Source organism: Pseudovibrio sp. Ad46 (assembly GCF_001623065.1).
Classification (GTDB): Bacteria; Pseudomonadota; Alphaproteobacteria; order Rhizobiales; family Stappiaceae; genus Pseudovibrio.
Genome location: NZ_LMCG01000084.1, coordinates 1 through 57261 on the forward strand (window position 1 = coordinate 1; position 57261 = coordinate 57261).

The 57261-nt window shown below is 51.7% G+C and carries 59 protein-coding genes (1 of these 59 only partly in view); 22 read left to right on the forward strand and 37 right to left on the reverse strand.

Annotated elements, in window-relative coordinates:
- Positions 1-526 precede the first annotated feature (526 nt).
- The 5 genes from PsAD46_RS26655 to PsAD46_RS26675 all read left to right on the forward strand — a co-directional run bounded on the left by PsAD46_RS26655 (position 527) and on the right by PsAD46_RS26675 (position 3579).
- Entirely contained in the window at positions 527-1009 is a 483-nt protein-coding gene (locus tag PsAD46_RS26655; protein WP_244273255.1) for an NUDIX domain-containing protein, read from the forward strand.
- 10 nt (positions 1010-1019) lie between these two features.
- Positions 1020-2030 carry an NAD(P)H-dependent glycerol-3-phosphate dehydrogenase gene (locus PsAD46_RS26660; protein ID WP_063308268.1) on the forward strand — a complete coding sequence of 337 codons (1011 nt, stop codon included), beginning with the start codon at positions 1020-1022 and terminating at the stop codon, positions 2028-2030.
- Between the two features lie 85 nt (positions 2031-2115).
- Positions 2116-2406: a YciI family protein gene (locus PsAD46_RS26665; protein ID WP_057461912.1), complete on the forward strand. Its 291-nt coding sequence runs from the start codon at positions 2116-2118 to the stop codon at positions 2404-2406.
- Between the two features lie 83 nt (positions 2407-2489).
- Positions 2490-2918 carry an EVE domain-containing protein gene (locus tag PsAD46_RS26670; protein ID WP_057461924.1) on the forward strand — a complete coding sequence of 143 codons (429 nt, stop codon included), beginning with the start codon at positions 2490-2492 and terminating at the stop codon, positions 2916-2918.
- A gap of 7 nt (positions 2919-2925) precedes the next feature.
- Positions 2926-3579, forward strand: coding sequence for a 50S ribosomal protein L11 methyltransferase (locus tag PsAD46_RS26675; RefSeq protein ID WP_063308269.1), 654 nt, complete (start codon positions 2926-2928; stop codon positions 3577-3579).
- A 15-nt stretch (positions 3580-3594) separates the two neighbouring features.
- Here PsAD46_RS26675 and PsAD46_RS26680 read toward each other — a convergent pair whose 3' ends face one another.
- A complete protein-coding gene (locus tag PsAD46_RS26680) occupies positions 3595-3960 on the reverse strand; it encodes a hypothetical protein (protein WP_063308270.1) in 366 nt (121 codons plus the stop codon).
- A 239-nt stretch (positions 3961-4199) separates the two neighbouring features.
- On the opposite strand from PsAD46_RS26680, the gene PsAD46_RS26685 reads away from it, so the two are divergent.
- Both PsAD46_RS26685 and PsAD46_RS26690 read left to right on the forward strand, forming a co-directional pair.
- Positions 4200-5372, forward strand: a complete 1173-nt coding sequence (locus PsAD46_RS26685; protein WP_063308271.1) for a M20 aminoacylase family protein — start codon at positions 4200-4202, stop codon at positions 5370-5372.
- A gap of 74 nt (positions 5373-5446) precedes the next feature.
- Positions 5447-6397, forward strand: coding sequence for a threonine/serine dehydratase (locus PsAD46_RS26690; protein WP_063308272.1), 951 nt, complete (start codon positions 5447-5449; stop codon positions 6395-6397).
- A 45-nt stretch (positions 6398-6442) separates the two neighbouring features.
- Here PsAD46_RS26690 and PsAD46_RS26695 read toward each other — a convergent pair whose 3' ends face one another.
- From PsAD46_RS26695 to PsAD46_RS26725, 7 genes are all read right to left on the reverse strand, one after another.
- The gene (locus PsAD46_RS26695; RefSeq protein ID WP_063308273.1) at positions 6443-7174 is read right to left on the reverse strand and encodes an amino acid ABC transporter ATP-binding protein; all 732 of its coding nucleotides are present in this window, start codon (positions 7172-7174) and stop codon (positions 6443-6445) included.
- Positions 7171-7845 (reverse strand): amino acid ABC transporter permease, encoded by a 675-nt coding sequence (locus PsAD46_RS26700; protein ID WP_057465115.1) that lies wholly within the window; start codon positions 7843-7845, stop codon positions 7171-7173. Before PsAD46_RS26700 ends, PsAD46_RS26695 begins: the two co-directional genes overlap by 4 nt.
- 128 nt (positions 7846-7973) lie before the next feature.
- Entirely contained in the window at positions 7974-8720 is a 747-nt protein-coding gene (locus PsAD46_RS26705) for an amino acid ABC transporter substrate-binding protein (protein WP_063308274.1), read from the reverse strand.
- Positions 8721-9091: 371 nt separating this feature from the next.
- Entirely contained in the window at positions 9092-9784 is a 693-nt protein-coding gene (locus tag PsAD46_RS26710) for a TenA family protein (protein ID WP_063308275.1), read from the reverse strand.
- Positions 9785-10059: 275 nt separating this feature from the next.
- On the reverse strand, positions 10060-10509 hold the full coding sequence (locus PsAD46_RS26715) for a GNAT family N-acetyltransferase (RefSeq protein WP_208982060.1): 450 nt from the start codon (positions 10507-10509) through the stop codon (positions 10060-10062).
- A 682-nt stretch (positions 10510-11191) separates the two neighbouring features.
- Positions 11192-12229, reverse strand: coding sequence for an aspartate-semialdehyde dehydrogenase (locus PsAD46_RS26720; protein WP_057465112.1), 1038 nt, complete (start codon positions 12227-12229; stop codon positions 11192-11194).
- A gap of 401 nt (positions 12230-12630) precedes the next feature.
- Positions 12631-13398, reverse strand: a complete 768-nt coding sequence (locus PsAD46_RS26725) for a 2-phosphosulfolactate phosphatase (RefSeq protein ID WP_063308276.1) — start codon at positions 13396-13398, stop codon at positions 12631-12633.
- 119 nt (positions 13399-13517) lie between these two features.
- On the opposite strand from PsAD46_RS26725, the gene PsAD46_RS26730 reads away from it, so the two are divergent.
- Both PsAD46_RS26730 and PsAD46_RS26735 read left to right on the forward strand, forming a co-directional pair.
- Positions 13518-14015: a hypothetical protein gene (locus PsAD46_RS26730; RefSeq protein ID WP_208982061.1), complete on the forward strand. Its 498-nt coding sequence runs from the start codon at positions 13518-13520 to the stop codon at positions 14013-14015.
- Between the two features lie 70 nt (positions 14016-14085).
- Complete coding sequence (locus tag PsAD46_RS26735) at positions 14086-14595, forward strand: N-acetyltransferase (RefSeq protein ID WP_063308277.1); 510 nt, start codon at positions 14086-14088, stop codon at positions 14593-14595.
- A gap of 18 nt (positions 14596-14613) precedes the next feature.
- Here the strand turns inward: PsAD46_RS26735 and PsAD46_RS26740 are convergent, their stop codons facing one another.
- Both PsAD46_RS26740 and PsAD46_RS26745 read right to left on the reverse strand, forming a co-directional pair.
- The gene (locus PsAD46_RS26740) at positions 14614-15108 is read right to left on the reverse strand and encodes a hypothetical protein (protein ID WP_063308278.1); all 495 of its coding nucleotides are present in this window, start codon (positions 15106-15108) and stop codon (positions 14614-14616) included.
- Positions 15109-15181: 73 nt separating this feature from the next.
- Positions 15182-15598, reverse strand: coding sequence for a hypothetical protein (locus PsAD46_RS26745; protein ID WP_063290359.1), 417 nt, complete (start codon positions 15596-15598; stop codon positions 15182-15184).
- A 217-nt stretch (positions 15599-15815) separates the two neighbouring features.
- On the opposite strand from PsAD46_RS26745, the gene PsAD46_RS26750 reads away from it, so the two are divergent.
- Complete coding sequence (locus PsAD46_RS26750; protein WP_063308279.1) at positions 15816-16940, forward strand: choloylglycine hydrolase family protein; 1125 nt, start codon at positions 15816-15818, stop codon at positions 16938-16940.
- 62 nt (positions 16941-17002) lie between these two features.
- Here PsAD46_RS26750 and leuB read toward each other — a convergent pair whose 3' ends face one another.
- On the reverse strand, positions 17003-18124 hold the full coding sequence (gene leuB, locus PsAD46_RS26755) for a 3-isopropylmalate dehydrogenase (protein ID WP_063308280.1): 1122 nt from the start codon (positions 18122-18124) through the stop codon (positions 17003-17005).
- A 189-nt stretch (positions 18125-18313) separates the two neighbouring features.
- Between leuB and PsAD46_RS26760 the strand changes: the two genes are divergently transcribed.
- Entirely contained in the window at positions 18314-19237 is a 924-nt protein-coding gene (locus PsAD46_RS26760; protein WP_084404549.1) for an NAD-dependent epimerase/dehydratase family protein, read from the forward strand.
- Positions 19238-19249: 12 nt separating this feature from the next.
- Here PsAD46_RS26760 and PsAD46_RS26765 read toward each other — a convergent pair whose 3' ends face one another.
- Positions 19250-19645, reverse strand: a complete 396-nt coding sequence (locus PsAD46_RS26765; RefSeq protein ID WP_057465103.1) for a VOC family protein — start codon at positions 19643-19645, stop codon at positions 19250-19252.
- A 305-nt stretch (positions 19646-19950) separates the two neighbouring features.
- Here PsAD46_RS26765 and PsAD46_RS26770 point away from each other — a divergent pair, with 305 nt between their 5' ends.
- The 3 genes from PsAD46_RS26770 (at position 19951) to PsAD46_RS26780 (ending at position 23825) form a co-directional block, all read left to right on the forward strand.
- Positions 19951-21330, forward strand: coding sequence for an MATE family efflux transporter (locus PsAD46_RS26770; RefSeq protein WP_063308281.1), 1380 nt, complete (start codon positions 19951-19953; stop codon positions 21328-21330).
- 201 nt (positions 21331-21531) lie between these two features.
- Positions 21532-22011 carry a CesT family type III secretion system chaperone gene (locus PsAD46_RS26775; RefSeq protein ID WP_063308282.1) on the forward strand — a complete coding sequence of 160 codons (480 nt, stop codon included), beginning with the start codon at positions 21532-21534 and terminating at the stop codon, positions 22009-22011.
- Entirely contained in the window at positions 22008-23825 is a 1818-nt protein-coding gene (locus PsAD46_RS26780; RefSeq protein ID WP_063291791.1) for a hypothetical protein, read from the forward strand. Before PsAD46_RS26775 ends, PsAD46_RS26780 begins: the two co-directional genes overlap by 4 nt.
- Positions 23826-23872: 47 nt before the next feature.
- Here the strand turns inward: PsAD46_RS26780 and PsAD46_RS26785 are convergent, their stop codons facing one another.
- Positions 23873-24763: a DMT family transporter gene (locus PsAD46_RS26785; protein WP_063290365.1), complete on the reverse strand. Its 891-nt coding sequence runs from the start codon at positions 24761-24763 to the stop codon at positions 23873-23875.
- An 82-nt stretch (positions 24764-24845) separates the two neighbouring features.
- Between PsAD46_RS26785 and PsAD46_RS26790 the strand changes: the two genes are divergently transcribed.
- The 4 genes from PsAD46_RS26790 (at position 24846) to PsAD46_RS26805 (ending at position 28508) form a co-directional block, all read left to right on the forward strand.
- Entirely contained in the window at positions 24846-25187 is a 342-nt protein-coding gene (locus PsAD46_RS26790) for a helix-turn-helix domain-containing protein (protein WP_063308283.1), read from the forward strand.
- Entirely contained in the window at positions 25184-25519 is a 336-nt protein-coding gene (locus tag PsAD46_RS26795; RefSeq protein ID WP_063291793.1) for a hypothetical protein, read from the forward strand. The genes PsAD46_RS26790 and PsAD46_RS26795 overlap by 4 nt, the downstream gene beginning before the upstream one ends.
- Before the next feature lie 119 nt (positions 25520-25638).
- Positions 25639-27069 (forward strand): amino acid permease, encoded by a 1431-nt coding sequence (locus PsAD46_RS26800; RefSeq protein ID WP_063291794.1) that lies wholly within the window; start codon positions 25639-25641, stop codon positions 27067-27069.
- Positions 27069-28508: an APC family permease gene (locus tag PsAD46_RS26805; RefSeq protein WP_063308284.1), complete on the forward strand. Its 1440-nt coding sequence runs from the start codon at positions 27069-27071 to the stop codon at positions 28506-28508. Before PsAD46_RS26800 ends, PsAD46_RS26805 begins: the two co-directional genes overlap by 1 nt.
- Positions 28509-28571: 63 nt before the next feature.
- Here PsAD46_RS26805 and PsAD46_RS26810 read toward each other — a convergent pair whose 3' ends face one another.
- The 3 genes from PsAD46_RS26810 to PsAD46_RS26820 form a co-directional block, all read right to left on the reverse strand.
- Positions 28572-29249 carry a carbonic anhydrase gene (locus PsAD46_RS26810; protein ID WP_063290370.1) on the reverse strand — a complete coding sequence of 226 codons (678 nt, stop codon included), beginning with the start codon at positions 29247-29249 and terminating at the stop codon, positions 28572-28574.
- A gap of 160 nt (positions 29250-29409) precedes the next feature.
- Complete coding sequence (locus PsAD46_RS26815) at positions 29410-29793, reverse strand: RidA family protein (protein WP_063308285.1); 384 nt, start codon at positions 29791-29793, stop codon at positions 29410-29412.
- A 109-nt stretch (positions 29794-29902) separates the two neighbouring features.
- Positions 29903-30094 (reverse strand): hypothetical protein, encoded by a 192-nt coding sequence (locus PsAD46_RS26820; RefSeq protein WP_057460807.1) that lies wholly within the window; start codon positions 30092-30094, stop codon positions 29903-29905.
- Positions 30095-30626: 532 nt separating this feature from the next.
- Here PsAD46_RS26820 and PsAD46_RS26825 point away from each other — a divergent pair.
- Positions 30627-31709, forward strand: coding sequence for a MaoC family dehydratase (locus tag PsAD46_RS26825; protein ID WP_063291797.1), 1083 nt, complete (start codon positions 30627-30629; stop codon positions 31707-31709).
- Positions 31710-31850: 141 nt separating this feature from the next.
- On the opposite strand, the gene PsAD46_RS26830 is transcribed toward PsAD46_RS26825, so the two are convergent.
- The 14 genes from PsAD46_RS26830 to PsAD46_RS26895 form a co-directional block, all read right to left on the reverse strand.
- A complete protein-coding gene (locus PsAD46_RS26830; protein WP_063308286.1) occupies positions 31851-33230 on the reverse strand; it encodes a methyl-accepting chemotaxis protein in 1380 nt (459 codons plus the stop codon).
- Between the two features lie 348 nt (positions 33231-33578).
- Complete coding sequence (locus tag PsAD46_RS26835) at positions 33579-35225, reverse strand: U32 family peptidase C-terminal domain-containing protein (protein ID WP_063308287.1); 1647 nt, start codon at positions 35223-35225, stop codon at positions 33579-33581.
- Positions 35226-35556: 331 nt separating this feature from the next.
- Positions 35557-36489, reverse strand: coding sequence for a LysR substrate-binding domain-containing protein (locus PsAD46_RS26840; protein ID WP_063291799.1), 933 nt, complete (start codon positions 36487-36489; stop codon positions 35557-35559).
- Between the two features lie 346 nt (positions 36490-36835).
- Positions 36836-38020: a citrate synthase family protein gene (locus PsAD46_RS26845; RefSeq protein WP_063308288.1), complete on the reverse strand. Its 1185-nt coding sequence runs from the start codon at positions 38018-38020 to the stop codon at positions 36836-36838.
- Positions 38021-38102: 82 nt separating this feature from the next.
- On the reverse strand, positions 38103-39116 hold the full coding sequence (locus PsAD46_RS26850) for a DctP family TRAP transporter solute-binding subunit (RefSeq protein WP_063308289.1): 1014 nt from the start codon (positions 39114-39116) through the stop codon (positions 38103-38105).
- A 152-nt stretch (positions 39117-39268) separates the two neighbouring features.
- The gene (locus PsAD46_RS26855) at positions 39269-40669 is read right to left on the reverse strand and encodes a TRAP transporter large permease subunit (RefSeq protein ID WP_063300295.1); all 1401 of its coding nucleotides are present in this window, start codon (positions 40667-40669) and stop codon (positions 39269-39271) included.
- A 5-nt stretch (positions 40670-40674) separates the two neighbouring features.
- A complete protein-coding gene (locus tag PsAD46_RS26860; RefSeq protein ID WP_063290431.1) occupies positions 40675-41307 on the reverse strand; it encodes a TRAP transporter small permease in 633 nt (210 codons plus the stop codon).
- 121 nt (positions 41308-41428) lie between these two features.
- Positions 41429-42430, reverse strand: coding sequence for a DctP family TRAP transporter solute-binding subunit (locus tag PsAD46_RS26865; RefSeq protein WP_063308290.1), 1002 nt, complete (start codon positions 42428-42430; stop codon positions 41429-41431).
- Positions 42431-42609: 179 nt separating this feature from the next.
- Entirely contained in the window at positions 42610-43977 is a 1368-nt protein-coding gene (locus PsAD46_RS26870) for a sigma-54 dependent transcriptional regulator (RefSeq protein ID WP_063308291.1), read from the reverse strand.
- Between the two features lies 1 nt (position 43978).
- Positions 43979-45808, reverse strand: coding sequence for an ATP-binding protein (locus PsAD46_RS26875; RefSeq protein ID WP_063291804.1), 1830 nt, complete (start codon positions 45806-45808; stop codon positions 43979-43981).
- 88 nt (positions 45809-45896) lie between these two features.
- A complete protein-coding gene (gene modC / locus PsAD46_RS26880) occupies positions 45897-46964 on the reverse strand; it encodes a molybdenum ABC transporter ATP-binding protein (protein ID WP_063291805.1) in 1068 nt (355 codons plus the stop codon).
- Positions 46957-47661 carry a molybdate ABC transporter permease subunit gene (gene modB / locus PsAD46_RS26885; RefSeq protein ID WP_063308292.1) on the reverse strand — a complete coding sequence of 235 codons (705 nt, stop codon included), beginning with the start codon at positions 47659-47661 and terminating at the stop codon, positions 46957-46959. The genes modC and modB overlap by 8 nt, the downstream gene beginning before the upstream one ends.
- The gene (gene modA, locus PsAD46_RS26890; RefSeq protein WP_063291807.1) at positions 47658-48443 is read right to left on the reverse strand and encodes a molybdate ABC transporter substrate-binding protein; all 786 of its coding nucleotides are present in this window, start codon (positions 48441-48443) and stop codon (positions 47658-47660) included. The genes modB and modA overlap by 4 nt, the downstream gene beginning before the upstream one ends.
- Positions 48444-48610: 167 nt before the next feature.
- Positions 48611-49075, reverse strand: coding sequence for an SRPBCC family protein (locus PsAD46_RS26895; protein WP_208982062.1), 465 nt, complete (start codon positions 49073-49075; stop codon positions 48611-48613).
- A 104-nt stretch (positions 49076-49179) separates the two neighbouring features.
- On the opposite strand from PsAD46_RS26895, the gene PsAD46_RS26900 reads away from it, so the two are divergent.
- Positions 49180-49866: a YafY family protein gene (locus PsAD46_RS26900; RefSeq protein WP_063308293.1), complete on the forward strand. Its 687-nt coding sequence runs from the start codon at positions 49180-49182 to the stop codon at positions 49864-49866.
- Between the two features lie 7 nt (positions 49867-49873).
- On the opposite strand, the gene PsAD46_RS26905 is transcribed toward PsAD46_RS26900, so the two are convergent.
- Complete coding sequence (locus PsAD46_RS26905; protein WP_063308294.1) at positions 49874-50770, reverse strand: NAD(P)/FAD-dependent oxidoreductase; 897 nt, start codon at positions 50768-50770, stop codon at positions 49874-49876.
- A 168-nt stretch (positions 50771-50938) separates the two neighbouring features.
- On the reverse strand, positions 50939-51427 hold the full coding sequence (locus tag PsAD46_RS26910) for a RidA family protein (protein WP_063308295.1): 489 nt from the start codon (positions 51425-51427) through the stop codon (positions 50939-50941).
- Positions 51428-51571: 144 nt separating this feature from the next.
- Here PsAD46_RS26910 and PsAD46_RS26915 point away from each other — a divergent pair, with 144 nt between their 5' ends.
- Positions 51572-52258, forward strand: a complete 687-nt coding sequence (locus tag PsAD46_RS26915; RefSeq protein WP_084404550.1) for a YafY family protein — start codon at positions 51572-51574, stop codon at positions 52256-52258.
- Positions 52259-52429: 171 nt separating this feature from the next.
- Here PsAD46_RS26915 and PsAD46_RS26920 read toward each other — a convergent pair whose 3' ends face one another.
- The 5 genes from PsAD46_RS26920 to PsAD46_RS26940 all read right to left on the reverse strand — a co-directional run bounded on the left by PsAD46_RS26920 (position 52430) and on the right by PsAD46_RS26940 (position 56605).
- Entirely contained in the window at positions 52430-52873 is a 444-nt protein-coding gene (locus tag PsAD46_RS26920; protein WP_063291811.1) for a hypothetical protein, read from the reverse strand.
- A gap of 51 nt (positions 52874-52924) precedes the next feature.
- Positions 52925-54535 carry a GMC family oxidoreductase N-terminal domain-containing protein gene (locus PsAD46_RS26925; protein ID WP_063308296.1) on the reverse strand — a complete coding sequence of 537 codons (1611 nt, stop codon included), beginning with the start codon at positions 54533-54535 and terminating at the stop codon, positions 52925-52927.
- A gap of 83 nt (positions 54536-54618) precedes the next feature.
- Positions 54619-55086, reverse strand: a complete 468-nt coding sequence (locus tag PsAD46_RS26930) for a DUF1203 domain-containing protein (RefSeq protein WP_063308297.1) — start codon at positions 55084-55086, stop codon at positions 54619-54621.
- A gap of 85 nt (positions 55087-55171) precedes the next feature.
- Positions 55172-55954 (reverse strand): tellurite resistance TerB family protein, encoded by a 783-nt coding sequence (locus PsAD46_RS26935; RefSeq protein WP_063308298.1) that lies wholly within the window; start codon positions 55952-55954, stop codon positions 55172-55174.
- Between the two features lie 183 nt (positions 55955-56137).
- Positions 56138-56605 (reverse strand): Lrp/AsnC family transcriptional regulator, encoded by a 468-nt coding sequence (locus tag PsAD46_RS26940; protein ID WP_008551672.1) that lies wholly within the window; start codon positions 56603-56605, stop codon positions 56138-56140.
- Between the two features lie 135 nt (positions 56606-56740).
- Between PsAD46_RS26940 and hppD the strand changes: the two genes are divergently transcribed.
- Positions 56741-57261, forward strand: partial view of a 4-hydroxyphenylpyruvate dioxygenase gene (hppD, locus tag PsAD46_RS26945; RefSeq protein ID WP_063308299.1) — the 5' end (the start) only. The gene runs 592 nt beyond the window's last position; 521 of the gene's 1113 nt are visible here — the first part of the coding sequence; it begins with the start codon at positions 56741-56743; its stop codon lies beyond the right edge, outside the window.

Here is a 57261-nt window from a genome sequence, read left to right on the forward strand (position 1 = left end):
TTGTGCTCACGTATTCGGGCAGCTGATGGACCGTCCATCAGTGCGGCGTGGGCTGGGCGGGGCTACCGGGCGAAGTAACGCATCACCCGGCGGGTTCGTTGAAACACCCCTTGAAAGTCTTTAGTGCAGGGACCAAGCGGAAGCTGGTCACCCGATGGGCGTCTACACTGGCAGGCGTTTAGCTATCACCGACAATCACATTTGCCTCTGGCCGGTGTGCTTGTTGCTGACAGTGCCTGCTCCCAATGCCTTTCGGAGGAGATCTTGTTTCATACAAAAACGCCCGGGCAAGGCGAGCAGCCAATGCCGAAGAAACTAATTTACTTACAATGCGCAGGCACTGCCTGCTCGCCTTGCTCACACCCGAACTTTCGGGGCATTCCGTTCCACGCTGCAGGTAAAACCATGCGGCGCTAAAGCGCGTGTCATGCTGCTTATTATGTGCAAACTGCTATAACGCCTTGCTTGCAACAAACTCCTGCAAATAACATCTGCCAAATTCAAACAACATTGATTTGATTGATTCATGGTGGAAACGACATTGCAGCCTCGGCACAAAGCCTACGTCTACATGACCTGCGGCACACATCTTCTCGTTTTTGACGAACCGGAAACAGACATCGCAGGCACATTGCAGGTGCCAGGTGGAACACTGGATCCGGGCGAAAGCTATCTACAGGCCGCCAAACGCGAGTTTGAAGAAGAAACCGGTCTGAGAGTTTCCGGCGCACTCGAACAGTTTACAGGGCATGACTTCCTGTATGACGATGCCCTCACCTCAGGTCCGGAGCTACACCGCCGCAAATTTTTCCATCTCAAAATTCAGGAAAAAGCAAAGCTGACTTGGGATCATTACGAAATGAGCCCAAATGACGGTGGAGATCCTATCCTCTTTCGCTTCTTCTGGGTTGATTTGGCAGACAACGAAACTAAGTCCAAGCTAACAATGCACGGAGGGTTCGATATCCCTCTTGAGCAACTGTGTGAACGACTGAACATCACCCAATAAGGAAAACAACATGACCACAGCTCTAAACAAGATCGCTGTAATTGGCGGAGGATCTTGGGGAACTGCGCTCGCCTTGGCAGCCGCAAGAGCAGGTCGGGAAGTCTCCTTATGGGCCCGCGATGCGGAAACCATCGCCGCAATAAACGCCAGCAAACAGAACCCGAAATACCTGCCCGGCATCGAGTGGACAGAGCAAATCACCGCAACCGGCATCCTCAAGCATGCTGTCAGCGGTGCTGACGCGCTCCTACTCGTCACCCCGGCGCAAACAACACGGGCGATGACAGAAGCGATCAAGCCGTTTCTAAAGCCAGCAACACCAATCGTTCTCTGCGCAAAAGGCATCGAGCAATCAACCGGCCAGCTCCTGTCTGAGGTGATCAAGTCCGTGGCGCCTGATGCCATCCCGGCAGCGCTGTCCGGCCCAAGCTTCGCACATGACGTGGCAAAGGGCTTGCCAACAGCCGTCACAATCGCGGCTGAAGACGGTGTAATTGCAGACCAGCTTTCCGCAGCACTCGCCTCAAACAGCTTCCGCCCCTATGCAACTGATGATCTCATCGGCGTGCAAATTGGTGGAGCCCTCAAAAACGTGCTCGCAATCGCATGCGGCGCAGCGGTCGGCTATGGCCTCGGCGCCAGCGCACAGGCAGCTTTGACGGCCCGTGGCTTCGCAGAACTGACCCGCCTCGGCATGGCACTGAATGCCAGAAGCGAAACGCTCACAGGTCTGTCTGGTCTTGGCGACCTGGTCCTCACATGTTCCTCAACCCAATCACGAAATTTTGCCTTCGGGTTAAAGATTGGACAGGGTAGAACACCGCAGGAATTGGTTGCACCGGGACAAAAGCTTGCAGAAGGCGCTCACTCCGCTAATATCGCGGTCGCCTTGGCAGCCGAACATGGTGTCGACATGCCAATTGCAAACACCGTGTCACAAATCGTAGCTGGGAAAATCGACGTCGCACAGGCTTTGAGCGACTTAATGACGCGCCCCCTCAAACGAGAGACACACCCCTAGTAGAATCCTTTTAAGCTAGGAATTGCCTGGTTGTATATCAGGGATCAAATGGTTAGGTTGAAAACCTGCTACTGGAGTATCCAATATGCTGTACGCTCTCATCTGCACTGATAAGGCGCATTCTGAAGACCTTCGCCAGAAAACACGACAAGACCATCTCGATTTTCTCAAAGGTCTTGGTGATCGCTTGAAGGCAGCTGGTCCTTTTATGTGTGATGACCTCGTATCTCCGACGGGTTCGCTGGTCTTGGTAGAAGCTGCGAACAGGGACGAAGCATTGGCAGTAGCTAATGAAGATCCTTATTCACTCGCAGGCCTCTTTGAATCTGTTGAGATCCGTCCTTGGAACTGGGTAATTAAGAACCCAGAAGCCTAATTTTGTTGTAAGTATTACAACACGTCAATTCTGGAGCACCAGTCTCTCATTGTAGGCAGGTGCTCTTTTTAATGGAGGCAAAGTTGCAATACTGGCTGTTCAAATCCGAACCTAACAAGTGGTCTTGGGATCATCAAAAAGCCAAGGGCGAAGAAGGCGAAGAGTGGGACGGCGTACGCAACTATCAGGCCCGCAACTTCATGCGCGACATGAAGATCGGAGACCGGGGCTTCTTCTACCATTCCAACATCGGCAAAGAAGTTGTCGGCATCGTAGAGGTCTGCGCGCTCGCACACCCGGATTCCACAACCGATGACCCACGCTGGGAATGCGTAGACATCAAAGCCGTCAAAGACCTTCCGCAGACAGTAACACTGGCGCAAGTGAAGGCCGAAGAACGCCTCTCCGATATGGCCCTCGTGACTTCCATGCGCCTTTCTGTTCAGCCGGTAAAGCCGGAAGAATGGGCCGTGGTTCTGGAAATGGCAGGAATGGACCCATCTGAGGTCTGATCTCACGATGAAAATTACGGACCGGCGCGCTTTTATTTTGGAACAGACACGGCAACACCCTGTTCCTCATGCGCCGTCCATACGTCTTCACCTGGCAGATGAAAGCGTCGATCTCTGGCGCATGGGTGAAGAGGAGCTGGAAGAACTCGGTGTCTCCTCCCCGTTCTGGGCATTTGCATGGGCAGGCGGACAAGCACTGGCACGCTACATTCTCGACAATCCCGAGACTGTTAAGGACAAACGCATCCTCGACTTCGCAAGCGGCTCAGGCCTCGTCGCCATCGCTGCAATGAAAGCCGGAGCAGCCTCAGCCATCGCAGCAGACATTGACCTGTTCGCCTCAGACGCTGCACTTATCAACGCAGAGCTGAACCAGGTTACAATCAAAGTCAGCACTAAAGATCTTTTAAAAAGTTCTCTTGGCAATTACGACCTGATTTGCTGCGGCGATGTTTTTTACGACCCGGATATGACCACACGGGTTCTCAGTTGGTTGGATTCCAGTCCTAGGGAAAAACTAATTCCGGTTTTGGTAGGAGACCCTCGACGCTCCTATTTCCCAACCTCACGTCTCACCCACCTGCAAACCTATGAAATTCCAGTACAACGAGAGCTGGAAGACAACGAGACAAAAAAGACTTCCGTCTACGCATTTTCTTGACTGTCTGAGCAACAATCACCGGCTAGGTCGGCTCATTTCCTCAAAGAACCGAGCAAGCGATTCCACATTCGCATCGGCTTTATAGGGGGATGTCAAAGCACACTCGACAATCACAGTCCGCTTATTAATCTGAAGCGAGAAATCACTGGTCAGCGGCCACATACTCCAGCTGTCACGCAACGAGTTGTAACGCAAAGAGGTCCCGAACAGACCACCATTTACGAGAAGATTGATCGAGACATTGCGTCGAAAATCAAAAGGACCCGTTTCAAACTCGGCTTTAGCAGGCAAAAGGCTGGTATATCGATTGGCTTTGTTGAGGAACATCCATTGCTGTTTCTCCTCTGTGACATTCCGAAAAACACTCCGATAGATCGCCATACTGCCTCACCGCTGTTGAAGTTGAACCACGTGCAATATGTGACCTGACGTCAGCGATAACTTAGCGTGACTAAGCTGTCCTTGGGTTAGTTAAGAAGGCGCATTGGCAGTTCATTTAATTTTACTCAACTGACCCTTTTGCAATTGATTTGCTCTTGCAATATTTCACTGCACTGGGCCAAAGTGAGGTTCATTTTCTAATCTCAATAAGAATCCGAAGTATTTGAGGGAGCGCTCCGATGCCAACCATTAATCGTCTTGCAGAAATGCACGATGAAATCACCGCTTGGCGCCGTGATTTTCATGAACATCCTGAAGTTCTTTATGAGACACACCGTACATCAGCAAAAGTAGCCGAAATTCTGAAAGAGATCGGTGTTGATGAAGTCACCACAGGTGTTGGCCGCACAGGCGTAGTTGGTGTTATCAAAGGCCGCAACGGCGGCGCTGGCAAATCCATCGCCCTTCGCGCTGACATGGATGCCCTTCCAATGGCCGAAGAAACCGGCAAGGAATACGCATCCAAAAACAAAGGCGCAATGCACGCATGTGGTCACGATGGCCACACCGCAATGCTGTTGGGCACCGCAAAATATCTTGCCGAGACCCGCAACTTCGACGGCACAGTCATTCTCGTGTTCCAACCTGCTGAAGAAGGCGGCGCTGGCGCAAAAGCAATGATGGACGACGGCTTGTTTACCCGTTGGAACGTTGACGAGATCTACGGCCTGCATAACCAGCCAGGCACTCCGATTGACCACTTCGCAACCCGCTCTGGTCCACTGATGGCATCCACCGATGAGTTCACCATCACAGTCAAAGGCGTAGGCGGCCACGCAGCATACCCACACAACACAATCGACCCTGTGGTGGTTGGCTCACAGATCGTATCTGCCCTGCAGTCCATCGCATCCCGCAATGTTGGACCACTGCAGTCTATCGTAATCTCTGTGACTTTCTTCCAGGCCGGCACTGCATACAACATCATTCCGGACACAGCGAAACTGGGTGGTACCATCCGCACATTGGACCAAGATGTCCGCAAGCAAGCTGCTCAACGTGTGAAGCAAGTTGTTGAAGGCGTTTGTGCCGCAAACGGCGCAGGCGTGGACTACGATTTTGCAGATGGCTACCCATCCACATCAAACCATCCGGATCAGACCAAATTCGCAACACAGATCGCTGCTGAAATTGCTGGCAGCGCAGACAAAGTTGATGAAAACATCGACCCAACCATGGGCGGAGAAGACTTTGCTTACTACTTAGAAGAAAAGCCCGGTGCTTTCATCTTCCTCGGAAACGGAGAGTCTGCAGGACTGCACCATCCGAAATATGACTTCAACGACGAAGCTATTCCATATGGCTGTTCCTATTTCATTAAACTGGTTGAAACTGCAATGCCAGCAACCTAAAGTGCACATTGCAATTTTCGAAGCCTCGGATTTTTCCGGGGCTTCTCTATATATAAAATATTCAGGCTATTACCGTGCAGATATCTAAACAAGCCATTGAAGTCGCTCATAAACGAATTCAGAAATACATTCGCAAAACTCCGTCTATTGTGAGCGGTAACGGCACTTTTGGCCTGAAGTACTCCATTTCTTTGAAACTGGAACACCTGCAGCATTCAGGTTCCTTCAAAGCACGTGGAGCATTCAACTCATTACTAAACAACTCAATTCCTGAAGCTGGCATAGCAGCAGCCTCAGGTGGCAATCACGGCGCTGCCGTTGCCTGTGCAGCTCATGCACTTGGCAAGAAAGCCAAGATCTTCGTCCCTGAGATCTCCAATCCAGCGAAGATCGATAAGATCCGCAGCTTCGGCGCAGACGTCCATGTCGAAGGCGCCGCCTATGCGGATGCTGCAGCATTCTGCACCCACTACCAGCAGCAAACCGGTGCAATTGATATTCATCCATTCGATGCCATAGATACAATCAACGGTCAGGGCACCGTAGCATTAGAATGGGCAGAACAAAGCTCAGACCTGGATACCATCCTTGTAGCTGTCGGTGGCGGAGGCCTCGCAGCTGGTGTCGCAAGCTACTATGCAAACAGCCCCACCAAAGTCATTGCCATAGAACCATTTGGTTCCTGCTCCATGAACGCAGCGCTTAAAGCCGGCGAGCCAGTTGATGTCGAACTGAACAGCATCGCGGCCAACGCACTTGGTGCAAAGCGATGCGGCACCTTCCCGTTTGAGGTCGCAAGAAACCACATCGCAGAATCCATCCTTGTTGAGGATGACGCCATTCTCGCCGCGCAACGCCGTCTCTGGAGAGAGATGCAGCTCGTCGTCGAACCAGGCGGCGCAACAGCCCTGGCAGCTCTGATCTCCGGTGCATATAAGCCAGAAGAAGGCGAGCGCATCGGCGTCCTATTGTGTGGTGGTAACGCTGAACTCATCCAGGTCAACAACACCCTGTCCGGTCGATAAAAGAAAAGCGGTACATCCATAAGAAGGTACCGCTCTCGAAACTCTCTAAAGAACTTTCCGCAAGAAACTGCGGGTTCTTGGATCATCTGGGCTCGTGAAGATCTTCTCAGGTGGGCCCTGCTCAACAATGCGCCCGCCTTCCATAAACAGAACACGATCAGCAATCTCTTTTGCAAACGCCATCTCGTGGGTCACAATCAACATAGTCTGATGAGCCTGCGCAACGCGAGTAAGCAGCTGCAGCACTTCATCAACCCACTCAGGATCAAGCGCAGAGGTCGGCTCATCAACCAGCATAAGCTCTGAGTTGCTCGCCATCGCCCGGCCAATACCAACACGCTGCTGCTGACCACCAGAAAGAGACGCAGGATAAGCATCTGTTTTATCTGCCAGACCGATGTCCCGCAGAATTTCATCCGCCCGCTCAAACGCAGTCTCTTTGGCTTCACCACGAACGGTGATCAAGCCTTCAGCAATATTCTCACGCGCTGTTTTGTTGGCAAACAGGGCATAGTTCTGGAACACAAAAGCTGTCCTCAAACGCATCTCTTTGATCTGCGCGGCATTCGCCTTTTGAACATCAATGCTTTTGCCATCAAGAACATACTCACCCTGCTCTGGCGTCTCAAGAAAGTTGAGACAACGCAGCAAGGTGGATTTACCGGTCCCGGACGGACCAATAATGGCGATGCGTTCGCCTTTTTTGATATCCAGGTCGATCCCGTTCAACACAGGGACACCATTATAGATTTTTGTGAGCCCGCGGATCTGGATCATCTGGAAACAGCCTTTGAAAGTCGATTTTCAATTTGGGTCTGAACGAAAGCAAGGCTCTCAACCACAGCCCAATAAATAACGGCAACGACAATAAACGTCTCGAAGTACAGGAAGCTTCCTGCTGCTTCTTTCTGCGCAGCACCCATCAATTCAGTCACACCAAGCGTAAAGGCCAGACTGGTGCTTTTGATCAGATCGATGAAGTAGTTAATCAGCGTTGGCGCAGCAACACGCGCGGCTTGCGGTAGAATAATCCGGCGCATCATCTGACCAGTAGACATACCAATCGACTTTGCTGCTTCCCATTGGCTACGGTCAACACCCAGGATCGCCGCACGAATACTCTCTGCCATATAAGCGGAGAAGTGAAGCGTCAGACCGATAATCGCAGCTGAAACTCCGTCAATCGCAGTGAGGAACGAAAAGAGCTGCGGCAAACCGTAGTAGAACAAAAACAGCTGCACCAGCAGCGGCGTTCCGCGAAAGAAGCTGATAAAGAGCCGCGTGATTGCATCCAAGACAGGAAAGCGCACCACGCGGATAATTGCAAACAGCGATGCAAGTATGAGCGCCAAAATCATGGACACACTTGCCATACCCAAGGTTAGGGGTAAGTACTTTAAAAGGATCGGCAAAAGGCCGAGCATGTAGTCCAGATCTAAGGCGCGCATAATCAGTTCTTATTATTAGAGCATGCCCTCGAACGACGGGAGTAAATTCCCGAAGGCATGAAAAAGGAAAAGCAGTTCCACCAAAGATTCTTAGATGCGAACTGCTTTACTAATTCTGAACGGACAGCTTAGTCAGCTTTGGTGATGTCCGCTCCAAACCACTTGTCGGAAATCTCAGCCAGCTTGCCAGAAGCTTTCAGTTCGTCGATTGCAACGTCTACCTTAGCAGCCAAAGCTTTACCATCTTCATCAGTACGGAACGGCATTGCGTTGCGAATTTCAGAGAATGGAGCACCAGCCAGAGCCAGTGGCAACGGAGTTTCTTTGATCACCTGAGTTGCACTGATGCGATCATGAATAAACGCATCAACACGGCCAAGTGCGGTATCCTGGGCCAGATTGCTTTCATAGGTGCGGATGTCAATTTCATCAGCAAACGGCAAACCGCGCAGAAGCTCTTCAAAGTTGGAACCAAGGTTTACAGCAACGCTTTTGCCTTTGAGGTCTTCAACGCCACCGATTTCTTCGTTGCCAGCTTTCACAACAACCTGCGCACCGTCATAAACGTATGGCTGGGAGAAAGTGAACTTGGCTTCACGCTCAGGTGTAACGGTGATCTGGTTTGCAATAGTATCAATGCGACCAGCTTCCAAAGCGCCAATCAGACCGGAGAAGCTCATGGTAACGAATTCAACTTCATCACCAGTCTGCTTTGCAATTGCGCGAGCAACGTCAACTTCAAAGCCCTGCAGAACATCTTGCTTAACAAATGTGAATGGGAAATACCCACCAGACATGCCCACACGGATTGTTTCAGCCTGAGCAGGAACAGCCACAAGAAGGGCAAGTGCAGCAACAGTAGAACGAGAGAACATAATCTATTCCTGATTACTATTATTTTGTTGAGCTCGTTCTATCAGAATGAGGAAAATTTTCTACAATTAGCGAAGCTGTGAGCTTATTTAAATCAAATAAACTACCAATACTGGAATTTATTAGAATTAGATGCCACAGAATCTCACATGCATAAAAAATACTTCCTATAAGGCGCACCGAGACAAAATCTCATTTGAGAACACCTTGTCATTTTCTGCAATTTTCCAGCAATATCACGGAGATGTTACAGGTAAAACGTGCAGTTACCCCTAGTTTTTAGCCAATACGTATAACTAGGGACCTCCCCCTTTGAAAAAAAATGCTCCCCGTAAAACAGAGAGCATTTCTGGTTCAGATCTGAAGCGTTTTGTCAGCTCACCATATCGAAGAACTCTGCTTCAAGCTCACACATATGAGTAAAGCTCTCTGAGATATCGCTTTGGCGCTTCACGCGTTCCTCTTCGCCAATCGAGTTCACTTCCCGCTTAATCCACTCAATGAACTCTCCAAACTCATCGGTCGCCAGAAACTCAACCCACTCAGCAAGGTAGAACCGCTCAGGCCGTGGCTTGGCAGCTTCCCGATGGCCCCATTCGCGATAGATCCACTCCGAAGCCAGCAATGTTGCCATGCCATCAACGTAGTGACCTTTGCCAGCTGTCGACAACAGCGTTGCGCCAATTGCCCGGGTAATCGTATTGGGCTTGGCAGCTTCATAAACCTCAGGCGCGATGCCCAGTTCTTTAAAGGTGCGCTGAAAATAGCCCAGTTCATTAGAAGTCAGTTGCTGCGCAAAGCCAGACAACCGTACTTTAGCAGCCATTGTCGGCGCTTTGGCAATCAGGAATCCAAGCGCAGATGCCAAGTCCTGAATGTAGTGGTAATCCTCCAACAAGTAACGGGTGAACACCTCGGCACTCACTGTGTCGTTACCAACAGCACTGGTAAACGGGTGATTGATCGCCTTATTCCAAGCAGGTCCTGCAGATTTCACAAGCCAATCCGTAAAGGTCTCATCCGTATGAGTGATCTTGTAGTTGGCATAACTTGCAGTGTTCAGCATTCTCGTGTGCCTCCCAACACATTGTCCTGAAGCGCATCCTCCTAAAAGTGGTTCGGATATTCCCAAAAAGGACACGCATGGCAAAAACGCTAAGAGCAGGAAGCGTCAATCTTGAGAAACGCAAAGTGCTCTGGCTTACATCTACTTCGAACAATGCCACTCAGAGTTACGCTGCACTAGACGGAAATCACCGTATATGCCCCCTGCAATTTTAGGGGTATCATCTCGCGCCCGTCGTACTGCACCACGCTGCACCCTCTACTTTGGCGGGAAAGCTAAGCCTTCCACTCATACAAAATATCTGGTGCACCTTCTTCATTCTCTGAACCGCTTGTCCGCTTCACTTCCTTAAACCCATGCACTTCGTAAAATGCTCTCGCATCCACATTCTCAACAAAGCACATAAGCTTCAGATTTCCGGAAGAGCGAGCTTTTGCTTGGTCTAAGAGCTTTGTACCAACGCCCTTCCGCAGGTGCCGCGGATCCAGATAAAGCTGTTCTACCCAGTCATCTTTGGTGGCCATCATACCTATGATTTGCTCATCTCCCATGACTATTGTCAGTTCATTCTCTTTAAAAACAATATTCTGAAAGAACCAAAGATCTTCTTCTGGCGTGTGCAGTCTAGGTATAAATGAAAGGCATCGGTCTCGCGAATACCGGTACATGCGAGCGACCTCAGGCAACTCTTCATACTGCGCTGCTCTAATTTCAAGTGTCTGCATATTCCCCCCATAATTTGGGAGAAACCTAGCATAACCTCTACGTAAAGTATTCCCGCAAACACCAACAGCACCGCATGGCATCCCATGCAGTGTTGAGCCAGAGTTCCCGAAAGTCGGGATGAGCAAGGCGGCAGGCAATACCTGCGCTACTTGTTTAAAAATGTTTCTTCAGCATTGGCTACACGCCTTGCCCGGGCTTTCTTTGAATGAACTACGTCGCCTCTTTTGCCTATAAGGCACGATAGCCGGTTTCCCGGAAAGAAAGTGGCTTATCCAGTCAGGTTTCCCTGCCCAAACAGTTCCTCCGTCTTTGACTGACACCTTCGCAAAAGCAAGTCTCCCTGCCGGTGCTCTTGTATCCGTCGCCGCGTGATACCCTATAGTCCTGGGCCCTTCCCCTCAAACCATGCGGTCACGTTTGAAGTTCGGTTCACCGGACCACTGAAAGGTGCGTTACGTCTTCCAACAGCCCAACCCAGCCTACGACAAACTGACGGTCGCTCCGCCAGCAGCCCGCTACGTAGGCATAGACACAGAGTATCGGAGGAATTGAGGAGGGGGATAAGTTTTGTGACCAGAGCATTCTCATTCTCTCCGAATGAAGCAGTAATCCTCTTTCACCTCTAACAAAAAAGGGCACCCTAAAAGGTGCCCTTCCTAATCTCATCAGTAGCTGAAAAGCTTATGCAGCAGCTTCTGCTTTTGGCTTGATCAGGCCGCGGTTCACCAGAACCTCAGCAATCTGAACTGTGTTCAGCGCAGCGCCTTTACGCAGGTTATCGGAAACAACCCACATGTTCAGGCCGTTCTCAACGGTCGCGTCTTCACGAATACGGGAAACGTAAGTCGCATCTTCGCCTGCACACTCGTAAGGAGTGACATAGCCGCCGTCTTCACGCTTATCGACAACCAGAATGCCCGGCGCTTCACGCAGCAGGTCCTGAGCTTCTTCAGGAGAAAGTGGACTGTCCAGCTCCATATTCACGGACTCGGCATGCCCAACAAACACAGGCACACGAACAGCTGTACAAGTCACTTTGATGGTAGGGTCGAGCATCTTCTTGGTCTCAGCCAGAACCTTCCACTCTTCCTTAGTGTAACCATCTTCCATGAACTCATCGATGTGCGGGATCACATTAAACGCAATGCGCTTGGTGAACTGCTGAGGCTCAATCGGGTCGTTTACGAAAACAGCGCGGGTCTGGTTGAACAATTCGTCCATCGCATCTTTACCACCACCAGAAACGGACTGGTAAGTGGAGACAACGAGGCGCTTGATACCAGCTTTTTCGTGAATTGGCTTAAGAGCAACAACCAGCTGTGCAGTGGAGCAATTCGGGTTCGCGATGATGTTCTTCTTTTTGAAGTCAACAATATCATCAGCATTCACTTCAGGCACGATCAACGGAACATCCTGATCATAGCGCCATGCAGAAGAGTTATCGATGACAACACAGCCCTTGGCAGCAATCTTCGGAGCCCACTCTTTCGCGATAGTACCGCCAGCAGACATGAGGCAGATATCAACATCGGAGAAATCAAAATTCTCCATCGCTTTAACTTTCAGCGTCTTGTCACCAAAGGAGATTTCTTTGCCCTGAGAGCGGCGAGATGCCAATGCAATCACTTCATCAGCTGGGAAACCACGCTCTGCCAGAATATCCAGCATTTCCGCACCCACATTGCCGGTAGCACCTGCAATCGCAATCTTATAACCCATTGGTTTTGTCCTCTTCGTCTCCCCCGCTGGCTTCCGGAGGCTGACTGCGCCCGGTGAGCCCTCTGGCGCCCTCCGTCCCGGGGAGAGCGCGGGAAAGAGAGGCACCTTAGACGGTGGTCTTTGTCGTTTTCATGGTGATTGTCTTGGTAGTAGTCGCGGTCACTTTTGCAGCCGACATCATGCCCGCGGTTTTCGCCGCAGTGCGCATGAATTTTGTTGTGTCGGTCTTGCGAAGGAACATTCCGCGTAACTCTTTCCCAATAAATAGATCGCGGGTTTCATGCCTTCACACGAAAGATTTGTCAACAGTCTTTGCTATGGCAGAGCTTCAACATCACTCAAGCGTGACACGCACGCACCAGCAAAACCGCCGAAAAACAGGGTTTTACCAATGAGAATCTTCATTCAGGCAAAATAAACCCTGATGTAAGCTCAACTTTTGAACGACCATGACTTGCACGCGAAACGTCAATAAACGCATTCACCACCTTCCCGCCAAGCTCAACTTGCCGCAGTTCAGGCACACAGTTTTCCGAATCCAGGTCAGCTGCCCACTCCACATCAACTGTGTAACCACGGTGTGTCAGTTCCTGCCCACTCGCGCAGCCCTTTAGCGCACCGAGCAAATCATCGGCACACGAAAGATAACCCGCCCGAGCAATCGAGGCTTCTGGCGACATCGCGCAGTCCAGCATATGTGCAAGTGCACCGCAGGCCAGTTGATCCTCGAAGGCAGGCCGCAAACTGCCATCCGGCCACTTCTCACCCGCAGCAACCAGTAAGACTTTGCCGGAAATCACCTTAAGATAAGCCGCCACCGCTACTGCATTCCGAAGTGCAGCAGCAAACACCCGCCCTTCTCTCGGCAAAGCAGAAAGCGTCGCACCGTTGGGGCTGGGCAACACCAACACATCGCTAGCAGAGAGTTCCATGAGCGTTGGTGGAGACAATGAATAACCGCCCTCCCGGCGCTTCCCGGCACAAACTCCGCCAATCTCAACAGCCAGCGCTTCCCCCTCATCGCGATCAGCAACGGGCACCACCCTCGCTCCTCTGCCACAAGCAACAGAAGTCGCTGTCGAGAAGCTCAGGCAATCAACAATCACAGCCACAGCAAAGCCATCGCTGCTTGCGTTCCGTCCCCATTCCAAATGCACAAAGTCAGCCATAAACAACCTCAAAATGATAAAACCGTGGGCACCGGAAAAAGTGGGCCAATCAATCCTTGCATGGTATCGCGTCTGCACTCAGTTTGAACAGAGCGATCAAAAGTCACAACGGAATAATGATGGACCTCCTTTCTCAATTGCAAGCACTTGCTGTCGATCTCGAACGCTCTCAGCTGCCAGAGGTCTTCAAGTATGCATGGTGGGTCTATCCGGCAATCAACACAGGCCACATCGTCGGGCTGGCCATGCTATTCGGTTCCCTCGTCCCGCTTGACCTGCGTATGATGGGTATGTGGCGCTCCATACCATTATACGACCTTGCACGCCCCCTCACCCGCATTGCCCTTCTGGGCGGCCTGATCGCGATCACCACTGGCATCTTCCTGCTTTCAGTCAAAGCGCAAGTATACGTCAACGCGCCCATATTCTGGGCCAAGTCAGGCTTTTTCACACTCGCCCTGCTCAACGCATTGTTCCTGCGCTTCAACAAACCATGGCGCTATCTGGCACAAGTCGACTCCCGCGGCACCATCCCCCGCTTCAAATCCGCTGGCTTCATCTCGCTGTTCAGCTGGCTCGGAGTCCTGATCTGCGGGAGAATGTTCGGGTACCTCTAGTCCGATAAATCAGTAAGCTTTCCTATTTTTCGTGGCACAGAAGCTAAGCTAAACAGAACGGACAAAACCGATGATCATCCGCACAGAGCTACCATCTGATGTCGAAGCAATCCGCAATCTCGTTTATGCAGCTTTCGAAAACCACCCACACCATGAACCCGGCGCAAAGCCAACAGAGCACCTGATCATCGACCAATTGCGTGCCAGCGGTGAGCTGACACTGTCACTCATCGGAGGGCAAGCTGGCGGCATGGTAGGTCATATCGCTTTCTCTCCTGTAACAATCGATGGTGAGGACAAAGGTTGGTATGGCCTTGGCCCAGTGGCCATTGCTCCGAAACATCAGGGCAAGGGCTTTGGCTCAGCCCTAATCATGGAGGCAATGCAGCAAATCAAGCAGATTGATGCCAAAGGTGTCGTTTTGCTTGGGGAGCCGGACTATTACAGCCGCTTCGGCTTTCAACAAACAGAAGACCTCGTCTTCCCCGGCGTGCCAGCGCAGTACTTTATGCAGCATACCTTTGAGGGAGAGACACCAACAGGCACCCTCGCTTATTCCGGGGCCTTCGCAGCAAGCTAATATGATGAAGAATTACGGCTACTCATCACATTTGTCGGGCAGGGCCTGGCTCAAAGGCTTATCCGTTGGCTTCAACTCAGCCTTGTTAATCGCAATGGGTGAGTAAGGCGGATCGGTAATCGTGCCCGGCACCACCATATGTAAAACATAACAGCCCGCATAAACCTGCGAAGTGCCGTCGGAAAGGTGCGTTTCAATCGCTACCGGAAGCGGCCAATAGAGCTGGCTCATGCCTGCATCTGGCTGAGTAGACCCATAGCGTAGCTGCACGGACTCCGTTGTTCGAAACCCTTCCTTCCACTCCTCAAAGTTCTTAGGTGGCGTGTTGAAGTAGCTATACGCCTGCACATACTCCTTGCGGTTGATGGCATTATAATAGCTTTCAACCACCGCTTGGGGGGTGCTGCGGTCATCCATGTAAGGAATGCCATCAAACACCAGGGCATTGGCGCTCGATGCACCACAAACCGCCAGTATTGCGCAGGCTCCGGCGAGCCTGTTTCGATTGAACATGGTTGTGTCCTGTTACTTTTTTAAATCACACAACCAAGTTCAACAAAGACAAGCTAATGCAGGTTTAAACCACTCACTGTGCTCTCATATAGACCGCTTCGTTGGTAAACGAACCGGCATCCAACAGGTGTACAGTTTGATAAACCGTGAGCTGAGAGCCGTCTTCATTCAGCTCACGCTTGGCAACCATAATGCTCAGGCCGCCGCGCTTTGCTTCAGAAACCAGATCTCCATCCGTGTTCAAAGAGAGGGAAAGCGTATCCGCAAACGGGTTTTGCGGCATAGGGCGATCTTCCCCATCAGGAATGCCTGAGAAGTTGGCCTCAACAGTCTCACCTTCGCCTTCAACGGTTTTCATGAAGAAACCGATCTCGCCATTCTTCTCGACAATTTTCAAACTGCCACCCCAAGGCACAGAACCCTGCTCATAGTTTGAGGCATCAGGATCCAGAATCCAGGTTCCGAGGAAGGGTCTTAAACGTTCATCCATGCTCTGTCTTTCAGCAATGCTTCTCAAAGTTTGTCTTGGCTCAGGCTTATGCCGCACACGGGTTTTTCGCGCAACCAAATCACACGGCTAACTCCCGTGATTAACATCCAGTAGCCAAACTTCCAAAAAACCAATCTTAAAGCAGCAGGCACATCTAACGGAACTTTTGCGCTCTTCGCAGACAATCACAAGCAAAAGAACTCATTCCGGAGGCCTCATGCTCAAGCGCTTTGCCATCCACCCGATTGCCTTGTTCAAGATCAGCTTAGCCCTACTCGCTTTTGTTCTTCAGCCAATAGCCGCAAATGCCTGCACCAGCTTCGTCCTGTCCACCGTCGACAACATCAAAATGTATGGCCGCACGATGGAGTTCGGCAAGCAGATCCCCACTAAAATTGGGCTCATCCCACGCGGTTACAAGTTCCAATCTCAAATCAATGATGAAGCGGGCCACAGCTGGACCGGCAAAATTGCTGTGATTGGCGCGAGCATCTTCGACAGCCCCGCCTTGGTTGATGGCATGAACGAATACGGTCTGTCCGGCGGCGCCCTCTACTTCCCCGGCTCTGCAGCCTACAAAAACCCATCAGATGATGAAGCGCAGCGCACTAAGGAAATCAATCAGGTAGACTTCCTCGTCTGGATGCTTTCAACCTTCAAAACAGTCGAAGAAATCAAAGTCAATCTGGATCAGGTCTCATTAGTCGGAACCTTCTACGAGAGCATAGATGAGATCCCGCCGCTTCACTACACCCTGCATGATGCAGCTGGCTTTTCCATCGTCATCGAGCCCATAAATGGCGAGTTGAAAGTCTACGACAATCCTTACACCGTGCTCACCAATTCGCCAGACTTCGAGTGGCATGTCCAGAACATCCGCAACTACCTGTTCCTCTCTCCATTCAACATTGGCTCTACTGAGATCATGGGACAGGAACTAACCCCCTTCGGTCAGGGGTCTGGCTTGCTTGGCATTCCGGGTGACCCAACTCCACCTTCCCGGTTTATCCGCGCTCTGGGTTTAATCTCCACCATTGATGCCGCTGAGCTAAACAAGAACCGGCTTGTCACTATGGAGCACGTGCTCAACAACTTCGACATTCCAAAAGGGTTTGTAAGGCCTGCAATTTCACCAGTCGAGCAGGAACAGGAAGCCAACGATTACACCCAGTGGTCGACCATTGCTGACATTGAAAACAGAAAGTACTTCATCAAAACCTACGAGAACCCAACGCTGCATGGCGTGAGTTTTGAAGACTTCGATGTCACAGGATCTCAGATACAGTACGTGAATCTGCCAAGTCCCAAACCCACACAGCCGCTGCTGCCACCCATGCAATAAAAAACAGGGCTCCCGAACCAACGGAAGCCCTGTTTCAAATCTTTAAACTCTGAACTGCCAGCTTATGCTGAAACACCTGCAAGAGCAGTCAGCTCGGCAACAATGGCATCACCCATCTGTGCGGTGGTGATGGTTGCTTCACCATCCTTCGCGATGTCTTTTGTGCGCAGACCTTTGTCCAGTGCGTTGGAGATTGCTTTTTCAACCATGTCGGCCTCTGCAATCTTCTGGAAAGAGTAGCGCAGCGCCATTGCAAAACTTGCAATCATTGCAATTGGGTTAGCAGCACCTGTGCCAGAGATGTCAGGAGCAGAACCGTGCACTGGCTCATAGAGGGCTTTGCGCTTACCGGTTGCGTCATCAGGCGCACCCAGAGAAGCAGACGGCAGCATACCCAGAGAACCAGTCAGCATCGCCGCAACATCAGACAGCATATCACCAAACAGGTTGTCGGTTACAATAACGTCAAACTGCTTTGGCCAACGCACCAGCTGCATGCCGCCAGCGTCTGCCAGCATGTGGTCCAGCTCAACATCCGCGTAGTTTGCTTTGTGCGTTGCGGTCACAACTTCGTTCCAAAGCACGCCGGATTTCATCACATTGCGCTTTTCCATGGAACAAACTTTGTTGTCACGGGTGCGTGCAAGATCAAATGCAACGCCAGCAATACGCTCAATTTCGTAGCTGTCGTAAACCTGCGTATCGATACCGCGCTTCTGGCCGTTGTCCAGATCGATGATCTCTTTCGGCTCACCGAAGTAAACACCACCGGTCAGTTCGCGAACGATCAGAATATCCAATCCTTCAATGACGTCCGCCTTCAAAGAAGACGCATCAGCCAGCGCTGGATAGCAAATCGCAGGGCGAAGGTTTGCAAACAGGCCAAGGTCTTTACGAAGACGCAGCAGGCCAGCTTCCGGGCGAACCTCATAAGGAACGTCATCCCATTTAGGACCGCCAACAGCACCGAAAATAACAGCATCAGCTGCCTGTGCTTTCGCCATATCTTCTTCAGAGATGGAAACGCCGTGTGCATCGTAGGCACTGCCACCAACAAGGCCTTCGTCATACTCGTAAGTATCTTCGCCCTGCTCGTTGAGCCAGGCGATAACCTTTTTCACCTCCTCCATGATTTCAGGACCAATTCCATCACCAGGAAGAAGCAGGAGCTTGTTGGATGCCATGGGTCAATATCCCCGTTTTCTGCAAATTGAAGTTGACCATTTGTGCCGCCTCGCCTCACTCATTGCAAGGTTCAATATTTCAACGAAAATGGATGGGGCCTCAACTATTGCCACACAGACAGGTTTCTTTAATCCCACTATGCTAGATTTTTCAAACTGAGAGTGGACAGTTCTAAGGCACTGCAAAATATGCATAACTTGTTAGTCATAGGTGGATCGGGCTTTGTGGGTGCATCTCTCATCCCGGCCTTACTTTCGAAGGGATATAATGTAACCCTGCTCAACAGAGGCACACGCCCGGTTCCGGGAACCAAGCAGTTGGTTTCAGACAGAAACGATCCTTTTGCCATGCAGCAGATCACCGATAAATTCGAAGCGGTAATCGATACAAGCGCTTATACGCGAGAGCAGTCGAGGGTCGCATTCAACACCTTCGGCATTCATGCCAAAAAGTGGATTCATCTCTCCAGCGCAGCGGTTTACAAAGAAACCAAAGGGCACTTACCGAGCGAGAAAGACCCGATCGGCGGAGCGTCCGTGTGGGGCGTTTATGGCAGAGATAAATCTGAAGCAGACCACTTCCTGCTAAATCAGGAACACACACCAGCCGTCGCCATCCGCCCGCCTTATCTATATGGCCCCAACAATGATATCGACCGCGAGCAATTTGTCTGGGCGCGTGCTTTAACAGAACGCCCGATCATCCTGCCCGGTGATGGCCAGACCAAACTGCAGTTTTTGCACGAAGAAGATCTCGCAAGCTTCATCCTCTATCTGCTGGCGATGCATGCCATGCCGACTGAAGCTATCAATCTGGCTGACCCGCACATCCTCACCATCGAAAAATGGGTGAAGATGCTCTGCGATATTGCAGAGGTCGAACCAGAAATTCTCTACGGCAATGACATGGCGCCCAGCATCCCAGCCCGTGAGTATTTCCCGTTCCGCGATTACGATTGCGCACTCGATGTGACCAGATATCTGGAGAACTTCGACTGGCAACCGCAGTACAAACTACGTGATGGCTTCACCCACACCTTCAAAAGCCACAGCAAAGAGGAGCTCGCCAAAAGCTCCCCTCCTACACTGGCTGAAAAGGCGATCGAGTACTAAGTTGGGAAGCGGCTATTGGTATCGCCCGTGCCGCTCCAACATCTCGATTCGATATCCATCGGGATCAGTCACAAAGAAGAACCGTGCCAGCAACTTGCCTTCCACGAAGAACTCTTTGATGTCCTCCGGCGCAAGCCCTTCCTCCTGAAAACGCTTATGTTCAGCAGCCAACCCATCCACGCAGAACGCGATGTGCCCGTACCCGTCACCTAATGAGTATGGCTCGCTGCGGTCTTTGTTGACTGTAAGCTCAACCTCAAAATCATTCTCCGCATTCCGTAGATAAACCAGCGTAAAGCTGTCAAAATCCAGACGCTCGGCAACTTCCAGACCAAACGCCCTACGATAAAACGCAAGCGAACGCTCTTCATCCAGAACCCGGATCATCATGTGAATTGCTTTTGCCATGGAAGAACCTCTCAGCAGAATTGACTGCAAAAGGAGTAGGTCGCACAAGCCACCGTCGTCAACCGCAACATGACACATATCCGAACTGCCCTTTACCAGTTCACAAATCTTGCTCAATTGAGCTGGGCCACTTGCAGTAACAATGCACGCCACCTATGATCGCAGCGTGGTTCGGACACCCGCCGCTCGCAAGCATACCGCTCTGGTGAAGCTCCATCTTTTCTACATCAAACCGCATAATTTCAGCGGTTTACTGGCAACGCGAGCTCCAGCACTTTCCCGCTTCTGAATTGAAAGCAGTTTTGATGTCTGACGTTTCTTCTTCCAAACCGGACAATATTTTTCTGTCCGGCTCCATACCTATTCTCTTTGCAAAAACCGCAATACCCCTCAGCCTTGTCATGATGGTCAATGGCTTACACACCGTCGTCGACGCCTATTTTCTGGGAACCTATGTGGGTACACAAGCGCTGACTGGCGTCACCCTCATGTTCCCTCTCTTCATGATTCTGGTTTCCCTGTTCACGCTCGTGTCCAACGGCTTCGCCAGCATCTATGCAAGGGCCTTTGGCGCCAACAACCACCGCATCGCAAAGAAGATCATCGACAGCGCAATCGCCCTCGCCCTGATCGTCTGCGGCATCCTCATTCTTGGGTTTCTGGTAGCAGGATTTCAACTTGCCCTGTTCCTGACCAACGGCTCTGACGAGCTAGCTGGAATTGGCTATCAATACATGGCGATCCTCATTTTGGGTTCGCCGCTGGGGTTTGTTTTATCCATCAACATCGACAGGCTGCGTTGTGAGGGGTTACTGCCTCTCATGACAGTCATCACGCTGAGTTCTGCATTCCTGAACATCTTCTTCGATTGGCTTTATGTGGTGCAGTTCGGCTGGGGCGTGGCAGGCTCTGCTTATGGAACATTGACAGCACAGCTGATCTCATTGGTGGCGCTGGTGGTCTATTACACATCCAAGCGCAAAGAACTTTCCTTCCTGAACTGGCGGCCAGTGAGCTTCCAATGGAAGTCTCTCATCGCCCTTGGAGTTCCCCAAAGCCTTGGCTACACGGGCGTCTCGCTGGCAGCTGCCGTCACTTTGTTTGCAATTCAGCTTTGGGCCGGAAGCAACTATGAAGTCACCGCAGGTGCCTATGGCATCATCACCAGAATGATGACCTTCACATTCCTGCCTCTGCTAGGTCTCAGCATGGCGCTACAATCCATCTCAGGAAACAACTACGGCGCCCAAAAGCACGACAGAACAGCACAAACCTTGAAGATAGCGATCATAATCTCGCTCATCTACTGCAGCGGTGTTCAGGCAATCTACTTCCTGTTCAGCTCCCAGCTGGGCGCTATCTTTGTCGATGACGCAGCCACAATCGCAGACGTAGAGCGCATCATACCAATCGTGTCCATGATGTTCTTCCTCTCTGGTCCGTTGATGATGGTGGGCACGTTCTTTCAGGCGATCGGCGATGCCGCCCGCGCAGGTATTCTGATGCTGGCCAAAACCTACCTGTTCGCAGTCCCGCTTACCCTCATCCTGCCCTATGCAATGGGAGAAGCCGGTATTTGGTACGCCAGCGTGTTCTCAGAAGTTCTGCTGCTGGGCCTCACCTTTGTCGTCGTGCTGGCTCATAAACGAGCAGCGACTCCGGCCACAGTTCTCGCAAACACATAACCAACACCCCCTCGCACACTCTTCACGGTATGCGAGGGGCACAAGTTTGTTGGCAACCTGTACCAAACAAGACAGCAGCCTCTCCTCACCTCCACTAAATCTAGTCTCATGGATGCATCCCCTTGCAACAGACGAACCGTCTTTATTGCAAGAAACAGCATCAACGGCATACACGTTCTATGGTGAGGCGCGCGAGACTGCATGACTGATTTGGTAAACGCACTGCTGATCGAACTCGGCAACAGAATTGGCTTTGACAACTTCTCCCTGAACGAAGACGACCAGATTTTCCTCGGTCTTGATCAGGACCTCGCCATGAGCATCGTCTGGCGAGATGAAAGCCAGACCCTCCTTTTCAATGCAGTTGTCAGCAAGCGCGACACCAACAACCCGCAAGTCCTTCAGGCTTTGATGCAGGCCAATTGCGTGTTTGCAGACAGTCATGCCATGGCGTTTAACATCAGCCCAAAAGCAAGTTGCGTAAACCTCTCCATGGTGGTGACGATCTCCGACAGGTCCTCCTTCGCTTTGCACAACAAGCTGGACATGTTCATTCGCACAGCCGCGTCCTGGCACGAGCGCCTCAAAAATCCTGAAAGTCTTAGTCCGAACTGGGATAACCCAAACCACATCAACCCCTGCCAGACCGATAATTTCGCAGATTTTGGAGCAAGAGTATGAGCACCGTTGAACTCTCCAGTTTTGTAACTGCAGCCCAACTCGACAACGGTCTGGACAAACTGCACACTACGCAAGAGGCCGTTACACAACGCACCTCTCATACATCGGTTGGCGGAAAAGTGCTTTCCTGGGCCAAACTCCATATCACTGGAGATAGCCAGAAATCTGCAGATCAGACCCGTTTTCAGGAAGCATTAAAAACAGAATTCGGCAAAGACGTCGGTGAAGCCGCTTACAAGGCTTTCGCACCAAGTGATGGCAAATCCCACAGCCTGACCAAAGCACAGGTACTGGACACAGTTGAGTTAGCACTCACAACTCAGGAAAATAAAGCCGCAGAGCTCAATGTAACTACACAAACGGCTATCCTCACAAGCGTCACCAAAACGCATGGTGCAGAGGTAGCAGCCAATGTCACCAAACTGCTGGAAGACTCCAGTGAGTTTACAAAGGCTGGCGAAAATCCTGAGCAAATAAAAACAATTGTCTCACAGATTGCAGAGGATGTTGCGAAGAATCTGGCAGCAATAAACGCCAGCATCGCTCAGCACATCGAGAAACTAGGCGACCGTGAACACCTGGCAGCTGCTGCTTCAGAGGCTGGCATCCAGATCGACTGGGACAATGTCTCCCCTGAGCAGATCACAAAACTGCAGGAGAACACGAAATTCAAACTGGAAGAGCAGTCCAGACCAGACAAATCAAACTCATCTATTCGCGGCAGTTTGAAAGGTGAACAGGTACAACAGGCAGTAAGTAATCAGCTGCGCGCCATCGAAGCGCTGCAGTCAATAAGCGCAGGCGGAGCTGCACTAGAAAGCGTCTTCTCAGAGTTGGGCCTGCCAGCAGAGAAGGTGAGCGCAGCGGCATTTGGTGAAATCGCAACCGTATTGAATGGCGTCTTCAACACGGTTTCCGGTCCTGAAGGCACGAACGACATTACAGATCAAATCGATGATATTCTTCAGAAAAGCATCATCAACAGCGCTGTTCAGGACGTGTTGAAATCGACACTGAGAGAAGCAGCCCAAACAGATGAGTTCAGCTCCCAGATTGCCCCGTTTATTCCTGAAGGAACCCCAAAAGAAATAAGAGCCGCGCAGAAATGGTTACCTGATCTGGCTGCCAAAGAAATTGTACGCTCAATAAAAGACGACAATGACTTTCAGGAACAAGGCGGCATCATCAACGCAGCAAAGGCTGAGCTTGGCAAGCAGATAGAGACGGCTCAAAGCGCCAATGAAATCATCAAGGGCTTTGTAGAACACCTGACGGCTGATGAAATCAATCCAGAACTGCTGACCGAGTTCATAGCAAAGCACTCCAACAACGCGGATGGTTTGGGCGGTGACGACAACAAGTTCGCCGCAGAGCGCCACTTCACGAAGATTTTCAAGGAACATCCGGAGATCCAGCAACAGCTGAACGACGCTTTCCGTTCCGAGAAACTTGAGGAAAATTCGCAAATTGTGAGTGAGGCTATCGAGCTCATCACGAAAAAGGTCGAGGATCAACTGGTCAACCGTCTTCAGCAGGCTGGGAAACACCCAACAGAAGCTTATGCAACCGCTTCAGTGATCTCATCCACACTGAAAGGCCCATTCGTTCAGTTGTTTGCACCTTTACTGGACTCGCTAGATTTCCCTGATGAAAACACGGTCTCAGAAGGCGAATTCCTGGAGCAAAAGCAGGCCGTAACAGATGCCTTCTTCTTTCCGAGTGATCCGTCGGAAGAAGCAGCTGAAATTGCAAACGGTCTTGTAAAGAGCTTCCATAATCTCTTTGAGAAGCACAACCTTCAGCTCAGCTTCTGATCTAGCAAAGCGTGCCAGCAGCAACATAACTGCTGGCACCGGTCCTGTTACAGCAAAATCACTGCTGTTCCGCCAAGCGATAGCAGCGCACCACCCCAGGCCAGAGGTCTTGGCATGTTTCCTGTTCGCATCCAGAGCAATGGCAGAATAAAGACAGGCGACAGAGAGCCAAGAATGCTGGCAACAGCTGCATCATAATGAGCGTAGGCATAGAGCAGCAGCGAAACAGATATGCCATATCCAATAAACCCGGGCAGCACCACGCGAAACAACAGCATCCAGCTCATCTCTGTTGAGGCCTGAACCGCCGAGACAGGCATCAATCCAACCAGCGCCACAATAAACGCAGCGCCGGTAACCCGCACAGCTGAAGCTGCCAGAGGCTCGGTCCCAGCAACAAGCAATGGTTTCAGGACAAGCATTCCAATCCCTTGCGAAGCAGCTGCAACAAGCGCCAGCAACACAATCACAACCAACCCGCCACTGCGGCGAGTAGCTTCTGTTTCCTGATCAGAACTTCCAAACAAAATCGCCAGGCAAATGCCGAACAGAGCGATTGCGATGCCAACAATTTCGGTAAAGCTCAGCTCCTCACCAAGAAACGCGAAGGCAAGCACAGCAACGATCGGCGTTTTGAGAGAGAGCAACAACTCTGTTTGCCGCGGCCCAGCTCGGCGCAAACACGCCATCAAAGCCAGGTTTCCAATAATCACGCTGACAACAACGCTCACCACGAAGGAAGGCCATTGGCTCCAATCAACTGTTTGCCAGTACCCCAACACAGAGCAAAGCACACACAGGATAGCGCCGGATGTTAGCAGTTGAATGCGCGTAAATTCAAAAACGCCAACACGTTGTAGCGGTCGGTGGGCCAACATTGATCCACATGCCCACCCTAATGATGCCGCCAGAGCAGACGACACCGCGAAAACAACCATAGCAAAACTCTCCAAACATGCTACAATATCTGTAGCAATACATCGCTATAACAAACCTAGCAAAAAGGAAAGCCCTATATCTGTGAAAATACCTAAGGCAGGAACCCCGGTTCGTGGCTCAAAATCCGGTAAGCCAATCATGGTTCTCTTTGATTTGCTTGGCAGACGATGGGCTCTTGGCATCATCTGGAACCTTTCAACCGGCCCGCAAACCTTCCGCACCCTCCAGTCCAACTGCGACTCTGTTTCACCGACTGTGCTCAATACGCGCTTGAAAGAACTACGAGAATGCGGGATCGTCATGAATGGAGAAAGCGGCTACGAACTGACAGCAGAAGGCGAAGACCTGTTCACCTACCTGCAACCCTTAGGCCACTGGTCTCAAACATGGTCCCATGCAGCCAAACTGAAAGATGACCAATGAAATTTAACCATATCGGCATTCCAACCAAAGGATACTTCGAGGAAGAGATTCCGCTGCCTCACCTGCACATGACCGTCAGCGACCACAAAAACAATCCCTTCGGCATCCAGTGGCAGCGCTATGATGAAGGTGCGCCCTACCCCGAGATCGTGAAGACAGTGGCACACGTGGCCTTTGAAGTTGACGATTTGGAAGAGGCGCTGAAAGACCAGAAGGTTATCATAGAACCCAACTCTCCCATCGACGGACTAACCGTGGCCTTTATCGAAGTAAATGGAGCACCTGTTGAGCTGATGGAAATTGATCGCACCATCTGCAAGGAAGACATCTAGCCCAGCGCTCACACCTAACAGCAACTTAATGCCACCAAAGCGCTTCCCACCTGCACTCTCAGTCTTTTTTCAGGCCCTCAATTTAAAGTTTAGAGCATCAAAGACTATGCCGGTGGCCCATGCAGCAGGAAAAACCGCCCAGCGCTGAACACAAAATCGCATTCATCCCTTTGGTGCTGATCACCACAGCACTGTTTATGACCCTGCGAAACATGCCAATGATGGCAGAGACCGGTATGCAAATGGTCCTGCTCAACGCCATCACCGTGTTTGCTTTCCTCATTCCAACAGCATTAATCTCAGCAGAACTTGCAACAGGCTGGCCGCAAAATGGTGTGTTCCATTGGGTCGAAGCTGCTTTCGGCACGCCCGTCGGCTTCGTGGCAGTGTTCCTGCAATGGATACAGTCCATCTTCGGCGTCACATCAATCGTCGCCTATGCCACAGCTACACTCACATATGCCTTTGATCCGGAGTTGGGCTCAAATCGCTACTACATCACCTTCTCGGTGCTCGCCCTCTATTGGGCTGCAACACTGATCAATTTCAGAGGAACAGAAACCTCGGAGAAGATCTCAGGTTACGCTGTCTCCATCGGCGTCTTCTTTCCCTCAGCCCTGCTGATCCTTTTTAGCATCTACTATCTGTTTGATGGTGAAACCATTGCACTCGACACCTCAGCAACACTCTCAAACTGGGTTCCATCACTTTCCGACACCACCAGCTTCGTCTTCTTCATGAGCTTCGTGTTCGGCTTTGTCGGCATCGAAGTCTCCGCCTGCCATGCAAACGAAGTAGAAAACCCGCAAAAGAATTATCCGCATGCAATTTTCACAGCAGCAATCGCAGGCTTTGTCATCACCCTTGCGGGTGGACTTGCCGTCTCACTCATCCTCGAAAAAGGCAATATCTCCAACATCAACGGCGCCCTTCAGGCTTTCTCCGCTTATCTGAATGCCTACGGCCTTTCCATTCTAACACCCTTCATCGCACTGCTGGTCGCAGTCGGGGCAGCCGGTCAGGTCAGCACCTGGATAGTTGGTCCGGTAAAAGGCATGTGGGCCGCCAGCAGAAAGGGATTACTGCCAGCACACTTTGCTAAAGCCAATAAAAACAACGTTCCCACAGCACTTCTGATCCTGCAGGCATCTCTCATTTCATTCATTGCCCTGAGCTTCATCCTCTTCGAGAACGTCAATCTGGTGTTCCTCGTCCTCACCTCAACAGCAGTACTGCTTTACTCATTGATGTACCTGCTGATGTTCGTAGCAGCCATTCGCCTGCGTTACACTCATCCGCATATCCCGCGCCCTTACAGAGTGCCCGGCGGCAATTGGGGCATCTGGCTACTCGGTATCATCGGTATGTTGACTGCCATAAGCTGCTTTGCGATCGGCTTCATTCCCCCACCATCCCTGCCATTCTCAATAAAGAGCTTTGAAGGCCTCATGGTTGTGGCTGTTATTCTCGCCCTGCTGGTTCCACTCAGCATATGGTTCCTGCGCCGCAAGAAAATCTCGCACGCCTCGAAAAGTAGAGGACAAGAGTGATGGGCAAAACACCACGCAAACAGCCAAAGCACCACATAACCCTTTGGCACTTGGTGTTTATGACCACAGCGCTTTTCATGACCATGCTGAATATGCCGCTCATGGCACAAACCGGCATGAAGATCCTGTTCTTCAACACAGCAGTGATCCTCTGCTATATCCTGCCAGTCGCCCTCATTTCAGCAGAATTGGCAACAGGTTGGCCCAAGCATGGTGTCTACACCTGGGTGCAGGAAGCCTTCGGCGCCCCATTCGGGTTCATGGCAATCTTCCTGCAGTGGTTTCAGGCCATTTTCGCCATGGTCGCAACCGTTGCCTACACCACCGCAGCCCTCGCATTTGTGTTTGACCGTCCACTTGATGAAAACCCATGGCTCATGTTCACGGGTGTCATCATCATCTACTGGGGCGCAACCTTCGCAAACTTCAAAGGTACTCGCATCACAAAACGTATTGCTGGCATTTGCCTGCTGGCGGGAACCATCTTTCCATCCCTCACCATGATCACACTGGGCCTACTCTTCGTGACTGGACCAGCACAACCCGCCATTGATATCAGCCTCACCACAGCCAATATCATCCCATCCCTCTCTCAAACCTCAACCTTGTTCCTCTTCCTCAGTTTCCTCTTTGGTTTTATTGGAATGGAAGTTTCAGCAGGCCACGCGACAGAAGTTCAGAACGTTCGGCGCACCTACCCAATCGCAATCCTCATCGCAGCATTCATCGGCTTTTCCATTTCTCTTCTGGGTGGTTTGACCATTGCTATGATCATCCCGGTAACAGAGATCTCGAACACCCTTGGCGTCCTGCAAACCTTCACAATACTGCTGGATCACTATGGTGTGCCAAACATCTTACCCATTGCGGCCATGTTCATCGCTGTTGGCGCCGCCGGACAAGTCAGCACTTGGATTGCAGGACCAGTGAAAAGCCTCGCAGTCGCAGGACGGGATGGCATGCTTCCCAAATTCCTGCATGGTTCAAACACTCACGATATGCCAGTGCCACTCATGTTGGTGCAGGCCACCATCGCCACACTCATAGCAACCGCTTTCCTGCTTCACGTGAAGACCAACGAGGTGTTTTTGTACCTCACCTCAACAGCCGTCCTGCTTTACTCCGTCATGTATTTGCTGCTCTACAGCACTGCAATCCGGCTCCGATACAAATACCCCAATGTTCCGCGGACCTATAAGGTCCCGTTCGGTAACTGGGGCATCTGGGTGTTGGGCAGCATAGGCTTCAGTATCTCGCTCATTGCCTTCATGATCGGCTTCCGACCTCCCGACGAACCCGACTTTCCGGCAACAACTTACCTGGCAATCATCATCCCCGGCGTGTTCCTCACACTCAGTATTCCGTTCATTCTCTGGAAGGTACGCCACCCCAATTGGAAAGCCAGCAAACAAACAAAAAAGCCGCGCCCTACACCATAGAACGCGACCCTCCAAAACTCTATCAAACCAACACTCAGATTGGCTCTCTTACCCTACAAAGGCTTAGTCCTCTGTTTCCTGCTCTTTCAAACGCGCACGCAGATCCTGTGCGTCTTCAAAGATTTCGGTTTCCTTATTCATAACCCGCAAAGAACCCGAGCCAATATCAAACCACGCACCGTGAATGTCCAGGTTCCCCTGTGTGACAAGCTTTTCAATAAACGGGAACGTCATCAGGTTCTTCAAGCTCTGGCGAATGCCAGCATATTCCAACGCAAGTTGCGGATCTTCGTGTTTATCGACAGGGGTACAAGCCAGCGTGATCGCAGCTGGTTCCAACATCTTGATCCACGGTCCAACAAACTGACCAGTCTTGCTGAGTTTGCCATTACTTTCGCGGAAAGCCTGAACACCACCACACTTGCAATGGCCCAGCACAACAAGATGCTTCACCTTCAGGCCAGTCACTGCATACTCAAGCGCTGCACTGGTACCGTGCGTGCCACCGCCTTGGATAAATGGAGGCACCAAGTTTGCCACGTTACGAACTACAAAAAGTTCACCCGGCTGCGCATGGAAGATACCTTCAGGTGTAACCCGGCTATCACAGCAGGAAATCACCATCACTTCAGGTTCTTGGCCATAGATGGCGAGGTTTTGATATTCCTCTTCAAACTGGCGATAAATCCGCTCTTTATAAAGGCCGTATCCAGTCAGCAGTTCTTTCGGAAAATCAGTCATGCGTCGCCATCTCGTTAGTGTCGGTATTGTCTGCCTATATAGCTAAGGCAAACGATCTTTCAACTGGCGAAAAGACCAGAAACTTAAAAGTCTCTCAGCATATACGCCCACAATATACCTTGCCAGTTTCTCGAAAGCCAACAGAAAGCCAAAAGCCCGATTAGCTCCTTCGAGCCATGACTTCTATTTCGACCTTCATCTCTTCCTTGATGAGAGCGCAAATAACCATGGTTGCCGCAGGCCGGATTTCACCAAAATACTCACCAAGTACGGCAAAAACTGCCTCAACGTTACTCCGGTCAGTCACATAATAGCGCGCACGAACCACATCCTTAAGCGAACAACCAGCTTCGCCAAGCGCACTTTTGATCGTTTCCAGCGCATTAACGGCCTGTGCGCCCACATCCTCTGGCATTTGCATCGTCGAATAGTCATATCCGGTCGTGCCAGAAACATGGACGAAGTCACCATCTACAACTGCACGAGAATATCCAGCGGTCTTTTCAAAGGGTGATCCTGAAGAAATTAAGGTTCTCTCCGACATAACAACCTCCCTCGACTACAACTCAACGTGCTGCGGCAGAACCACCAACAGCATTTAGTGTTTGTAGGATACAACCGGGACAGCTCAGATCAATTGAGAAATTGGCGCCTTATTCCTGACGACTTGATGAGAAAAAGCAGCTCAGCCCAAGTGCGGTCCATAAAGCGATGCCAATCCAGTACATCAGCGGGTCTTCTGTCCGGTAGATGACATCATAAAGAAGCGTGTATCCCGCATAGAGATCCCACGCGACCCACGCCAGCAAAACAACACCTACAATCCGCCAGAAAAAGCTCACCATGGGCGAAAACCTCCTACCACTCATAGTAACGCTTTGATCTTGAAGAAAAACCTACGGTTTTAGGGGGCCAAACAGTGAACAACTCAGCACACTCACTCAAAGTGAATCAGTCAAGATTTGCTAACATTTTTACTGATTCGCTTGCACAATCCTACAATTTCAACGTCAGGATGTAGGTTTAGCTAAAAACAAGACATAATTACCTAATCATAATCTACATTTAATTTGCTCATTCCTACTGATTCTGAGATATAAAGGGTCTCAAACGGACAGAAAGCTTGCTTGTTTCTCTCGAGTATTTTTGTCGATCATCTGAAGCACGGATTGCGGCAACCACCACATTATCCGTCAACCTATTGAATTTGTTCAATTAAACAAGTCAATTGGACAACCAAGGAAAATACAAGGGCACAAGAAAAAAGATCAAAAGCGACATATACTATGCGAAGTGTCAACCTTCTAAGGTGTTGCTTGATAACTAAAAATACTTCTTATTCAATGCCTGCCGTGTTGTTGTTGGGGGACTACATACATGACGTTAACTGCGGTTAAGACAAAGACGTCTTGCGGTAACTTTTTTGAAGATTTTCACGTGGGCCAGGTCATAAGACATGGAACACCAAAGACAATAAACGAAGGAGATACAGCTCTTTATACTGCATTATACGGATCTCGATTTGCGGTACAGTCGGGAACTGCTTTTGCAGAAACCATTGGATACCCGTATTACCCGTTGGACGACCTTCTAGTCTTCCACGTGGTCTTCGGTAAAACAGTGGGAGATATCTCACTGAACGCCGTCGCAAACCTGGGGTATTCCGACTGCCGTTTCCTGATGCCTGTCTATGCCGGAGATACAGTCTCTGCTACGTCAGAAGTCATCGGGCTGAAAGAAAATTCAAACGGCAAAACCGGTGTTGTTTACGTGCGCTCTACTGGCTATCGCCACAAAGAGCCAGGGAATCCTGAAAAGGTTCTGGAATACACCCGCTGGGTCATGGTGAAGAAGCGCGATGAAAATGCGTCTGCACCAGAAACCACCCTGCCGGATCTACCAGACGGAATTTCCGAGGACTGCCTGGGGCAAGCCGTTCCAGAGCTTTCAATCGATGATTGGGACTTTGACCTGTCCGGTTCACCATTCCGCTTCGATGACTACGAAGTGGGTGAAAAGATCGATCACGTCGACGGTATGACCGTGGAAGAAGCTGAACACCAGCTCGCAACACGTCTTTACCAGAACACAGCGAAAGTCCACTTCAATCATCATAGCGAGAAAAACAGCCGCTTTGGCAAACGCCTGATCTATGGTGGCCATGTCATCTCGCTTGCGCGCGCTTTGTCTTTCAACGGACTAGGCAATGCTTTCCATATCACAGGCATCAATGCAGGACGACACGTTGCACCGCTCTTTGCAGGTGACACCGTTTACGCATGGTCTGAGGTTCTGGATAAAAAACGGATTGAAGGAAGAAGCGATATCGCAGCACTACGCCTGCGCCTCGTTGCAACAAAAGATCTTATTTGCGGAGATTTCCCATACAAGAATGAAGACGGGAAATACCAAGACAGCGTGATCCTTGATCTGGATTACTGGGTCGTCATTCCGGTTTGATCTTCACCGTATCCTTGAGAAGCCAAAACCTCTCAAGAACGGATACGGCCAAACGACAAAAAATAAAACAACACAAAAAGAAAGCCCGGCGCATCACCTGCCCGGGCTTTTCTGATTTTCAATCAGTTCCAGGAATTCACCTCACCGCTTGGTCAACAACTCGTCCAGATAGCGCAGTACCTCAGTAGAAGCGTCTTCCATGCGTTTGTAAGCAGCATCTGCACCTGCATGATCTGCTATTCCCAGAAGGCGTGCGCATTCCTTGCCTTGTTCGTGAACTTCAGCATGAACAGGCAACAGTTTCTTAAACGCCAGACTATCGCGAACACGAGCATCATCCACCTTGTCATACCACTTGCCAAGACGGCACTGATGATGATCTGAAAGCTCACTCACCTGCAAATGACTGAGGCCAACTGACATTTCGGCAAGGTGCTTCTTCCAGATTATGTGATCAGCCTTAGCACGATGCAGAATAAAGTTCGGTACGCCTCGCTGATCAAACTCAGTAAACTGCTCTTCCACGATGGATTCAGATTGAGCAACCGTCTGGATCACATGTTCAATCCGCTCATTCACATCGCGTGCATGCCCTGCAATTGCATGGACACCGCGATTGATTTCGCTGGTTGCCTCTTCCTGTTGCGTCAGTTGGCGTGCAATTTCACGCATCTGCGTACTCGCAACTCCTACATCGCGCAGCACTTCAGAGATCAAACTCTCGGCATTCTGTGAGTTATCAATACTCTTGCTGACCAGAGATTGCGCATCATTCACAGCTGAGTTCACATCGTTCACGTGAGCCTGCAAGGTCTCAATCCGGCAACGAATATCATCTGTTGCCTGCTGTGTTTGACCGGAAAGGTCCTTTACCTCGGAAGCCACAACAGCAAAACCCTTGCCTGCCTCACCAGCACGCGCGGCTTCAATCGTCGCGTTCAGTGCCAACAGATTTGTTTGCTTGGCCAGTCCTTCAATCGTACCAACAAAGGTCCCAATCTGAACAGCGGCAGCGGTCAACTCATTTGCAGCAGCAGTCATACTTTCAAAGAACCGGCCAATATGCTGGCTGGCATCTGCAGATTCTCGAGTTGCTGTTTCTCCCTGCTGCATGGCTTCATTTGCAGATTCCACCGCATCCGCAGCTCCTTGAGCGCTGGAGGCGATTTCAGAAAACGAAACGTTTAGCTCTTCAACACCGGTCGCAATTGTCTGCGCACCTTCATCCGTTTTGCGGATATGCCATGTGATTTGGGAGATCGCGGCCATCGATTCACTGGCTTGCAGGGAGTACTCTACCGTTTGACCAAGGGTACGCTCGTCCTGATCATCAAGCTTCTGCTTCAGCGATTCAAAGCGCTCATAAAGATCTGCTGGAACTCCTTCCACTTCGGGAAGTGGACGATCTTCCATCAAAGCCAACAGAAGTGCATCAATTCCTTCACGATAGATGCCGCCCACATCTGCCTGATGTGATCCCTGAGCTTTAGGTGCGCTCTTCAACATTCCGGACCAGTTCATCTTGAATTACCTTCCAAACTGCACATTCAGTGCAGATAATTCCCTAGCCGCCAATCTCTCACCACCACAACCCAGCCAAGTCACGAGAGACTGAGCAAGTAAGATCAGCGTATTTACGTACCCCACAACAGATCATTCAAGACAACAAGTGCAACTATCCCAACGTCAAACTCATGAGCTTGAAAGACTCATGCTTAAAACATACATAAATTATTACTAATAATAGCTTACTGGCCTAATAAGCATGGTTTTAGCTTTGAGATTCAATGGGTTCTCATAAGGATCAGACAAAATAAAAGCCCCGACCTTTCGGACCGGGGCTTTGAATGCATCAACCTAACTAAGCTATCAGCTCACTTCGTGCTTCAACGCATTCCGCGCCAACATCACACCCTGCTTTTTGGTCTTCAGGATCTCGCGAGCTTTTTCAAACTTCGGATCTTCCCAGAAGATCATGCAACCGTTACAGCCACGCCCACAACAGCCTTCCAAACCAAGACGAGGAGACTTCGGTTTGCGATCCTGACTGCCTTCAGAAATCGCATCAATCAGTCGGTCGCGCTGGCTCTCATACTTATTCTGCTGCGCATTCGTCGCCTCACCACGCGCTTCAATACGCTCCGCTGTCCGGTCCAGCTTCAGGCGGCTCCACTGCTCAGGTGTCAACGGACGCTCTTTACGCACCACAGTGTTCACCGGGAAGCGGTCCTTAAAGTCAACTGCATCGTCTTTGTCGAACAGCGAGAACGGGATTCGCACCAGCGGCTGCTTGCCAGCATGCACTTCCTCTGTAATCTCACCAGACTTTGCATTTTCAAACTCATAGATACGCAGCAAGACGCTATCGTCGGACAGAGGCTGCAGAAACTCCAGCACTTCCCCGGCAACAATCTTGTTCTTCACTTTCATGTAGAACGCTTCGTCAGTCACCTTCTCAACAATGCCGGCAAACTCCCACTCACCAATAGAGTGTGTATCTTCATAATTGTGGGCGTAGTTGTTCAAACGACCTTCATGGAACGCAGTTGTGTAGCCACGGTTGGCAACACTGTACATCTCATCCATGTACTTTTGTGGGTTCCAGTTCTCAGGATCACGATAGTAATCATCAATCGCCATGCGGTAAGCGCGTGCAACAACCGCCACGTAGTACATGGACTTGCCACGGCCTTCGATCTTCAGCGAATCCACACCGATGCGCAGGAAGTCATTCAGCTTCGGCATCAGGCACAGGTCTTTGGAGTTCAGAATATAAGAACCACGACCATCTTCCAGAATTGGCATCAACTCGCCGGGGCGGCATCCCTCTTCCAGCAAGAACTCAAACATGTCCATGTTGTCTTCGTTCAGCTCAAGCTCATTGATCGTGCCGTCTTTCATGCGCATGCGCACTTTGTAGTTCCAACGACAGGAGTTTGCACAATTCCCCTGGTTCGCGCCACGCTCTGCCATAAAGTTGGAAAGCAGGCAGCGACCGGAGTAGGTCATACACATCGCGCCATGAACAAATGCTTCCAGACGAATGTCCGGGCACTTCTCACGAATTTCAGAAAGCTCAGGAAAAGACACTTCACGCGCCAGCACAACCAGATCCGCACCCTGCTCTTTCCAGAAATCAACGGAAAGCCAGGAGCAAACGTTCGCCTGCGTGGAAATATGCAGCGGCACGTTCGGCAGCTCTTTGCGCATAAACTGGAACACACCCGGATCAGCAATGATCAAACCATCCGGATTAATATCGCGAATAGTCTCGGCATATTCCTTCAGCTTTGGAACATCCTTGTTATGAGAAAACAGGTTCAGCGTCAGATAAACACGCTTGCCATGCTTATGCGCAAATTCAATCCCCTCAACAACCTGCTCAAGCGTAAACTCTGCCTTCGTACGCAAGGACATATCTGGCGTACCAAGGTAGATCGCATCTGCTCCATAAAGCACAGCAATCTTTAGCTTCTGAAGGTTGCCCGCAGGCATCAGGAGTTCTGAAGTTCTCATAGTGGCGACCAAATTCTCTGGTGTTTTCTAAAGCTCTGTTGTCGAGCTATTGACCAGCGCCTCGGCAGTGTCTTTGGGAAACAGCAAAAGGGCGCGTATTTAGGGGTGCTTCTAAGGGATTTCATCAAGGATGAACAGAACAATTTTGTCTCACCCAGTTTGATGGGCTCCTGCAATTTCATCGCTCAGCAACACACCACTCCAACAAATTCGAATAACTACGCTTACAAAGAAATGGGCGGATACCGAAGTACCCACCCAAATCATAAGAACACTCATGTAAGCTGACGGTTAATTGCCCCCGCCGTCAGCTACAAACAGCAAGGCTTGTTTAATCGACGAGCGCAGCCACTGGTTCATAAGCTTCTTCATCTACAAAATCGTAGCGCAACTGATTTTCAAACCAATCACGGAAGCTGCGAATTTTTGGCTCAGCTCCACGCTTCTCACGCCACATCAGTTTATGTTCACGACCATCCCGCTGATATTCAGGGAAGATCGGCACAAGACGTCCGGCGGTCTCAGCTTCGGCACTTAAAAGATTGGACTCAAGAACAATGCCGAACCCCTTTTCGGCAGCGTCAAGAGAAAGCGCCGCATTCTCAAACACCATCATCTCATTGACGATCGGGTTTGGAACACCAGCTTCAGACAGCCATGTCTCCCAGGAAACCGTGGCACCTTCACTGCGAATAATCGGCAGTTTTAGCAGCTCATTCGGCTTCTTAGGGTAGCCAAGATTATCCAGCAGTTCAGGCGAAATCAGCGGACGAAACTTCTCGCGCCCTAAGGAGATTTCCTGAAACTCTTCTGGAGTATTAGACTGACGTGTGAAGACGAGGTCATACAGCCCGCCTTCAATATTCTGATCAGAGCCACTGCTGGAAACAGTCACGGTGATCTCTGAGTTATGCGCGGTAAACGAACGAAGACGGCGCAACAACCAATTGCTAGCGAAGCTTGAAGAACAATGGATACTCAAAGTATCCCTGTTCCCGACAGCTTCGATAGTGCGCGTCGCAGTTGAGATTCTGTCAAATGCCTCGGCAATCTCCGAGGCATATCGATAGGCCGCTGCAGTCGGGAAAACCGCTCTGGAACGGCGCTCAAACAGCTCCAGTCCCAGGTGATCCTCCAGCGCTTTGAGCCGGTGACTGACCGCACTAGCGGTAATTGCTAGCTTTTGGGCCGCCGAAACCAAACTCCCAGTTTCCATAACTGCACGAAACGCGACCAAAGCATTCAAAGGGGGCAAACGATTCATGAAATGCCTTATTCTTGATAGAGTGAGAGATACAACCAATATTCCGATTAATGATGTAGACGTAACATAGCGCCTCCCCAATTTGAACACCCTCAAATCAACTAGGTCACGTCAAAAGTTATGTAAAAGAGCACATTTCCACAATAGATAACACCACGCATGAACTACTCAATTATTGATAATCTACGGAATACTTTCTCATATTCAATACAAATAATCGATATAAAATTAACTACAGAGAAAGAACATAACAATATCAATTTTACGCTAGGAGATCATAGAATAGGGTCGGGATACACGCCTAGGTTAAAGATCAAAAAAATTAACTATTCAACTGACGCCTGCTTTAGGTCGGACGAATACCAACATATGCAGCACGCGGACGTATTTGTTCTTGCATTTGATATTGTTCGAGCGCCTGAGCGATCCAGCCGCTAATTCTTGAAATACAAAACAAAATTCCGGCAGAATTTTTTGGTAAGCCCAAAATCTGCTCCAAAAGTGCTAGTGGAAAATCCACATTCATGTGCTTTCCGAAAAGCTCCCGAGATCTTTCCAGTAATGGTGGAATCAGTGCAACAAGCGGGTGATCCAGCTCACTTTGCATGAGTTTGCCTAATAGAAATTCGCCCCTTGGATCAGGCCCGCCGTATACGGAATGCCCAAGTCCCGGCAGATATTCTCCGTTCATACATCGCTCTTGCAACACGTTCTCTATATCGTCAGCTACATGAATATGCTTCAGCCAACTCAGCACGCGCTCTGCGTTTGTTCCATGTCTGGGGCCCATAAACGCTCCAAGCCCGGAAACAAGAACAGCATGCAGCGGCGCCCGTGTCGAAGCCGCACATCTGACCGCATATGCGCTGGTATTAAGCTCATGGTCAGCACACAAAACAAGCGTCGCACGGATCAGATCGATAGCCTTTTCATTCTTCACGCCCCAGGCTTGAGCAATCTGCCGGTGCATCGGGTCAGTGCTCGGCGCTTGCATCAGTAGCGCACTGGCTGCAAGGCGAATGAGGCACGCCCCTTTTCGCTTGAGTAGCTCCTGAGACAGCGTATAGGCCGCGCTGTCTTGTTCCGGCCAGGAACAGAGCGCCACAATCGCCCGCTCAGCGGGCCTCTGGTGCCCGCTCATCACCTCGACGGCATGAGGCGCAGGCTGAGCAAACGGGTCATTCTCACAATCCCACAGCAGCGTGGCGACACTTTCAAGCGTACCAGCCTTTGCAAGTTCCAGTGCAGACTGACCGCGGTAGTAATGCCCCTCATCTGTCAAAAGCGTCAGCTTGGTCTCAAGTACGCCCTTTGCAGCAGCACTCCGGGACTGCCCATCCCGTTCCTCAGAGCCTTCTCCAGCCCGACGACTTCGCAGGAAGCGGATATCGGAAGCATCATAGAGCCGCGTCCTCCCCGGCCCTTGAACCGAGCGGACCAACCCACGGCTCACATAGGCATACAGCGTGGCCGGGCGCACCCCCAACTCATTGGCAGCTTCTTTAGCGGAAAGATAAATAACTTCAGACATGGCGCACCTATTACATGATCAACGTTGATCATACGAATAAGGCTGACACACGCAATACTATAGATGTCCAATCAGAAGACCGTCAGTTGCCCTTGGTCGCATTTGAGGCTTCAGCAGCAGCAATCAGATCCTTGCCGATCTCATCTTCAAACTCACCCCAAACAGGTCGCATCACATCCGCCCATTGCTGGCGCTGTTCTGGCGTCAACTCACGCACGGTATAACCAGCATCGACAATCCGTTGCCGGTTCTCGTCGCTCGTCTGCGCAGCTTGCGCATTGGCCTTGGCCAGCGTTTCTTGGAAGATCGTCAGAAACTGCTCCCGCACATCAGGCTTCAGGCTTTCCAACCACTCCTTAGGTGCAAACACAACATAAGCCAGCAATTGATGGTTGGTCTCAGTAATCCCGTCCTGAACCTCAAAGAACCTCGATGTGAAGATGTTGGACCAGCTGTTCTCCTGACCATCAACAACCCCCAACTGCAAAGCCCCATAGACCTCTTTAAACGCCAATTTCTGCGCACTCGCTCCCATCGCCTCAATCATCGCAACGGCCACATCAGAATTCTGCACCCGAAACTTCAGCCCTGCCCCGTCAGAAGGCACGAGCAACGGCTTATCGGCAGAAAAGTGCTTTAATCCATCATAAAGATACCCAAGCCCAACAACCCCGAAATCAGACATGACATCAAGCAGTTCCTGCCCCTTCTCGCTGGCAGTAAAACGCTGTACTGCATCCATGTCCTCAAACAGGAAAGGCAGATCAAAGAGTCGGAACTTGTTGGTGTAAACTTCCAGTTTTGAAAGAGAAGGCGCCGCCAGCTGCACATCACCCAGTATCAGGGCTTCCATCACCTTCTCATCATCATAAAGCTGGGAAAAGGGAAACACCTGCATGCAGGCCACACCGTCCATCTCGGTGTTCACCCGTTCCGCCAGCATCCGCGCAAAGTCACCCTTAGGATGGCCTCTCGGCGGCACAACATGGCTGAACTTGATAACAACTTCGCCAAGCTTACAGTCAATCTGGGCGAACGCAAGTGTGGCGAAAACAACGCCCAGAGCAAGAATTACAGCGGTGAACGCTCTCCTCATCAGCTCCTCACGGCAACATTATGGGACCTGACTATTATCGCAGTTTCCCCCCAAAATCCGCCTAAGCTATTGCTCTGCATTTGCCTCGAATAAGCAGCAACAAAAAAGCCGGAGCAAATGCCCCGGCCTTTCAAAACATATCTTGGTGCCAGCTACCTGACGATAACCTCTGGCCCCATCATATAGGTTGGCAGCGCCGTGGAGAGCCATGGCAAATACGTAACCAATACGAGAAACACCAGCAGAACCATCACAAACGGTGCAGCGGCACGCACCACCTGCACCAGACTCATACCCGTTATGCCCGAGGTCACAAACAGATTGAGCCCGATAGGCGGTGTGATCATGCCAATCTCCATGTTCACCACCATGATGATACCCAGGTGAATTGGATCAACGCCCAGCTCCACAGCAATCGGGAACACCACAGGCGCCACAATCAACAGCAAACCGGATGGTTCCATGAACTGACCACCAATCAGCAGGATAATATTGACGGCAATCAGGAAGGTGAACCAGTTGAAACCTGCACCTAGCATCCAGTCGGTAATGACCTGCGGGATACGCTCAGCAGTGAGTGTGTGAGCAAAAAGCAGCGCATTCACGATGATGAACATCAACATAATCGTGGTCTTACTACTCTCAACCAGCACCTTGCGGGTATCCCGGTGGAAGAAGGCAGGGAAGAAGTAAAGAACACTCAATCCAATATTACGGACAATTGCCTCAAGCAGTCCTTCACCAGACTTACGCCATTTCTTGTCCTTCAGCGGCCCCATGTCACGATAGATGAACAGAGCAATCAGACACGCATACACAGCTGCCACAGCCGCAGCTTCTGTTGGTGTAAACACACCTGCGTAAATACCGCCAAGGATGATCACAATCAGGAACATACCAAACGCAGCTTCAGCAAACGTGGACCACAGCACCCTGAAGCTTGGGAACGGTTGCGCAGGCAGGTTTTTCTTGCGGGCGATAATGTAGATCGTCACCATCAGCATCAGACCAGCAACAATGCCCGGGATGACACCCGCCAGGAACATGCGCCCAACAGAAACGTTGGTTGCAGCCGCATAAACAACCATCACGATGGAAGGCGGGATCAGAATTCCCAGCGTACCAGCATTGGCGATGATGCCTGCAGCAAATTCCTTGGAGTAACCAGCCTGACGCATCGCAGCAATCGCGATGGTACCAATCGCAACCACAGTCGCTGGAGACGAACCAGAAAGCGCAGCAAAGATCATACAGGCCAGCACGCCAGCCATAGCCAGACCACCACGCACCCAGCCAACAGTAGCCACAGCAAAGTTCACGATACGACGGGCAACGCCGCCAGTGGACATGAAGCTGGAAGCCAGAATGAAGAACGGGATCGCGAGCAGTGTAAAGTTCTGCGACGCATTGAACATCTGAATGGTCACAGAGCTCATAGAGTCATGAGAGAACAGCGCGATGTAGAGAACGGAAGACAAGCCAAGCGCAATCGCGATTGGTGCCCCGATAAGAAGCAGCCCAAAGAGCAGCAAAAAGAGAACAGCGGTTTCCATTGGGCTTAGTCCTTCAGCACGTCTTTGTTTTCTTCAACGAGCTCTTCAGCTTCGTGCGCGGCAATCATCGTGTCGCGTTGGCCAGTCAGAATGAACCAGCACATCTGCAGCGACCGGAAAGCCAGAAGGGCAAGACCGATTGGCAAGATGACATAGCCCCACCACCGTGGAACACGCTCTTTCACACCAAACATCTCCTGATACCACTCAGGAAACTTCAGATCTTCCATGCCGATTGGAAGCTTGTAGTACTTGGCAACGTAATCAAACGCACCGCCGGAAGACCCGCGGTTATCAAGCCCAAGCAACCAGCCAAACCAGTCTGCATCAAACAACAGTGCCGCATACAGCAGCGTCACCAGCGCACCAATCAGCCCGAAGGTGCGGAAGACCGGTTTCGGAAACAAGCGGATGAAAGCATCAACGCCAAGGTGCGAGCCAATTTTCAGGCCATAGCTCATGCCGAAAAGAATAAGCCATGCAAACAGCACGCGGGTGAACTGTAGCGCGCCACCCCAACCCGAGTTAAAGCCGTACCGCATGACGACCTGCCAGAAGGTGACCAGCGTCATCACCGCAAGGATGGTGGCGATAAAGCCTTCTTCGAAAGCATCTATTATTTTATTTAGTCGAGACAAAGCGCCCTCCCCCAACAGCACTCTCATTTCCCAGTGTGTTGCGGCACCGAAAAAGAAACCATTGTGGTTTTTCAGGGTCTGCCCGACCAATAGCCGGACAGACCTATCAAGATGTATTGGATTAGTTGTTTGCTGCGACGGCAGCGTCGATCACATCCTGACCGATGTCATCAGCAAACTTGCCCCATACAGGCTTCATCACGTCAACCCACTGTTGACGCTGCTCAGGTGTCAAGCTGCGAACTTCTACACCAGATTCAATGATCTTCTGCTTGTTCGCTTCGTTGATAGCGGAACTACGAGCGTTCGCATCGTTGGTCACTTCAGTGAAGATAGTGATGAACTGATCGCGAACTTCTGGATCAAGGCTGTCGAGCCATTCCTGAGAGGTCACAGCAAGATAAGACAGCAGCTGGTGGCTGGTTTCTGTAATACCGTCCTGAACTTCAAAGAACTTCTTGGTGTAGATGTTGGACCAGGTGTTTTCCTGACCATCAACAACGCCGGTCTGCAGTGCGCCGTATACTTCTTTAAACGCAAGCTTCTGCGCGTTTGCTTCCATTGCTTCAATCATCGCAACAGCAACGTCAGAGGTCTGAACGCGGAACTTCAGGCCAGCAGCATCAGCAGGTGTCAGCAAAGGCTTGTTGGCGGAGAAGTGCTTGATGCCGTTGTAAACGTAGCCGAGACCAACAAAGCCGATGTCAGACATCGCACCCAGCAGTTCCTGACCTTTTTCACCCTGTGTGAAGTTGTTCACTGCATCCATGTCGGAGAACAGGAACGGAAGGTCAAACACACGGTACTTGAGTGTGTAAGCTTCGAACTTAGCAAGAGAAGGCGCAGCGATCTGAACATCGCCGAGCAGCAGAGCTTCCATCACTTTGTCATCATCAAACAGCTGGGAGCTTGGGAAAACCTGCATACAGGCCTTACCATTCATCTCAGTGTTGATACGCTCTGCCAATGCAGTTGCAAAGTCACCCTTTGGGTGGCCGGTCGCAGACACAACGTGACTGAACTTGATAACAACTTCACCCGGATCACACGCTTCAGCAGCAACGGCTTGAGTAGCGGTGAACATGCCAGCTGCAACTGTGGCAGCAGTAACCAATTTCTTCATAGTATCCTCCCAGATGGAACGGAGCGAAGCTCCTCACGATACCAAAAGCAATCTGCGTGCCAGTTTTAATACTAATAGTATTTTCAGCTACTTACGGATATTTACCTAATTATTCGATTTACATTTGTTACGAATAAGTAACATTGACCACTCAAAGATGTGTCGAATTCGACACATTTCTATTCACCAATCTCATCCTTCCCAAGCCCATACTTCTTCATCTTCTCATAAAGCGCCTTGCGGGAGACTGACAGCGCTTCATACGTCGGCTTAATCTTGCCGTCGTTCTTCTCAAGCTCGGCAGCAATAATATCGCGCTCATGGGTACTTACGCGCTCTGCCAGCGTACCACTCTGCGAACCGGCAACTGCAGCAGTCGTACCAGCTGCCTTTGGCTGACCTTCCAGCCCCAGCACAAACCGGTCTGCCACGTTGCGCAGTTCACGCACATTTCCCGGCCACTCCCGCTGCATCAGTTCACCGAGAAACTCCCTCGAAATTTCTGGCACTTCTTTCCGGTAACGCGCCCGCGCCCCACGCGTCAGATAGTGGAACAGCACCGGAATATCCTCCAGCCGTTCTCGCAGCGGCGGAATAGCCAGTGTGATCACGTTAAGGCGGTAAAACAAATCCTTCCGGAACCGCCCTTGGTTGGAGGCCGCCTCCAGATCTTCTTTGGTCGCTGCCACAAAACGCAGGTCCAGCGGAATGGATTTGTTCGACCCAAGACGCTCAATCGTCCGTGTCTCAAAAACTCGCAGCAGTTTCACCTGCAAGTCCAGTGGCATGGACTCAATCTCATCCAGAAACACCGTCCCGCCATGCGCATGCTCCAGCTTGCCAATGCGCAGGCCACTTGCACCAGTAAAGGCGCCTTTCTCATGCCCAAACAGCTCGCTCTCGATGATATCAGCAGGCAGGGCGCCACAGTTCAGCGCCACAAATGGCCCGTCTTTGCGCAGGCCTTCTTCATGCAACGCACGAGCAACGACCTCTTTACCAGAACCTGTCTCACCCAGAATAAGCACATCCGCATCCGTGCCAGACAGCGCGGTAATAGTACTCCGCAGCTCTTCCATGGACGGGGACTTGCCAACAATGCGCTCTTCCAGACCTGAGAGCTTGCCCAGCTCCTCACGCAGCACGCGGTTTTCCAGCGTCAAACGGCGCTTTTCCAGCCCACGCTCAACAACGGCAACCAGCCCACTAACCGGAAACGGCTTCTCTTTGAAATCATAGGCCCCGGCCCGCATAGCTTCCACCGCCAGCGGTACATCACCATGGCCGGTGATCAACACCACAGGCAAAGCACTGTCGATCTCGAAGGCAGCTTTCATCAGATCAAAGCCGCCCATCTTGGGCATACGGATATCGCTGACCAGAACTCCATAGAACTCATGCGTGATGTGCTCCAACGCTTCTTCAGCGCGAGAAAACGACACCACGTGATAGTCGGCCAGTTCCAGCCCTTCCACCAGCGCTTCACGCATATCTTCGTCGTCATCGACCAGAAGAATGGTGGCTTTATCGATTGCCCATACGTCCATACTAAACTTCTTCTTCCTCAAGATCGCCGGAAGTCTCCGAGGCATCCTTCAGCACAATCACAAAGCATGCGCCGCCAAGCTCAGACTGCTCATAGCGCAACTGCCCTTCCAGATCCTCGATTATCTTATAGGCAATGGAAAGGCCAAGCCCCAATCCTTCACCCACATCCTTTGTGGTGAAGAACGGATCAAAAATGCTAGCAACAACATCCTCTGGCACGCCGGGTCCGTTGTCCTCAAAGCGAATGATCACCTGCTGCTCATGATGAGAAACCGAAATTCGGATGCATGGTTCATCCTGCGCTTTCATGGCATCCAGTGCATTGCTCATCAGGTTCATCAGCACCTGCGCAAGACGAACCTGCCCAGCCAGAACCTCAATGGATTTGTCGTCCTGCACCACCTCAGTGTGCACGCCCATCTGCTTGCAGCGTGGCCCCGTCAGCATCAACACTTCACCAACAACGGCAGAAACCTTCACCGGAACAAGGTCACGTCCCGCTTTGCGGGTGAACCCTTTCAGGATCTGACTGATCGCCGCCATCCGCTCCACCATGGCAACAATCTTGCCTAGGCTCTTCAGTGCGCGGTCTGACTTACCCGTCTCAATCAACACCTGCGCGTTTTCAGAGTGCGTGCGGATCGCACCCAGCGGCTGGTTGAACTCATGAGAAAGCGCAGCAGACATTTCGCCCAGTGTTGCCAATTTGGCAGACTGCACCAGACTGGCCTGCGCCTGTTGCAAGCCTTTTTCTGCGGCCTCACGTTCTTTCACTTCCTGTGCCAGCAAAGCATTCATGGTGGAAAGCTCACGGGTACGCTCATGCACGCGCTCTTCCAGCCGCGCCGCATAAACCTTGTCCTGCCGGATACGTTCCAGCAAACGCCGCCGCCGCTCACCCGCCATCCAGAACAGACCACCACTCACAACACACAGCAGCAAAGCCACCAGCGCCGCCCAGATGGACTGTTGCCGAACCTGAGAGGTATCGGCAAACAACACCACCTTCCAGTTCAGCACAGGCAGCTCCTGCTCAATCATCTGGAAGTTGGGTTTGTTGAAAGGCGGGCTTAATCGCACAAGTTGGAAGTCCAGATCATACCAACGCTGCTCAATCACCCCATTGAGAGTAGCAGATACACGTCCGCGTCGCGTCGTGCGCTGTGCAAACAACCGCTCTCCGCGCCAACTGGATTGGTTGGTAGCGACCACAATGCCGTTTTGATCAACAGCAACAAGACGATCCTTTGAAAGCGCCCAGGATTGCTCAACCCCTTCAAGACTTACACGAACCGCAATAAAGCCGTAGTCCTGCTCCCCCTGCCGAACCGGAGCGATGAACACATAGCTGGCAGGCCCACCACTGCGGGAAAGAACCAGTTGCCGCCCAAGACGCCCCTGCCGCGCAGCTTGCAACGCATCCGCATAAGAGGACATGCCCTGTTCCGCCATACTGGCGTTGTCGATCAGGTTGGACGCAACAATTTGGCCGTCAGGCTTCTGGAACCAGACCTCCTGCGCGCCAGACATCCCTGCAATTACCTTGGCAACATTCTGCCCGCGCTCATGTTCATCATTGGCAAGGATCTGTACGATGTCAGAGCGCCGCGCCAACAACGGTGGCAGCAAGCGATATTTATCGAGGTATTTCTCAAGCCCTGCCGCCTGCACAGACAGGGTCGCCTGCCCACGCGTTTGCAAGTCTGCCAGATAAAACTGGCTGCTCAACTGCATCGCGACCCAGGCAACCACAAGCGCAAACACAGCAAATGTCACCAGTGCAACACTGGAGACCCGCTGCCATCGCTCAGATCTGCTTGTCCTGTTCACGTCGCTTGTCCGGTTTTGAATATAGTCGTGATGCCTCCCGAGACATCACCAAATGCGCTTAATCACTTACGGTGTAACCCGTGTTCGTTCACTGGTCTAGCGCAACACTTTTGATCAAAGCAAATACCTGTTGTCCGGCAGCTAGTTGCAACTCATGCACAGAATGGCGTGTCAGCCGCGCCCGCAAATGCTGCTCTCCAACACGGCAATCCACCTCGGCATATGGGCCGGAGGTCTCCGTAATGCCTTCAATCACGACAGAAAGTACATTGCGGATGGAAGCTTCATCTGGCGCTTTACGCGCAAGAGCAACATCCTTGGCCTTGATGCGAACACGCACATCCTGCCCCACGTTCCCCAACTGCCCCGGAAGCTGCAATGTCTGTCCTTCCAAACCAAATTCAGTGATCTGCCATTGCTCATCATAATGGTTCAGCGTGGCAAACAGCAGCGAGCCCGCGTCCGGCCCGCTCGCCAACTGCGGCAGTTCCAAATTGCTCAGCATCTGCGCAATCGGTCCATGCGCAACCACATTGCCAGCGTCCAGCAGCACCAGCGTATCCGCCAGCTGCTCAATTTCACCAAGGCTATGGCTCACATAGAGCATCGGAATGCCGAACTCGTTCTTCAGCTTAAGAAGATACGGCAGGATCTCCGCTTTACGCGAAGCATCCAGCGAGGCCAGCGGCTCATCCAGCACAAGCAGCTGCGGTTTGGACAACAACGCCCGCCCAATCGCCACACGCTGCTTTTCGCCGCCGGAAAGCCCATGAGGCCGGCGCTTCAGCAAGTGAGAGATCCCCAGCAGCTCTGCAACCTCACCCAGACCAACAGCAGATTTCCGCCCCGCTGCCCACTGGCTATAAAGCAGGTTCCGTTCCACATTCATATGCGGAAACAGGCGGGAATCCTGAAACACCATGCCCACACCGCGCTGCTGAATTGGCATGTTGATGGAAGCTGCCCGATCAAACACAACACGCTCGCCCAGTGCAATGCGTCCATGATCCGGCGCGCTCAAGCCCGCAATCATGCGGATCAACGAGGACTTGCCAGCACCGGACTTGCCGAAGATTGCCGTTATCCCGCTGTTCACCGCAAACTTGGCGGAAAGCGAGAAGTCACCCAACCGGCTGGCAACATCAACCTCAATCATGCTGACCTCCCAACTTGCGGGAAAGCCGCCGCGAGATTACCTCGGAGAACACCAAAGCACCAATGGAAACCACAACTGCAATCACAGTCAGACGGATCGCTCCCGCATCACCGGAAAGGCTCTGCATCTCGGTATAAAGCGCAAGCGATAACGTCCGCGTCTCTCCGGGAATGTTGGAAACAAACGTGATCGTCGCTCCAAATTCACCCATAGCCTTGGCAAACCCAAGGATCGCACCGCTCAGGATACCCGGCAGTGCCAGCGGCAGCGTAATCAGCAGAAAGGTTTTGAGCCGAGACGTACCCAGCGAATGCGCCGCTTCTTCCAGCTGGCCATCTGACAGCTCAAAGGAAAGCTTCACAGGCCGAATGATCAGCGGAAACGCCATGATCCCAGCGGCGAGAGCAGCGCCCGTCCAGCGGAAGGCAAACACAATGCCAAACACATCCGCAAAAAAGCTGCCCAACATGCCTTGCCGCCCAAACAGCACCAGCAGCACATAACCTGTCACCACAGGCGGCAGCACAATCGGCAAATGCACCAAGGCATTCACCAGCGTATAACCAGGAAACTTCCAGCGGGCGAGAGCATAGCCGAGCAGAACCGCAGGCGGCAGCGCAATCGCAATTGCAAGGCTCGCAACCTGCAGCGACAGCTGGATAGCTGCCCATTCTGCATCCGTCAGATAAAAGCTCAATAGCCGCTCACTTTGAAACCATGAGCCTGAAAGATCTTGCGCCCCTCAGCACTCTTCAAAAATGCCATGAACTCTCCGCTACTCTTGGAGTGCGTTAAGGTCAAGGCTCCCGGAATCACAATAGCACGATGACTGTCCTGCGGTATTTCCGCAAGCACCCGCACACCTTGCTCCACTTTCGCGTCAGAAGAATACACCAGCGCCATCGGCACCTCACCTCGCGCAGCAGCGGCCAGAGCAATACGTACATTCTCCATCGGCGCCACACGCTGAGCAACACTCTCCCACAAACCGAGATTAATCAGCGCCTCTTTGCCATAGCGCCCGGCAGGCACCGTCTCCGGCTCCCCCATCGCCAAACGCCCATCCGCCAAAGCAGCTTGCAACGCTTCCGGCTTCAGCTCAACCTCTTCAGCGCCCAGCGCTTCAGAGCCAACCAGCACAAGCCCGTTGGAGGCCAGCTCCACAACACTGCCCTCCACCAGCACGCCATTCTTCACGGCATACGCCATCCACTCATCATCCGCTGTCACCAGCAAATCAGCAGGCGCACCGGCAACAACATGGCGGGTGATGGTCTGCGAACCACCAAAGGAAAATTCGGTCTTGGTGTTGTGGGTTTGATCAAACTGAGCACCGGCATCTTCCAGCACATCCTTCAGGCTGGAGGCTGCAAACACCAGAATACGCTCCGGCTCCTGCGCAAACGATACAGCCCCACCGCCAACAACCAGCGCGAGGCTTACAACAGCAGCAGAAAGAAAACGCCAGAAACCAGTCACAGCCAGAATACTCCATTTCGCGAGTCCGGCTTGAACTATAAGGACCTAACCCACCCGAACCACTGACTCATATCAAGGCCCACGTGGGTTTCGTCAAGCATCTTTCTTTCTGAAGCGTATCCCGAGAAACTGAAATCCGGTTTCCAAAATAAGATACGCTCAATACTTTACGCCGCGATTGCACGGGGGGATTTCACCTTCTCGGCAAGTCCTTTCAGGTTGCCATCAATAACCTTACCCGTCCCACTTTTCACGAGCGTTTGGCCCAACAACCACCCCAACGGCCCGTACTTCATACGATACTCCAGATACCAGATGATCTGGGATTTCCCACCGGCATAAGACTTGATGCAAATTTCCGCTTGCGCTTCTTTCAGCGGTAAAGCCTCCATAGAAGAGAGACGCACCCGCATTCTGTGATTAGGCTCCCATTCCATCACTTCCTCATCAATGAAGGTGCCATTCTCAAAGTGGCAACGCCGCGCAGAACCAACACCATCAGCTCCTTCGGTCAACGCCTCAACAGACTTCACAAGAGGGGCAAACTCATCAAGGTCCATGTACCGGCCAATCACATTCCAGATTGCTTCCGGACTGGCATCAATCACCATCGTTCTTTCGCAGCGTATCATCGGTTTCTCCTCAATCATCTCAAACATCTTGCTTGGTGCTGAACCATTGATACAGTGGCGCTGCTGACACCGTTATGGCAGCAGCATGACAGCAGGAGCCCACAATGCGTCGTACGGACCGCCTTTTCCACATCATCCAGATTTTGCGGTCAAGCCGGTCTCCTGTGACAGGACGTGCTCTTGCAGACGAACTCGAAATCTCTCTACGCACGTTGTACCGTGACATGGCAGAGCTCATGGCCCAGCGGGTGCCCATCACCGGAGAAGCCGGAACCGGCTATGTGCTGGATGATGGCTACGACATGCCACCTTTGATGCTGACCGCAGATGAGTTGGAAGCAGCCGCTCTTGGAGCCGCATGGGTCGCAACACAAGCAGACCCGGCCCTTGCGCGCTCTGCAAGAGATTTAGTGGCCAAATTGTCTGCTGCCGTACCACCAGAGCTGCGCCCGATTATTTTGGATGCTGGCCTCAAACCCATCGCAACAACACCAGCCCCTGATGAGCGGTTCGAAGGTGTCATCCTGCGGCGTGCTATTCGAGACCGCACCAAGCTGCAACTCACCTATAAGGACGGCAGCGATAAACCAACCACGCGCATCATCTGGCCTCTGCTCATCGCCTACCTGAACAAAGCCCGTTACATCGTAGCCTGGTGCGAAACCAGAGAAGATTACAGGCATTTCCGAACAGACAGGGTTCACTCTATGGAAGTTCAGCACGACAGATACCCCGGACGCCGCAAGGCTCTCATCAAGGGCTGGGAAGACGCAATGGCGTCAAAACACTAAGCTTCACTCATACGCCCGACATCTGCGGATCGATCAAAGACCGGTGCACCTGCATTCCGGCCCAAACGCCATCCCCAACAGCAAATGAAACGGAATGCGGCACACGGGCGACGTCGCCACAGGCAAAAACACCGCGCACAGTCGTCTCCTTGAACTCAGAGGTCACAAGCTGTTGCCCCATGGAATGGTCCTCCAACGCACAGCCAGCAGACTGAGCAAGCGAGTTGGACGGATACGTATTGGAGACAACGAAAATGGCAGAGAACTCAAGTTTACGGCCATCCTCAAGCACAATGTCGGCAGTGCCCTCAATACGACTGATCTCAGTATCGTTGAGAGTAACGCCTCTACGAAGCAGATGTGCGCGTTGCTCATCTTCCAGTGAAGACGCACCATTCGTGAAGAAGGTCGTCGCCCCCCATTCCGGCATAATCTCAGCTTGATGCAGTGAGACGGGATTAAAGGCAATCACAGCGATTGGCTCATTGTTCAACTCGTAACCATGGCAATACGGGCAATGCAAAACCGACTTGCCCCAACGCTCTGCCAAACCCGGAATATCGGGCAGTTCATCACGAACTCCCGTTGCAAGCAAAATACGATGTGCGGTGAAAGCCTCGCCTTTGTCCGTGCGCACGCAAAACGCACCAATCTCACCAGAGAACTCCTGAACCGTTCCGTGATGCCAGCTCAGATTAGGATAAGCCTCAAGCTGCTGCTGCGCCTGTCTCCAAATCTCATCAGGCGGCACACCATCTTGCCCAAGAAAGCCATAGGCATGCTCGGCAAATCGATTTCGCCTCTCACCAGCATCAATCACCAGAACAGACCTGCGCGCCCGCACCAGCTGCAAAGCAGCCGCCATTCCGGCATAACTCCCCCCAACCACAATCACATCATGCATGCTCAGAGACCTTTACTGCTGGCGTTCGGTTCCTCGGCTCCGGCAATGATGCCTCAACTTCTGCAAAGGCATCATTAAACGCTTCAGTTAGGGACTGCTCTGAGAGGAATAAGAGAGCTTCATCGCAGCTGCTCACGCATCCCAGAGGAAACGCGTGCCTGGCAAAAACTATGGAAGAATAACAACCGCTTCCACTTCAAACAGCATCGGGTCAATTGCCAGCTTAGGAACAGGAACCAGCGTTTGTGCCGGCAGCGTTTCTCCAAACATCTCCATGACATTCTGAGTCAGCACACCAAGTTTCGATGGATCATGGTCCACCACATAAACGGTGAGCTTGGCAACTTGAGCTGGTGTGGCATCAAGCGCATCAAGCACCTTTTTCAAATTGGCATAAGCCTGTTTAACCTGTACCGAAAACTCTGGCGAATAAGCGCCTTTATCGTCGGCCCCACCTTGCCCGGAAACATAAGCAACCCGCGCACCAGCTGGCGCAACCACGGATACGCTGTAGCCATGGGCAGACGGATCATAAAGGCTCTGGGGATTGACGATACTAAGTTTATCCGCAGTTTCAGCGACTGAAGTGCTGGTTGAAAAACTAGTAGACATTGCGAGGAGTCCTCCAATTACAAAAATATTCTTTAGGTGTGACATGCCCGTCTCCATGGCCAGTTTCCTGGAACTTGATGTGTTAGCTCTGTGCTGCACCTAAATACGAAAGAGCTCCTGACAATTCTTGTCAGCATGGTTATACTTAAACTCAATCATGCGTAGACATGTTGAAACTGGAGACTGTTCGTGAGCCGCTCTGACCGCCTAATTCGCCTGATGCAAGTCTTGCGGCGATTGCCCTCACCAGTGACGGCATCAAGGCTGGCTTTGGAAATGGAAGTCTCCCAGCGCAGCATCTACCGAGACATTCAAAGCCTTCGGTCCTCCGGCGCAATCATCGATGGGGAGGCAGGCTTTGGCTTTACGCTGACAGAAGACCCCTCCTTGCCACCAATGCATTTTGAAGCCGACGAGGTGGAAGCGCTGGCTCTTGGCCTGCATACCGTCGCCAAACTCGGCAACATAGAATTCACGTATGCAGCACAAAATGCTTTGGTGAAGTTGGAAGCAAGCCTTCCGCAAAGCATGCGCCAGCGATTGCGGCATGCAACCGTCGGCAGCCACATCTTGCGCAACACGCCCACATCCGAGGCAGACTTCCCCGGTCTTCGCGAAGCAATCTGGAATGAACAGGTGGTGTCTCTGAATTATCTGGACCTGAAAGACCGCCTGTCAAAACGCAAAGTCTGGCCGCTCACCATCTACTTCTTCAGCGAAGTGCAGGCTCTGATCTCCTGGTGTTGTTTACGAGAAGATTTCCGCATGTTCCGGCTGGACCGGATCCAGTCAGTCGATTTCCTGGAAGAATCCTTCCGCCCCAAACGAGTAGGCTTGCTGCGCGATTACTTCGAGCGCGAAAAAGAATGCGAGTAACCGAAGTCGCCCTCAACTTTGCTATCAAAGCACTCAATCATACAAGTGAACCCATCTCCTCCGAAGGAGCCTTAAAACTCAGTCAATGAAAAGGCAATGCTAATACCTCTCATTGAACTCCGATTCAGGATGCTTCAGAACTATGGCTTGATTGTTAGCACTGCTTCTTACCTATGGAAATCTTATCCCATAAGCTAAAAGCTTCTCACGAGCAGCATCAACTGCTGCTTGGGAGAACTTGTCAGCAAACTCCAAAACAACATATTCACCCGTAAACCGTGCTGCTCCGCCTTCCACGAGAGCCATAAAACCCGGAGTAACCTTGTTGTCGAGCGCCCAGTCGGTCAGAGTCTGTATAGCTCCCTTCGATGCTATCTTGCGTCTCGTATAGCTTGCTTTTTGCTTTCGTCCATGCTTTTCCCGCAGCGTCTCTTCATAGGCTGCAACCGCTTGCCACAAACGTCGCTCAATTGGATCGTCGTGGTCTATGCCTTCTAGCTCATACAATCGTTCACGACAGGCATCTGCGATATCATCACGGTTTAGCCTTTTGGCATTTTCAAGAAGCACGCGAAGTGAAACAGGATCTGTCATAGTCCTTGGATCAGCTGGCATCTTAGGTAACCCCTCCCCGATTTCATTGAAATAAACGAATCCAATCCCCTCCTAAGCCACCACCACCGCGTTTTTCCGGTCCTCGCGGATCATATCCGATGCCTTCTCCGCAATCATAATTGTCGGAGAATTGGTGTTGCCGGAGACGATGCGAGGCATGATGGAAGCGTCAACAACGCGCAGGCCCTCAACGCCTTTCACCTTCAGACGCTCATCAACCACCGTGCCCATGGAGCAGGTGCCGACTGGGTGGAAGATGGTGGTGCCGATGTCCCCCGCTGCAATAGCAAGGTCTTCATCACTGACGACATGCGCACCCGGTAGATACTCCTCCGGCAAAAACTCGGCCATCGCCCTGGTTTCCATGATTGTCCGTGTCAGGCGCAAACTGTCAGCTGCCACACGTCGGTCACTCTCGGCAGAAAGATAGTTTGGCTGGATCTTTGGATGTGCAATTGCATTGCCGGACCCGATATGAACACTGCCGCGAGACTCTGGCCGCAAATTACAAACACTCGCTGTAATCGCCGGAAATTCGTGCAGCGGATCGCCAAACTTATCCAGCGACAACGGCTGAATGTGATACTCAATGTTTGGCGTCTCATAAGAGTTGTCAGAGCGCGTAAACACCCCAAGTTGACTTGGAGCCATGGACATTGGACCAGACCGGCTCAGCGCATACTCAGCCGCTATCTTCGCCTTGCCAATCAACGAGTTGGCTCGCTGGTTCAGCGTAACAGTGTTTTGAACCTTATAGATGCTGCGGATCTGCAGATGGTCCTGCAGGTTCTCGCCAACCTGAGGCTGATCCAGCACCATGTCGATGCCATACTGGGTCAAACGCTCTCCAGACCCAATACCGGACAATTCCAGAATTTGCGGCGATCCAATGGCCCCTGCACTCAGGATAATCTCTCCTGTACAGGCAGCAGAAGTCATTTCCCCGTTCACCATCATGCAAACACCAGTCGCGCGGCGCCCGCCAAACACGAGCGCAGTCGCCTGTGCATTGGTCAGAACCTTCAGGTTTCCCCTGTTCTCAGCAGGCTTCAAAAACCCCTTGGACGTACTCCAACGCACGCCCTTGCGCTGGTTCACCTGAAAATAGGAGGAGCCGAAGTTGTCACCGCCGTTGAAGTCGTCAATTTTCGGAATGCCCACTTCCTCGCAAGCATCACGGAAACGGTCAAGGATCGGCCACGACAAACGCTGCTCTTCAACGCGCCATTCACCACCTTCCCCATGCACCTTGGAAGATCCGGCATAATGATCCTCTGACTTCAGGAAGTACGGCAGCACATCATCCCAGCCCCAGCCAGTCAGACCCAGCTGGCGCCAGTTGTCATAATCCTGCGCCTGTCCGCGCAGATACAGCATGCCGTTGATGGAAGAGCACCCGCCCAGAAGTTTGCCGCGCGGATAGTTCAGCTTACGCCCATTCAGCCCCGGCTCCACCTCGGTCTGGAAACCCCAGTCCATACGCGGATTGCCCATGCAGTACAGATAGCCAACGGGGATATGCACCCACGGATGCTTGTCGTTGCCGCCAGCTTCCAGCAGCAGCACCTTCACATCCGGGTCCTGAGAAAGTCGGTTCGCAACAACACAGCCCGCTGAGCCAGCCCCAACCACGATGTAATCCCAGGTTCCCAATGCGCGCATGCCGGCCCTCCCAAGCCCTAAGTCTCGATGCGGCCTAGGATAGAAACTGAGCGGGAGGTTTGCACTAGTAAGATATGTTTAGATCACCCACGATGAGCCACCGCTGCAAAGCACCCACGCCGTGCATAATGCATTTGAATATAAGAGACATCCGGGTTCTCAAAGAAGCCCTCTAGCATCGGTTTGATGTTAGCCCCTTGCGCGATATCCGCTTCAATCATCATGTGGTTTGCATCAAACCCGCGCAGTGACAACAACCGGGAGGACAGAGACACCGGAACCTCATTCTCATAGGGCATTGCATCCACTGCATTCTCGCGCACAAAAATCGCATGGGACGCTTTGTAGGGCGTGTCATTTGGCTGGTAGGCATAGTTCAGTAAAAACACCCGATCCCCAACCTCGGCATCATCCAGTGTGACACGGCACGGAAAGCCCGGCTTCTCATCAGCCACATAAACAACCACATTACGCTTTGCCAGCTGCTCTTCGCTCAGGCCGTTCAGCGCGTCAAACTCGTTGGATTTCAATCCGGAAATAAAAAAAGCCATAGGTCACTCCTCAAGTTGGGAGCAACCTATGGCCTTCCGCAAACCGTAACCACCCGATTTGCGAGCAATTCAAATATCAGCGCATTCAGGCCTGCGCTTGAGCCGCCGCAATCGCCTTGTCCAACTCCGTAACCAAACCACTATCCAGCTCCAGCCGTGCGGCAAGCATCATCAGATAGGCCTGCTCGGCAGGTAGGTTCGGGTCAATCGCAAGGCGTGATGCAGTGTAAATTTCAGCAGCCGTTTCCGGACAGGTCGCAAACGCCACCACGCGGTCAATGTCCAGTGGCGCGCGCATCTCATCCAACACGAACGCTTTTTCTTCAGCACCCAGGCCCAGCTCATCCAGCTTTTCAAAGATGCGCTGCATCTCGTCACCGTCTACAGTGCCATCCGCTTTGGCCGCCTGGATCATCGCAACGATCAGCGCCATAGCAAACTCTTTGGCATCACCATTCCCTACATCCGGATCAAACGCAGTGCCAGTCGGGTCCGGCAGGGCGAGCGGCTCTGGCACCGGTACAACAGTTGCGGGAGCCGCCTGAGCCTGAGCTTGCGTCTGCGCAGAACCATGAGGCGCAGCTGCACCGCCGCCGCCATTGTTCTTACCATCTTGCCATGTCTGGAATGCTTTGTAGGCAAGGCCACCAACCAGCGCCATGCCACCGTATTTCACGGCCTTTTTGCCAAGCTTCTTGCCCTTCTTGCTGCCAAGAAAGTATCCGGCCAGGCCACCAGCAACGGCACCGCCAGCAAGTCCGCCGGCATTGTTTTTGATGTACGACTGCCCTTTGTCCAAAGCACCACGGGCCTGATTGCCACCGTTGGAACCTAAGAACTGATCAAGAAGTGCCTTGCTGTCGAACATCTGTAAACCTATCCCTTTGCTTTTGGACGTTACCCGTCAAATCTCTATGGAGATGGGAACCCAAAGTTTTCACTTCAAGATGCCCTATCTCGCAAAAACACAACCTGACGAAATTGTAATGTTTGAGAGCGCACTCCCGAAAAGTGGACACCGGTTTTCGGATTAGAGTACGCATCAGTTAATCTACTGCCCAAGCGGCAAATGGTTGTCGTCCCTCAGCGTATCCATCGCGATGGAGCTGCGTACGTTCTGCACCGCCTCATGAGGCAGCAGATCATTGTTGATCACCTCACTCAAGGCCTTCAGATCTTTCACCCGGATCTTGAGCATGTAATCCATGTCCCCCGTCATAGCGTAGGCTTCCTGCACGCTGGGAATAGTGCGAACCAGATCACGAAACAATCTGGCGTTCTCCTTGTTGTGCGTGGCCAGTGCCACCCCAACAAACGCCATCACATCCAGCCCCAGATACTCTGGCGAAAGATCAGCCTTATAACGACGGATCACCCGCTCCTGCTCCAGCCGTGTCCGCCGCCGCGAAACCTGCGAGGCAGAAAGGTGAATCACCTCCCCCAACTCCTGATTGGTCTGGCTGGCGTCTTCCTGCAGCGCTGCAAGTAACTTAAGGTCAAACTGGTCTAGCTCAATCATCATTCGCACCAAATCAATATATGACGCACAATTTGTGCATATACTGCGTGATTTTACGTAAGAATGCAAACCTGTCGCGCCACAGATATTTCAGAATGGTTCTAAATTAAAATCGCCTTGTTTGAGGAGGAACAAATGGGCCCATTTCCGCATGATGCAGGACCAGCTGAGATTACAGCAGAAAACCCTGCTGGCACCGACGGCTTCGAGTTCGTTGAATTTGCCCACCCAGAGCCGGAAAAGCTGGACGTCCTCTTCTGCCGCATGGGCTTTGCACCTGTTGCAAAGCATAAGAGCAAAAACATCACGCTCTACCGTCAGGGTGATGTGAACTACATCCTCAACGCAGAGCCAAACAGCTTCGCCTCCCGCTTCATTGACGAGCACGGCCCATGCGCCCCCTCCATGGCATGGCGCGTTGTTGATGCACAGCAGACCTTTGAGCATGCCATCAACCGCGGGGCGGAAGCCTACACCGGCTCCGACAAAACCCTTGATGCACCCGCAATCAAAGGCATCGGTGGCTCCCTGCTTTACTTCATCGACAAGTACGGCGACAAAGGCTCTGCGTACTCAGAAGAGTTCGACTGGCTGGGCGAAGCAGACCCCAAACCAACGGGCAAAAGCTTCTATTACCTCGACCACCTGACCCATAA

Bases quoted from the DNA above. Each gene is read 5' to 3' on its own strand.
- leuB (WP_063308280.1), bottom strand. From the start codon at position 18,124: ATGGCATCCAACAAGCTCCTGCTTCTTCCTGGTGATGGAATTGGTCCT.
- PsAD46_RS26775 (WP_063308282.1), top strand. From the start codon at position 21,532: ATGACTGATTTGGTAAACGCACTGCTGATCGAACTCGGCAACAGAATT.
- PsAD46_RS26710 (WP_063308275.1), bottom strand. From the start codon at position 9,784: ATGCTGAACACTGCAAGTTATGCCAACTACAAGATCACTCATACGGAT.
- PsAD46_RS26830 (WP_063308286.1), bottom strand. From the start codon at position 33,230: ATGAACTGGTCCGGAATGTTGAAGAGCGCACCTAAAGCTCAGGGATCA.
- PsAD46_RS26735 (WP_063308277.1), top strand. From the start codon at position 14,086: ATGATCATCCGCACAGAGCTACCATCTGATGTCGAAGCAATCCGCAAT.
- PsAD46_RS26805 (WP_063308284.1), top strand. From the start codon at position 27,069: ATGGGCAAAACACCACGCAAACAGCCAAAGCACCACATAACCCTTTGG.
- PsAD46_RS26845 (WP_063308288.1), bottom strand. From the start codon at position 38,020: ATGTCTGAAGTTATTTATCTTTCCGCTAAAGAAGCTGCCAATGAGTTG.
- PsAD46_RS26850 (WP_063308289.1), bottom strand. From the start codon at position 39,116: ATGAGGAGAGCGTTCACCGCTGTAATTCTTGCTCTGGGCGTTGTTTTC.
- PsAD46_RS26940 (WP_008551672.1), bottom strand. From the start codon at position 56,605: ATGATTGAGCTAGACCAGTTTGACCTTAAGTTACTTGCAGCGCTGCAG.
- PsAD46_RS26675 (WP_063308269.1), top strand. From the start codon at position 2,926: ATGAAAATTACGGACCGGCGCGCTTTTATTTTGGAACAGACACGGCAA.
- PsAD46_RS26700 (WP_057465115.1), bottom strand. From the start codon at position 7,845: ATGCGCGCCTTAGATCTGGACTACATGCTCGGCCTTTTGCCGATCCTT.
- PsAD46_RS26765 (WP_057465103.1), bottom strand. From the start codon at position 19,645: ATGGCAAAAGCAATTCACATGATGATCCGGGTTCTGGATGAAGAGCGT.
- PsAD46_RS26855 (WP_063300295.1), bottom strand. From the start codon at position 40,669: ATGGAAACCGCTGTTCTCTTTTTGCTGCTCTTTGGGCTGCTTCTTATC.
- PsAD46_RS26705 (WP_063308274.1), bottom strand. From the start codon at position 8,720: ATGTTCTCTCGTTCTACTGTTGCTGCACTTGCCCTTCTTGTGGCTGTT.
- PsAD46_RS26665 (WP_057461912.1), top strand. From the start codon at position 2,116: ATGCTGTACGCTCTCATCTGCACTGATAAGGCGCATTCTGAAGACCTT.
- PsAD46_RS26835 (WP_063308287.1), bottom strand. From the start codon at position 35,225: ATGAGAACTTCAGAACTCCTGATGCCTGCGGGCAACCTTCAGAAGCTA.
- PsAD46_RS26800 (WP_063291794.1), top strand. From the start codon at position 25,639: ATGCAGCAGGAAAAACCGCCCAGCGCTGAACACAAAATCGCATTCATC.
- PsAD46_RS26695 (WP_063308273.1), bottom strand. From the start codon at position 7,174: ATGATCCAGATCCGCGGGCTCACAAAAATCTATAATGGTGTCCCTGTG.
- PsAD46_RS26715 (WP_208982060.1), bottom strand. From the start codon at position 10,509: ATGCAGACACTTGAAATTAGAGCAGCGCAGTATGAAGAGTTGCCTGAG.
- PsAD46_RS26920 (WP_063291811.1), bottom strand. From the start codon at position 52,873: ATGCCAGCTGATCCAAGGACTATGACAGATCCTGTTTCACTTCGCGTG.
- PsAD46_RS26815 (WP_063308285.1), bottom strand. From the start codon at position 29,793: ATGTCGGAGAGAACCTTAATTTCTTCAGGATCACCCTTTGAAAAGACC.
- PsAD46_RS26760 (WP_084404549.1), top strand. From the start codon at position 18,314: ATGCATAACTTGTTAGTCATAGGTGGATCGGGCTTTGTGGGTGCATCT.
- PsAD46_RS26840 (WP_063291799.1), bottom strand. From the start codon at position 36,489: ATGAATCGTTTGCCCCCTTTGAATGCTTTGGTCGCGTTTCGTGCAGTT.
- PsAD46_RS26820 (WP_057460807.1), bottom strand. From the start codon at position 30,094: ATGGTGAGCTTTTTCTGGCGGATTGTAGGTGTTGTTTTGCTGGCGTGG.
- PsAD46_RS26660 (WP_063308268.1), top strand. From the start codon at position 1,020: ATGACCACAGCTCTAAACAAGATCGCTGTAATTGGCGGAGGATCTTGG.
- PsAD46_RS26825 (WP_063291797.1), top strand. From the start codon at position 30,627: ATGACGTTAACTGCGGTTAAGACAAAGACGTCTTGCGGTAACTTTTTT.
- PsAD46_RS26720 (WP_057465112.1), bottom strand. From the start codon at position 12,229: ATGGGTTATAAGATTGCGATTGCAGGTGCTACCGGCAATGTGGGTGCG.
- PsAD46_RS26725 (WP_063308276.1), bottom strand. From the start codon at position 13,398: ATGGCTGACTTTGTGCATTTGGAATGGGGACGGAACGCAAGCAGCGAT.
- PsAD46_RS26925 (WP_063308296.1), bottom strand. From the start codon at position 54,535: ATGCGCGCATTGGGAACCTGGGATTACATCGTGGTTGGGGCTGGCTCA.
- PsAD46_RS26895 (WP_208982062.1), bottom strand. From the start codon at position 49,075: ATGATACGCTGCGAAAGAACGATGGTGATTGATGCCAGTCCGGAAGCA.
- PsAD46_RS26740 (WP_063308278.1), bottom strand. From the start codon at position 15,108: ATGTTCAATCGAAACAGGCTCGCCGGAGCCTGCGCAATACTGGCGGTT.
- PsAD46_RS26930 (WP_063308297.1), bottom strand. From the start codon at position 55,086: ATGGCTTTTTTTATTTCCGGATTGAAATCCAACGAGTTTGACGCGCTG.
- PsAD46_RS26785 (WP_063290365.1), bottom strand. From the start codon at position 24,763: ATGGTTGTTTTCGCGGTGTCGTCTGCTCTGGCGGCATCATTAGGGTGG.
- PsAD46_RS26680 (WP_063308270.1), bottom strand. From the start codon at position 3,960: ATGGCGATCTATCGGAGTGTTTTTCGGAATGTCACAGAGGAGAAACAG.
- PsAD46_RS26745 (WP_063290359.1), bottom strand. From the start codon at position 15,598: ATGGATGAACGTTTAAGACCCTTCCTCGGAACCTGGATTCTGGATCCT.
- PsAD46_RS26780 (WP_063291791.1), top strand. From the start codon at position 22,008: ATGAGCACCGTTGAACTCTCCAGTTTTGTAACTGCAGCCCAACTCGAC.
- PsAD46_RS26770 (WP_063308281.1), top strand. From the start codon at position 19,951: ATGTCTGACGTTTCTTCTTCCAAACCGGACAATATTTTTCTGTCCGGC.
- PsAD46_RS26730 (WP_208982061.1), top strand. From the start codon at position 13,518: ATGGACCTCCTTTCTCAATTGCAAGCACTTGCTGTCGATCTCGAACGC.
- PsAD46_RS26865 (WP_063308290.1), bottom strand. From the start codon at position 42,430: ATGAAGAAATTGGTTACTGCTGCCACAGTTGCAGCTGGCATGTTCACC.
- PsAD46_RS26810 (WP_063290370.1), bottom strand. From the start codon at position 29,249: ATGACTGATTTTCCGAAAGAACTGCTGACTGGATACGGCCTTTATAAA.
- PsAD46_RS26655 (WP_244273255.1), top strand. From the start codon at position 527: ATGGTGGAAACGACATTGCAGCCTCGGCACAAAGCCTACGTCTACATG.
- PsAD46_RS26900 (WP_063308293.1), top strand. From the start codon at position 49,180: ATGCGTCGTACGGACCGCCTTTTCCACATCATCCAGATTTTGCGGTCA.
- modC (WP_063291805.1), bottom strand. From the start codon at position 46,964: ATGATTGAGGTTGATGTTGCCAGCCGGTTGGGTGACTTCTCGCTTTCC.
- PsAD46_RS26795 (WP_063291793.1), top strand. From the start codon at position 25,184: ATGAAATTTAACCATATCGGCATTCCAACCAAAGGATACTTCGAGGAA.
- PsAD46_RS26750 (WP_063308279.1), top strand. From the start codon at position 15,816: ATGCTCAAGCGCTTTGCCATCCACCCGATTGCCTTGTTCAAGATCAGC.
- PsAD46_RS26935 (WP_063308298.1), bottom strand. From the start codon at position 55,954: ATGTTCGACAGCAAGGCACTTCTTGATCAGTTCTTAGGTTCCAACGGT.
- PsAD46_RS26905 (WP_063308294.1), bottom strand. From the start codon at position 50,770: ATGCATGATGTGATTGTGGTTGGGGGGAGTTATGCCGGAATGGCGGCT.
- PsAD46_RS26870 (WP_063308291.1), bottom strand. From the start codon at position 43,977: ATGGACGTATGGGCAATCGATAAAGCCACCATTCTTCTGGTCGATGAC.
- PsAD46_RS26910 (WP_063308295.1), bottom strand. From the start codon at position 51,427: ATGTCACACCTAAAGAATATTTTTGTAATTGGAGGACTCCTCGCAATG.
- PsAD46_RS26685 (WP_063308271.1), top strand. From the start codon at position 4,200: ATGCCAACCATTAATCGTCTTGCAGAAATGCACGATGAAATCACCGCT.